The sequence below is a fragment of the Streptomyces sp. NPDC033221 genome (assembly GCF_055577005.1).
Window position 1 is genome coordinate 96,116 of sequence record NZ_JBVIQN010000003.1, and the last position, 57,671, is coordinate 153,786.

General features: G+C 69.9%; 41 protein-coding genes and 2 pseudogenes (1 of these 43 cut by a window edge). 18 read left to right on the forward strand and 25 right to left on the reverse strand.

Going from position 1 to position 57,671, the window contains the following annotated elements; all coding sequences use genetic code 11:
- Positions 1 to 144: 144 nt before the first annotated feature.
- The 5 genes and pseudogenes from ACZ53K_RS04520 to ACZ53K_RS04540 form a co-directional block, all read right to left on the reverse strand.
- Entirely contained in the window at positions 145 to 768 is a 624-nt protein-coding gene (locus ACZ53K_RS04520; RefSeq protein ID WP_468832029.1) for a GTP-binding protein, read from the reverse strand.
- A complete protein-coding gene (locus ACZ53K_RS04525; protein ID WP_468832030.1) occupies positions 749 to 1,111 on the reverse strand; it encodes a DUF742 domain-containing protein in 363 nt (120 codons plus the stop codon). Before ACZ53K_RS04525 ends, ACZ53K_RS04520 begins: the two co-directional genes overlap by 20 nt.
- Before the next feature lie 73 nt (positions 1,112 to 1,184).
- On the reverse strand, positions 1,185 to 1,592 hold the full coding sequence (locus tag ACZ53K_RS04530; RefSeq protein ID WP_360122739.1) for a roadblock/LC7 domain-containing protein: 408 nt from the start codon (positions 1,590 to 1,592) through the stop codon (positions 1,185 to 1,187).
- Positions 1,593 to 2,026: 434 nt separating this feature from the next.
- A pseudogene (locus tag ACZ53K_RS04535) lies at positions 2,027 to 3,643 on the reverse strand (sensor histidine kinase); the annotation flags it as partial.
- 568 nt (positions 3,644 to 4,211) lie between these two features.
- On the reverse strand, positions 4,212 to 5,636 hold the full coding sequence (locus ACZ53K_RS04540; protein WP_468832341.1) for a Rossmann-fold NAD(P)-binding domain-containing protein: 1,425 nt from the start codon (positions 5,634 to 5,636) through the stop codon (positions 4,212 to 4,214).
- 104 nt (positions 5,637 to 5,740) lie between these two features.
- Between ACZ53K_RS04540 and ACZ53K_RS04545 the strand changes: the two genes are divergently transcribed.
- Complete coding sequence (locus ACZ53K_RS04545) at positions 5,741 to 6,661, forward strand: TetR/AcrR family transcriptional regulator (protein WP_468832032.1); 921 nt, start codon at positions 5,741 to 5,743, stop codon at positions 6,659 to 6,661.
- 165 nt (positions 6,662 to 6,826) lie between these two features.
- Here ACZ53K_RS04545 and ACZ53K_RS04550 read toward each other — a convergent pair whose 3' ends face one another.
- The 3 genes from ACZ53K_RS04550 to ACZ53K_RS04560 form a co-directional block, all read right to left on the reverse strand.
- On the reverse strand, positions 6,827 to 7,303 hold the full coding sequence (locus ACZ53K_RS04550) for a DUF4288 domain-containing protein (protein WP_468832033.1): 477 nt from the start codon (positions 7,301 to 7,303) through the stop codon (positions 6,827 to 6,829).
- A gap of 551 nt (positions 7,304 to 7,854) precedes the next feature.
- Entirely contained in the window at positions 7,855 to 8,934 is a 1,080-nt protein-coding gene (gene mreB / locus ACZ53K_RS04555; RefSeq protein ID WP_468832034.1) for a rod shape-determining protein MreB, read from the reverse strand.
- Between the two features lie 260 nt (positions 8,935 to 9,194).
- The gene (locus ACZ53K_RS04560) at positions 9,195 to 11,564 is read right to left on the reverse strand and encodes an FUSC family protein (RefSeq protein WP_468832035.1); all 2,370 of its coding nucleotides are present in this window, start codon (positions 11,562 to 11,564) and stop codon (positions 9,195 to 9,197) included.
- 637 nt (positions 11,565 to 12,201) lie between these two features.
- Between ACZ53K_RS04560 and ACZ53K_RS04565 the strand changes: the two genes are divergently transcribed.
- The gene (locus ACZ53K_RS04565; protein ID WP_468832037.1) at positions 12,202 to 13,230 is read left to right on the forward strand and encodes an alpha/beta hydrolase; all 1,029 of its coding nucleotides are present in this window, start codon (positions 12,202 to 12,204) and stop codon (positions 13,228 to 13,230) included.
- Between the two features lie 121 nt (positions 13,231 to 13,351).
- On the opposite strand, the gene ACZ53K_RS04570 is transcribed toward ACZ53K_RS04565, so the two are convergent.
- The gene (locus tag ACZ53K_RS04570; RefSeq protein ID WP_468832038.1) at positions 13,352 to 13,918 is read right to left on the reverse strand and encodes a hypothetical protein; all 567 of its coding nucleotides are present in this window, start codon (positions 13,916 to 13,918) and stop codon (positions 13,352 to 13,354) included.
- A 227-nt stretch (positions 13,919 to 14,145) separates the two neighbouring features.
- On the opposite strand from ACZ53K_RS04570, the gene ACZ53K_RS04575 reads away from it, so the two are divergent.
- Positions 14,146 to 14,688, forward strand: coding sequence for a nuclear transport factor 2 family protein (locus tag ACZ53K_RS04575; RefSeq protein WP_468832039.1), 543 nt, complete (start codon positions 14,146 to 14,148; stop codon positions 14,686 to 14,688).
- Positions 14,689 to 14,749: 61 nt separating this feature from the next.
- Here the strand turns inward: ACZ53K_RS04575 and ACZ53K_RS04580 are convergent, their stop codons facing one another.
- Together ACZ53K_RS04580 and ACZ53K_RS04585 are read right to left on the reverse strand one after the other, a co-directional pair.
- The gene (locus ACZ53K_RS04580) at positions 14,750 to 15,535 is read right to left on the reverse strand and encodes an ABC transporter permease (RefSeq protein ID WP_468832342.1); all 786 of its coding nucleotides are present in this window, start codon (positions 15,533 to 15,535) and stop codon (positions 14,750 to 14,752) included.
- A 167-nt stretch (positions 15,536 to 15,702) separates the two neighbouring features.
- Positions 15,703 to 18,642 carry an alpha/beta fold hydrolase gene (locus ACZ53K_RS04585; protein ID WP_468832041.1) on the reverse strand — a complete coding sequence of 980 codons (2,940 nt, stop codon included), beginning with the start codon at positions 18,640 to 18,642 and terminating at the stop codon, positions 15,703 to 15,705.
- A 211-nt stretch (positions 18,643 to 18,853) separates the two neighbouring features.
- Here ACZ53K_RS04585 and ACZ53K_RS04590 point away from each other — a divergent pair, with 211 nt between their 5' ends.
- Positions 18,854 to 20,095, forward strand: a complete 1,242-nt coding sequence (locus ACZ53K_RS04590) for a styrene monooxygenase/indole monooxygenase family protein (protein WP_468832042.1) — start codon at positions 18,854 to 18,856, stop codon at positions 20,093 to 20,095.
- Between the two features lie 147 nt (positions 20,096 to 20,242).
- On the opposite strand, the gene ACZ53K_RS04595 is transcribed toward ACZ53K_RS04590, so the two are convergent.
- From ACZ53K_RS04595 to iolC, 6 genes are all read right to left on the reverse strand, one after another.
- Positions 20,243 to 20,722: a GNAT family N-acetyltransferase gene (locus tag ACZ53K_RS04595; RefSeq protein WP_468832043.1), complete on the reverse strand. Its 480-nt coding sequence runs from the start codon at positions 20,720 to 20,722 to the stop codon at positions 20,243 to 20,245.
- Positions 20,723 to 21,029: 307 nt separating this feature from the next.
- Positions 21,030 to 22,523, reverse strand: a complete 1,494-nt coding sequence (locus tag ACZ53K_RS04600) for a CoA-acylating methylmalonate-semialdehyde dehydrogenase (protein ID WP_468832045.1) — start codon at positions 22,521 to 22,523, stop codon at positions 21,030 to 21,032.
- 121 nt (positions 22,524 to 22,644) lie between these two features.
- Positions 22,645 to 24,546 (reverse strand): 3D-(3,5/4)-trihydroxycyclohexane-1,2-dione acylhydrolase (decyclizing), encoded by a 1,902-nt coding sequence (iolD, locus tag ACZ53K_RS04605; RefSeq protein WP_468832046.1) that lies wholly within the window; start codon positions 24,544 to 24,546, stop codon positions 22,645 to 22,647.
- Positions 24,543 to 25,586: a 5-deoxy-glucuronate isomerase gene (gene iolB / locus ACZ53K_RS04610; protein WP_468832047.1), complete on the reverse strand. Its 1,044-nt coding sequence runs from the start codon at positions 25,584 to 25,586 to the stop codon at positions 24,543 to 24,545. Before iolB ends, iolD begins: the two co-directional genes overlap by 4 nt.
- 48 nt (positions 25,587 to 25,634) lie before the next feature.
- Positions 25,635 to 26,537 (reverse strand): Cgl0159 family (beta/alpha)8-fold protein, encoded by a 903-nt coding sequence (locus tag ACZ53K_RS04615; RefSeq protein WP_468832049.1) that lies wholly within the window; start codon positions 26,535 to 26,537, stop codon positions 25,635 to 25,637.
- A 121-nt stretch (positions 26,538 to 26,658) separates the two neighbouring features.
- Positions 26,659 to 27,675: a 5-dehydro-2-deoxygluconokinase gene (gene iolC / locus ACZ53K_RS04620; RefSeq protein ID WP_468832050.1), complete on the reverse strand. Its 1,017-nt coding sequence runs from the start codon at positions 27,673 to 27,675 to the stop codon at positions 26,659 to 26,661.
- A gap of 262 nt (positions 27,676 to 27,937) precedes the next feature.
- Here iolC and ACZ53K_RS04625 point away from each other — a divergent pair, with 262 nt between their 5' ends.
- From ACZ53K_RS04625 to ACZ53K_RS04655, 7 genes are all read left to right on the forward strand, one after another.
- Complete coding sequence (locus tag ACZ53K_RS04625; protein ID WP_468832051.1) at positions 27,938 to 28,858, forward strand: sugar phosphate isomerase/epimerase family protein; 921 nt, start codon at positions 27,938 to 27,940, stop codon at positions 28,856 to 28,858.
- A gap of 33 nt (positions 28,859 to 28,891) precedes the next feature.
- A complete protein-coding gene (locus ACZ53K_RS04630) occupies positions 28,892 to 29,917 on the forward strand; it encodes a Gfo/Idh/MocA family protein (protein ID WP_468832053.1) in 1,026 nt (341 codons plus the stop codon).
- A 398-nt stretch (positions 29,918 to 30,315) separates the two neighbouring features.
- On the forward strand, positions 30,316 to 31,179 hold the full coding sequence (locus ACZ53K_RS04635) for a sugar phosphate isomerase/epimerase family protein (protein ID WP_468832054.1): 864 nt from the start codon (positions 30,316 to 30,318) through the stop codon (positions 31,177 to 31,179).
- Positions 31,180 to 31,181: 2 nt separating this feature from the next.
- Positions 31,182 to 32,714, forward strand: coding sequence for a sugar porter family MFS transporter (locus ACZ53K_RS04640; RefSeq protein ID WP_468832055.1), 1,533 nt, complete (start codon positions 31,182 to 31,184; stop codon positions 32,712 to 32,714).
- 311 nt (positions 32,715 to 33,025) lie between these two features.
- The gene (locus ACZ53K_RS04645) at positions 33,026 to 33,229 is read left to right on the forward strand and encodes a helix-turn-helix transcriptional regulator (protein ID WP_030018934.1); all 204 of its coding nucleotides are present in this window, start codon (positions 33,026 to 33,028) and stop codon (positions 33,227 to 33,229) included.
- A gap of 80 nt (positions 33,230 to 33,309) precedes the next feature.
- Positions 33,310 to 34,242, forward strand: a complete 933-nt coding sequence (locus tag ACZ53K_RS04650) for a 2-dehydropantoate 2-reductase (protein ID WP_468832056.1) — start codon at positions 33,310 to 33,312, stop codon at positions 34,240 to 34,242.
- Positions 34,243 to 34,432: 190 nt separating this feature from the next.
- Entirely contained in the window at positions 34,433 to 35,446 is a 1,014-nt protein-coding gene (locus tag ACZ53K_RS04655) for a Gfo/Idh/MocA family protein (protein WP_468832057.1), read from the forward strand.
- Positions 35,447 to 35,507: 61 nt separating this feature from the next.
- Here the strand turns inward: ACZ53K_RS04655 and ACZ53K_RS04660 are convergent, their stop codons facing one another.
- Positions 35,508 to 36,728, reverse strand: a complete 1,221-nt coding sequence (locus ACZ53K_RS04660) for a cation:proton antiporter (protein ID WP_468832058.1) — start codon at positions 36,726 to 36,728, stop codon at positions 35,508 to 35,510.
- Between the two features lie 563 nt (positions 36,729 to 37,291).
- Between ACZ53K_RS04660 and ACZ53K_RS04665 the strand changes: the two genes are divergently transcribed.
- Positions 37,292 to 37,588, forward strand: coding sequence for a heavy-metal-associated domain-containing protein (locus tag ACZ53K_RS04665; RefSeq protein WP_468832059.1), 297 nt, complete (start codon positions 37,292 to 37,294; stop codon positions 37,586 to 37,588).
- Positions 37,589 to 37,593: 5 nt separating this feature from the next.
- Positions 37,594 to 39,841, forward strand: a pseudogene (locus ACZ53K_RS04670) (heavy metal translocating P-type ATPase).
- 508 nt (positions 39,842 to 40,349) lie between these two features.
- On the opposite strand, the gene ACZ53K_RS04675 reads toward ACZ53K_RS04670, so the two are convergent.
- The 5 genes from ACZ53K_RS04675 to ACZ53K_RS04695 all read right to left on the reverse strand — a co-directional run bounded on the left by ACZ53K_RS04675 (position 40,350) and on the right by ACZ53K_RS04695 (position 47,516).
- Positions 40,350 to 41,639 (reverse strand): citrate synthase, encoded by a 1,290-nt coding sequence (locus ACZ53K_RS04675; protein WP_030018929.1) that lies wholly within the window; start codon positions 41,637 to 41,639, stop codon positions 40,350 to 40,352.
- 115 nt (positions 41,640 to 41,754) lie between these two features.
- Complete coding sequence (gene recD2, locus ACZ53K_RS04680) at positions 41,755 to 44,022, reverse strand: SF1B family DNA helicase RecD2 (protein ID WP_468832060.1); 2,268 nt, start codon at positions 44,020 to 44,022, stop codon at positions 41,755 to 41,757.
- 322 nt (positions 44,023 to 44,344) lie between these two features.
- Entirely contained in the window at positions 44,345 to 45,220 is an 876-nt protein-coding gene (locus ACZ53K_RS04685) for a sugar phosphate isomerase/epimerase family protein (RefSeq protein WP_468832061.1), read from the reverse strand.
- A complete protein-coding gene (locus tag ACZ53K_RS04690) occupies positions 45,217 to 46,368 on the reverse strand; it encodes a dihydrodipicolinate synthase family protein (protein ID WP_468832062.1) in 1,152 nt (383 codons plus the stop codon). Before ACZ53K_RS04690 ends, ACZ53K_RS04685 begins: the two co-directional genes overlap by 4 nt.
- On the reverse strand, positions 46,365 to 47,516 hold the full coding sequence (locus ACZ53K_RS04695) for a Gfo/Idh/MocA family protein (RefSeq protein ID WP_468832344.1): 1,152 nt from the start codon (positions 47,514 to 47,516) through the stop codon (positions 46,365 to 46,367). Before ACZ53K_RS04695 ends, ACZ53K_RS04690 begins: the two co-directional genes overlap by 4 nt.
- Before the next feature lie 222 nt (positions 47,517 to 47,738).
- Here ACZ53K_RS04695 and ACZ53K_RS04700 point away from each other — a divergent pair, with 222 nt between their 5' ends.
- The 5 genes from ACZ53K_RS04700 to ACZ53K_RS04720 all read left to right on the forward strand — a co-directional run bounded on the left by ACZ53K_RS04700 (position 47,739) and on the right by ACZ53K_RS04720 (position 54,255).
- Complete coding sequence (locus ACZ53K_RS04700; RefSeq protein WP_468832063.1) at positions 47,739 to 48,953, forward strand: LacI family DNA-binding transcriptional regulator; 1,215 nt, start codon at positions 47,739 to 47,741, stop codon at positions 48,951 to 48,953.
- A 49-nt stretch (positions 48,954 to 49,002) separates the two neighbouring features.
- Entirely contained in the window at positions 49,003 to 49,959 is a 957-nt protein-coding gene (locus tag ACZ53K_RS04705; protein ID WP_468832065.1) for a bifunctional helix-turn-helix transcriptional regulator/GNAT family N-acetyltransferase, read from the forward strand.
- Positions 49,960 to 49,988: 29 nt separating this feature from the next.
- Positions 49,989 to 50,798, forward strand: a complete 810-nt coding sequence (locus ACZ53K_RS04710) for a sugar phosphate isomerase/epimerase family protein (protein WP_468832345.1) — start codon at positions 49,989 to 49,991, stop codon at positions 50,796 to 50,798.
- Positions 50,799 to 51,451: 653 nt separating this feature from the next.
- Positions 51,452 to 53,275 carry a glycoside hydrolase family 3 protein gene (locus ACZ53K_RS04715; protein WP_468832066.1) on the forward strand — a complete coding sequence of 608 codons (1,824 nt, stop codon included), beginning with the start codon at positions 51,452 to 51,454 and terminating at the stop codon, positions 53,273 to 53,275.
- Between the two features lie 557 nt (positions 53,276 to 53,832).
- The gene (locus ACZ53K_RS04720) at positions 53,833 to 54,255 is read left to right on the forward strand and encodes a hypothetical protein (protein WP_468832067.1); all 423 of its coding nucleotides are present in this window, start codon (positions 53,833 to 53,835) and stop codon (positions 54,253 to 54,255) included.
- Between the two features lie 120 nt (positions 54,256 to 54,375).
- On the opposite strand, the gene ACZ53K_RS04725 is transcribed toward ACZ53K_RS04720, so the two are convergent.
- Together ACZ53K_RS04725 and ACZ53K_RS04730 are read right to left on the reverse strand one after the other, a co-directional pair.
- Entirely contained in the window at positions 54,376 to 55,797 is a 1,422-nt protein-coding gene (locus tag ACZ53K_RS04725) for a S28 family serine protease (protein WP_468832068.1), read from the reverse strand.
- 112 nt (positions 55,798 to 55,909) lie between these two features.
- On the reverse strand, positions 55,910 to 57,671 hold the end of the coding sequence (locus ACZ53K_RS04730) for an ABC transporter ATP-binding protein (protein WP_468832069.1). It continues 2,246 nt past the right edge of the window; only the last 1,762 of its 4,008 coding nucleotides appear in the window; its start codon lies off the right edge, out of view; the stop codon is at positions 55,910 to 55,912.

Genomic DNA, 57,671 nt, shown 5'->3' on the forward strand with positions numbered 1-57,671 from the left:
CCTGCTGCCTGCTGCCTGCTGCCTGCTGCCTGCTGCCTGCTGCCTGCTGCCTGCTGCCTGCTGCCTGCTGCCTGCTGCCTGCTGCCTGCTGCCTGCTGCCTGCCAGTGAACGCTCACAGCACGCTTACGGAGCGCTTCGAGCGATCAACGTGCGGCGAGTGAGTGCAGATAGCGCATCAGCGTCATGAGCACGTCGCGGCTGGACGTACGCAACCGTGCGTCGCAGTCGATGATCGGCACCTCGTCGGGCAGGTCCAGGGCGCCCCGGATCTCCTCGACGGGGTGGACGGGGGCGTCCGGGAAGGAGTTGACGGCGACCACGAACGGGACGCCGCGCTCCTCCAGGCGGCCGATGACGTCGAAGCTGACTTCCAGGCGCCGGGTGTCGATGAGGACCACCGCGCCCAGCGCGCCGTCGAACAGCCCGTTCCACAGGAACCAGAAACGCTGCTGGCCGGGCGTACCGAACAGGTACAGCACCAGTTCGTCGTTGAGGCTGATACGGCCGAAGTCCATCGCCACGGTCGTCGAGGTCTTGCGCTCGACACCGACGATGTCGTCCACGCCGACACCGGCCTGCGTCATCGTTTCTTCAGTGGTCAGCGGGCGGATCTCGCTCACCGCGCCCACCAGGGTCGTCTTGCCGACCCCGAATCCGCCCACGATGACGACCTTGACCGCGGCGGCGGCCGTCTCGGGCAGTTCGTCCTCGCTCCGCGGCCCCTGTGCGGGGTGCTCGACGAGCGTTTCAGAGCTTTTCAAGTCCATGGATCACCGCCTCAATAAGGGCACGGTCGGGAAGTTGGGCGGGGGGCACGGGTGCGCGTGCCACCACCCGCCCGTCGGCCAGCAGGTCACCGAGCAGGACGGTGACCACGCTGACCGGCAACTGCAGGTAGGCGGAGAGTTCCGCCACGGACAGCGGGGAATGGCACAGCCGTACGATCGACGCCTGCTCCGGCTGCATGCCCGGCTTCGGCCCGGTCTTCGACACGATCAGCGTGACCAGGTCGAGGGAGGTGGTGTGGCCGGAAGCGCCACTGCGCCCACCGGTGATCACGTAGAGCCGCTCGGGGCTCTGCTCCTCCCAGTCCTGGTCCGCTCCGCTCATGCCGTTTCCCCGCTTCGCCCCGCCGTACCCGCGCGCGGCCCACGCCGCCTGCCGATTCGCTCGCTGCGCCCGCTCATGCGTCCTGTCCGTCGTGGCGCGGTGGGCTGCTGAGATGCTCGCCGATACGCGCCACGAGGTCCCGCATCCGCTGTCCTATCAGCCCGGCGTCCACACCCTCATCGGCCAGGACGGCCAGGTAAGCGCCGGCGCCCGCCGCCATCAAGTAGAAGAAGCCGCCGTCCAGTTCGATCACGACCATGCGCATCCGGCCATCGCTGTGCGGGAACTCCGCGGACACCGCGCCCGCCAGACTCTGCAGTCCGGCACAGGCCGCCGCCAGACGGTCGGCGGTATCGGTGTCCGTACCGTACTGGGCCATGCGCAGGCCGTCCGAGGACAGCACGACCACGTGACGGGTCTGCGGAACGCTCTCCGCGAGATCCTTGAGCATCCAGTCCATGTTGGGCCGGTGCTGAATCATGGTTATTCACTCTTTCCCGACGACTCGTCACTGCTCTCACTGGCCGCACTTGCGGCACTGACTGAAGTCCCCGTTCCGGCACCGGGGGCCGGACGGCCGCCCCGGCCGGTGTTCCCACCGGACCGCTCGCCGGGCCCGCTCCATTGGTCCGGCTGACCGTATTGGCCGCGGTCCGGTTGCCCGTACTGATGGTGATCCGGTTGACCGTACTGGCCGTGGTCCGAGTGACCGTACTGGCCGTGGTCCGGCTGCTCTGGAGCCGGCTGGCCGTGCCCTGGCCGACCTTGTCCCGGCTGGCTCCGGCCGGGCTGGCTGTACCCCGGCTGGTTCTGCCTCGGCTGGTTCTGCCCCGGCTGGTTCCGGACAGGCTGACCCTGGCCAGACTGTCCCTGCCCCTGTCCCGGGGCCTGGCTCTGGCCCTGCCCCTGGCCTTGTCCCTGGCTCTGCGCCAGCGGGGCCGCCTGGGATTCGCCGGAAAGGCCGCTCTGGAACGCGGCCAGCCACATACCGGGCTGCACCGGCGGGGCGTCCTCCGTCCCGGCGGCGGGAGACGTGGCGGCCGGAGCTGCGTGGGCAGCGGGAGCCGCGGGGGGCACGGGCGCGGTGGCGCGGGACTTGCGGCGCCGCTGCGGCAATCCGTTGGGGGTCCGCTCGGTCACGAGAGGGAGGTCATCCTGGGTCTCCTCCCGGACGTCGTCCCGGAGCTGCGGGGGTACGGCCGCAGGGGCCGCGGGTGTGAACGGCGCCGCCGGGGCGGGCACCGGGGCAGTCTGCGCGGCCGGTGGCGTCGCGGCGTGCCGGGGGCCGGCGGGTCGCGCGGTGCCGTTGACCTGGCGACGCTCCGTACGGGCGGTACGCGGGCCGGAGGACGCGCCGATGCCGTGCGCACGACCGGTCGCGGCAGCGGTGGTGAGCAGGTCCTGCGGAACGATCAGTACCGCGCGGACACCGCCGTACGCCGAAGGCCGCAGCGATACCTGGAAGTTGTACACCTGCGCCAGCCGGCCGACCACGGCCAGGCCGAGCCGCGGGGTCTCCCCCAGGTCATTGACGTCGATGCCCTGCTGCGCCTGCTGGAGCATCCGCTCGGCCCGCTTGCGGGCCTCCTCGCTCATGCTGACGCCGCCGTCCTCGATCTCCACGGCGATACCGGACTGCACCTCCACGGCGGTCAGGTGCACCCGGGTCTGCGGCGGCGAGTATCGGGTGGCGTTGTCGAGCAGCTCGGCGAGTGCGTGAATCAGCGGTTCGACGGCGGTACCGACCACCGCGACCTCCGACACGGAGTGCAGCTCGACGCGCTGGTAATCGATGATCCGCGACATCGCGCCACGCAGCACACTGAACAGCGGCACCGCACGGCTCCACTGACGGCCCGGACGTGCGCCGCCGAGCACCGCGATGGAGTCGGCGAGACGGCCGATCAGGGCCGTGCCGTGGTCCAGCCGCAGCAGATCACCGAAGACCTCCGGGGAATGACCGTGCCGGTCTTCCATGTCCCGTAGTTCCTGCGCCTGTTGGTGGACGATCGCCTGCACACGACGGGCGATGTTCACGAACGCGCGCTGCGCCGACTCGCGCAGGTCCTCCTCCGCGACAACGGCATCGAGGACGGAACGCAGTACCGCCTGGTGCGCCGCGGTGAACTGCGGCGTCAGCCCCGACTCCCACGCCTGCCGCGACACCTGCTCGGTGATCGCCGCGTACACGTCCTCGGGGAACTCCCCGCGCCCGAGCCGGGCCACCACCTCGGGCAGCAGTTCCTCGGCCAGCCGAACGGTCTCGGCCTCCTGCCGGTCCAACGCGGCCTGCTGCGCCGCGGCCCGGTCGCGCAGCGCGGCGAGCGCCTTGCCACGGCGGGTGGCTTCGCCGGTGACCAGCGCCACCGCCACGGTGGCGATCGCGCCGATCCACACCACCGGCGTACTCGCTTGCGAGGGGACCATCGCCGTCGCGACAGCCGTGGTCACGGCGGTCGCCACGGCGGGAAGTATCCACGCGAGAACCGAGGCAGGACGCGGCCCCTCGGGCGACGATCCTTCTCGAACCATCTGCACCCTAAAACCCTCAAAACATCGACAGATCACAGGACGTCTAGCGGGCCCCAGCTCCCCGTTCGGCGCCGCCACAGAGATACCTGCGGTAACTGCCTTCATACACTGGGCCGGTAGTAGCATAACCGCCTTTGATCTTGGCCTGACGTCAGGTCACTACTCGCCCTGCGAAGGCAGATCGGGTCGCTCCACCGGGCTGGGCGACGATGGGGTGGCGGCTCGGCGGACGCGGGCGGAGTGCCGGTGGCCGTGGGGTGGAGGGCTGGTGGTTGCGGGGTGGATGGCTGGGGTTGAGGGGCGGGTAGCTGGGGTTGTGGGGCCGGTGGCTGGCGTTGTGGGACGGGTGGTTGGGATTGTGGGACGGGTGGGGTTGTGGGGTGGATGGTCGATGGCCGTGGGGTGGGCGGCTGGGGTTGTGGGTGGGTTGCTGGTGGCCGCCGAGGACCGGGAGCGGAGGGACAGCGGCCGGCGGCCAGCGCCCCTAGGGTCGAGGGCCGATGATCGGTTGCCGTGGGCAGAGGGCAGTGGCCATGGGCGGGGGCCGACTCCCCTTAGCCGCCCCCCCTTACCCCCGGCTGTCGGGCTCGTAATCGGTCAGTTCGATGCCCGCGGAAATCTCCTCACCCTCCTGCAGCATCGCCGCCAGGGCCTGCGGGTCGTTCAGCAGGCCGTTGCGTGCGTCGATCGCCTCCCGGGTCGGCGGTGCCAGGAATTCGCCGGCCCGGCGGCCGCCCTCCTGGCACCGTGCGGCGAAGGGCCGCAGCCGCTCCTCGTAGCGCGCGAACGCCGTGGCGTGGTCACCGTTGGCGGCCGCCAATTCGCCCGCCAGGACGTACGCGCCCACGACAGCCGCCCCGGTCCCCATGCCGCCGACAGTAGCTCCGTACGCCGCGTCGCCGAGCAGGGCCATTCGCCCCGTCGACCAGCGCGGCACGTCCACCCGGCTGATGGAGTCGAAGTAGAACCCCTCCACGCCCCACACCGTGCGTATCAGCTCCGGCGTACGCCAGCCGCATCCTTCGTACGCCTGCGTTATCAGCTTCTTCTGTCCTTCCGTGTCACGCCGGTCGTACGTCAGCTCATCCGATGCGAAGACACTGAAGACTTCGCCCGCGTACGCCGGGTCGCCTGCACGTCGGGGCGTACGGCCGACGCTCAGCAAGCGGCCGGGTTCGTTGTAACCCACGGGCCGGGCGGCGAAATCCGCGTCGCCGGGCGGCAAGTCCCAGCCCGCTATGTAGTAACCGAGGTGGCTGACGAACTCCTCCTCGGGGCCGAAGGCCAGCCGTCGGACGGTTGAATGCAGGCCGTCCGCACCGATCACGAGGTCGAAGGTGCGCGGAGCCGCCTTCCCGAAGGTGGCGTACACGCCGTCCACTGTCTCGACCAGGGACGTTATGGAGTCGCCGAAGATGTACTCGGTGGGTGAAGGGCCGGTCCCGGTCGCCGCATCCGCGTCTCCACCTGCCGTTTCTCTTGCCGTCCCCCTTGCGGCCTCCCCTGCCGTTTGCCCTGTTGTCGCTCCCGCCCTTCTCTCCGCCGCTGTCACCGTCTTCTCTTCTGTTCCGGCCTCGGATTTGCGCTCGCGAGCCGCACAGCCATCCAGGGCGGGTTCCCCTGCGTACAGGCTGTGTTCATAGAGGATGCCGGAGAGGTCCGATCGGAGGATTTCCACTTCCCCACCGGCGAACTCCGGAGGCAGAGCAGCCACTTCGTCGCCCCACTCGTCGATAAAGCTCATCGGGCTGCCGCTCGTGCGGAGCCGCCGGATTTTCTCCAGCACTCCCATCCGCTCCAGCACTGTCAAGCTCACATCGCCTCGGAAGTCGACTGCGAACCCGCCACCGCGCAGTTTCGGAGCCACCTCCACCACGGTCGGGCGGTAGCCGTAGCGCCTCAGCCAGTACGCCAGAGCCGGCCCGGCGACGCTTGCCCCCGAGATCAGGACACTCGGCCCGGCGACCGCCACGCATGTCGTTCCGTACGCCATCGCTCGCCCACGCTCCCCCGTTGATCCGCAATTCCTTCGACAGAAACAACTGTATCCGCCGGACACAGTTCTGTATACCCCGGACACAGTTTTAGGATGCGGAGGTGGTCGGAGATGCGAAGAACGAACTGGGCAGCAAGCGGAGCGCCGGGCAGGTACCCGAGGCGGCGGCCGACGTCTTCGCGGAGCAGGCGGGGAGCATCGAGTTGCTGTGGGGCGGGCGCGACCGCCCCAGCCGAGGCCCCAAGCCCGCACTGAGCCTGGACCGCATCACGCGGACGGCGATCGCTCTCGCCGACACGGGCGGGCTCGCCGCCGTCTCCATGCAGCGGATCGCGGGTGAACTGAATTTCACCAAGATGTCCCTGTACCGCTACGTACCGGGCAAGTCCGAGCTGGTCGCCCTCATGATCGACACCGCCATGGGCGAGCCACCCGCCCTGCGCACGGACGCGGGCTGGCGTACCGCACTGCGCGAATGGGCCGAGGGGCTTTCCGCGGTGCTCCACCGCCACCCCTGGCTGCTGTCGGCAACCGTGGGCCCTCGTGTCATGGGCCCCAATGAACTCGGCTGGACGGAGAGCGCCCTCGCCGCCCTCGCGGACACCGGTCTCGACGGCGCCGAACAGTTGGACGCGGTGGTCGTGGTGAACGGCCACGTTCGCACCCTTGCCCAGATCGCGGCGTCCATGGGTGTGGGCAGTGCAAGGGCGGAAGCTTCCGCTGGTGCCGCCCTGGGCCCGGAACAGGTTCTGAGTGCGGCGCTGAACCAACTCCTCGTCGGCCGCTCCGACCGCTACCCCGCACTCGCCGCCGCCCTCACCTCCACCGCGGCCGGCGACTCTCGCGACCAGGCCCTGGAATTCGGCCTGGAGCGCATTCTCGACGGCTTGGAGTCCTATGTGTATCGGCGAGCGAAGCAAGGGGCCGCGCCCGAGGCCGCGTCGTCCGATGCCTCGTCCGGTGTCTCGCCCGGCATCTCGTCCGACGACACGTCCGGGCCCTGTTCCGACGCCGCGCCCTGAGACGACGCCGCGCGACGCGAGGGAGGTGAGACGAGACGCCTGTGTCCAGCCGAACCGTCCGGCACCGGATCTCAGCCGTCGCCCCTCGGGCACCAGCCCTCAGGCGCCAGCTCTCAGGCACCGGCTCGCAAGCGCCGGCTTTCAGGCACCGGCCTCCGCCGTCGGTCAGAGTTCCTCGCCCGACAGCAGCGGCTCGAAGCGTTCGTAGGCTGCGTAGTCACGGAAGTGCCGGGCGTACAGGTCGGCGTCCTGCGTCAGGTCCTCGTCCAGCGCCGCGTTCACGTCCACCACGCGCTTGAACTGCCAGGACACGGTTTCGCCGCGGTCGTCGAGGTAGCTCGTCCCGCGGGAACGGGCCCGACGTTCGGCCCGGCTCCGGGCGTCCGCGTCGTCCGTCGCGTAGACGAGCATCACGGTCTCCTCGTACAGCGGATCACCGCCGCCCTTGCCCGGCGACTCCATGAGCACCATCGCGATGTACGGCCCGGGCCCCTTGTCCGAGCTTTCCTGCAGGCCGTCGGTCGCCACGGTGTTCTCGCTTCCCTCGGCGAGCGACCGGCCGTGGGCGACGGCCCAGCGGCGCGGCGGTACGGAGCCGGTCCGCACCCATTCAGCCGGCTGGAGAACCTTCGCGTTCAGCATCGGGGGCAGCTTCCGAAACCGGATACGGACAGGGGCGGCGACGAGCCTACCGATTCGGACACGCACTCGGTTGCGCATCCGGACACGCACTCGGGTACGCATTCGAAAATGTGAACAGACACGGATGCGAGTGCGGGGGCTCCGGTGCTCGCGGGCGCCGACGGCGTGCGCCCGGCTTCGAAGGGGAGGCCGGCCGCCGGGCGGGCTGTCGACAGCCCCGTCGCCCCTGGCACGGCCCCTGGCGTCCCCGTATCGATCATGAGCGCCATCCGATTCGGCATGACCGTTCCTCCAGGGTGACACGATGACTCACCGCGACCGGCCTCGCAGCCGGCGCAATCATCTTCACCCGTTCCGGGGGTAACCGCACGCCGGCGCATCCGGCCAGGGACGGACGGGAAGCGGCTCACCGGGCCCGGCACAGAACGAGGGGCGGCGGGCAACGGGCGACGAGCTTCGAGCTAGGGGTTACGAGCGACGCACGATCGAACCTTCGAACGCTACTGCTCCGCCCCGGCCCCGTCCCCGCGCCCCTCGCCCCCGCGCGTACGTCAGAGCCGTACGGCCTTACGCGGCTGTTCCATCGCCCCGGCCAACAGCCCCTGCAGCGTCGCGAATTCGTCGACGCACCGGCCCGTGCCGTTGACCACGCAGTCCAGCGGGTCGTCGGCGACCACCACCGGTACGCCCATCTCCTGGCGCAGCCGCTGGCTCAGGCCGCGCAGCAGCGCGCCGCCGCCGGTGAGCGCTATGCCGCGCTCGATGATGTCCCCGGAGAGCTCGGGCGGGCACTCGTCGAGGGTGCGGTGCACGGCCCGTACGATCGCGTCGACCGGTTCGGCCAGCGCCGAACGGATCTCCTCCTCGGTGATCTCCTGGATGCGCGGCAGCCCGCTGACGTGGTCCCGGCCGCGGACGGTGTAGGACGTACGGCGCTCGGGCTCGCCCTCCTCGTCGACGTCAACCGGGGTCCAGGCCGCGGAACCGATCGCGATCTTGATGTCTTCGGCGGTGCGCTCGCCGATCGCCAGCGAGTGCTTCTTCTTGACGTACGAGATGATCGCCGCGTCCAGCGCGTCGCCCGCGACCCGTACCGACTGGGCGGTGACGATGCCGCCCATCGAGACGACGGCCACCTCGGTCGTACCGCCTCCGATGTCCACCACCATGCAGCCGACCGGCTCGGCCACCGGCAGTCCGGCGCCGATCGCCGCCGCCATCGGCTCCTCGATCAGGTGCACCTCACGGGCGCCGGCACTGCGCGCCGAGTCGATGACGGCCCGCCTCTCGACGCCGGTGATGCCGGAGGGCACGCAGATGACGACCCGCGGCTTGGAGAAGCGGCGGGAGGGCAGCGCCTTCTTCATCAGTGCGCGGAGCATCTGTTCGGCCGCGTCGAAGTCGGCGATCACACCCTCCTGGAGAGGGCGCATCGCGGTGATGCCGGACGGGGTGCGGCCGATGGTGCGCTTGGCCTCCGAGCCGACGGCGATCACCTCGCCGGACGCGTTGACGGCGACGACGGACGGCTCGTTCAGGACGACGCCCTTGCCGCGTGAGTAGACCAGGGTGTTGGCGGTTCCCAGGTCGATGCCTATGTCGTACGTACCGGACGAAGTGCTGGACGCCATGGGAGGTTCGCTTGCTCTCTCTCGACTGGACGACAGGGACCCGCACGCGGGGCCCTCGAACATCGCGCCCTGGGCGGCACGTATGGCTTCGCCGAGCCGGTCGGAAGTGAGGCCCACCGGGTTCGTCAAGCTCGCCAATGGCGCCATTTGCGGGCAATTATCAAGACTACAGGCGGTGCCGAATGGTTCCGGGCCGACGCGTTCAGCTCAGCGCGGAGAGCGGGCCGGGCGGAGGGCGGCTCGGGCGGCGGGAACGGCGCTTACGAGGGCGATGGAGGTGACGGGGGCGAGGATGACGGCGTACGGGTCTCCCGCACGCTCCGTGTCCCTCCTGCATCTCCGGCTTCTCCGGTTTCCCTGGCCTCCCCAGCTCCCCGTGTCCCTCCCGCATCTCCGGCCCTTCGCGTCGCCCTGGTGTCCGTGACCTTGCGCGTTGCTCCGGTGTCCGTAGCCTTGCGCGTCGCCCCGGTATCCGTCACCTTCCGCGTCGCTCCCGTGTCGCCGACTCTGCGTGTCCCGCCCGTGTCCCCGACTCCCCTCGTCGCCCGGTTCTTGCCGCCAGGGCCCCGGGACAGGGCCTCGGCCAAGTCGTCCAGCGCGTCCAGGAGCAGTTCGGCGCCGCGCAGCGCGACGCCGCGGGTCTCGGACTGCGACGCCCACTCCTCCCATACGGCGCGCAATGCGCTCCAGTCCAGGTCGCGCCGTTCCCGTACAGCATCGACCGCGCGCGGCAGTGACTCGCGCAGCTCTTCCGTAAACGCGTAAGCACCCGGTGATGGTTCCGCGTCCTTATCCGGTAGGTGCGCTTCCAGGATCATCGTCACCCGGCCCATCGTGGACAGGGCGGACTGCGCCGCCCCCGCCGCACTCAGCGACAGGCCGCGGTGGCGCACCGGCTCCTTCTCTGCCCGCGACTCGCTCTCCTCCCAGGCGGCGCGGGCCGCGCGCGCGTCGAGGAGGGCTTCGCGCACCTGGCGGGGTCGGCGTTCGGCGGGCCGCGCGTAGCGGTCGAAGACAGCGATGGCGTACCGTCCGGTGGCCTCCAGCCACTGGGCCAGCCGTTCGCGCAGCCGCGGCGTTTCCCAGGCGGGGAACAGCGCGTAGGACAGCATGGCGAGCAGTCCGCCCACGAGGGTGAGGACGACGCGTTCCTGGACGGTCTGTTCCCAGCCGGCGCCCGCGATGCCGAGCAGGAAGACGACGTACGCGGCGACGCACGCCGAGGTCACCGAGACTCCCGTACGCATCAGCAGGTACATCGCCAGCACGCACACGATGGCCAGCGCCGCGCTGACGTACAGGTTCGGGTGGGTGAGGCCCATGATCGTGCCGCCCACCGCCACGCCGACCAGCGTGCCGATGAACCGTGCGACGCCGCGCGAATACGTCTGTCCGAAGTCGGGCCGCATCACCATCACCGAGGCAAGCGGTGCCCAGTACCCGTGGCCGAAGGGCAGTGCCTGGCCGATGAGGTAGCCCGCCGCGGCCACCGCGCTGACGCGCAGCGCGTGCCGGAAGATGCGCGAGGACCAGCGGAGCTCCCGGCGTACGGCACGCAGCGCCACCGGCACCAGCTTCGGCACACTCGGACGCAGCAGGTGCCCGCGCTCCGCCTCGGTGGTGGGCCGGGTGGCCCGAACGGGCTCGTCGGTGAACTCGACGGCGTCCGCGAGCAGCGAGATCAGCCGCAGCGCGGAGCGGCGGGCGGCGCCGGTCAGCCGCGGGCCGTCGCCGTCCTGCGGCATTTCGAGGGTGGCCATCGCCTCGGGCGGCAGGCGTACGGGCTTGCCGCGCCGGATGGCGGTCGCGACGGCGTCCAGTACGGTGGCGGCCGCGCCGAGCAGTTCGCGCGCCCGGTCCCGTTCGGGCCCTTCGATGGGCGCGCCGACGACCGGGTCGGCGAGCGAGGCCAGGACCGGCCTGACCTGTTCGGCCAGCGCCCGCGGCCCGTGCAGCTGGACCGGCCGGCGCTTGGCCTGACGCGGGGTCACCGCGGAGGCGAGGCGCGCGTCCATCAGCGGCTGCGGGTCGAAGGGGGCGACCGGGTCGTGCCGCAGCCGACGGGCGTAGTCCGCTTCGGCGGCCAGCGCGTCCGCGAGTGCGTCGCGCTGCACGCCCCACGGACGTACGGGGAACAGCACGATGAGCGCGGCTTGGACGAAGCCGCCGAACGCGATGATGGCCGCGTGCTCCAGCGCCCCGAGGACGGAGGTCGGCAGCGTGACGGTGACGAGCATGACCGACACGGTCTGCGTGCCGACCAGCCCGGAGACCGGCCCGACCGACCAGGCGAGGCCCGCCAGGAAGGTCCACAGGCAGAGCAGGACCAGGAAGCCGACGATGTGCGCGGCGGCCAGGTAACCGAGGAAGGTGGAGACCGAGAGGCCGCCCGCCACGACGAGGGCCAGGACGGGCCGCGGGCGCCAGCTGCGCTGGAAGGTGGCGATGCCGGCCGCGAACGCGCCGAACGCCGACGAGACCGCGAGGGCCGGATTGTCGAGGTAGAGGCACAGGCCGATGACGATGGCGACACCGACCGAGCCGCGGATCGCGATGAGCGGGGTGAGCTTGGCCTTCTCGATGGTCAGCCCGGAGCGGGCGGTCTTCTTCAGCGCTCGCGACCAGGTCATGCCACCGAGAATACGTACTCGGAAGCGCCGAAACGGAATGATCCACACCGGTTTGCGGATGGGTTGCGGCGGGAACTCGGGTGGGATTTCCAGGTGTCGCGCGGAGGGGGTTGTGGCGGCGGAGGGAATGGTGGCGGCTGGGTGAATGAGTGGGGTCGGTGGATGAGTGGGTGGGTTGCCGGTGGCCGTACGGGCGTGGGCTGCGCGGCAAGGGGCGGGATGCCCTCGGTGGAGCGCCTCCGTTTCTGCGGATCGCCTCCGCCGACGAAGCATCGCGTCGGCAATGCACCTCCGTAGGCGAAGCGCCTCCGCCCACAGAGCACCCCCATACAGAGCACCCCCATACAGAGCACCTCCATGCAGAGCGCCTCCATGCGGAGCGAATGCCTCCGCCCCTCCCGGGTCCCAGCACGCCCCACAAGCCCCAACCACCCCACCACCCCTCCCATTCGCCTAGAAAATCCCTGTAAAGCCTGTTTCTGTTACGGGTAAACCGCGCAGGTCACAGCCACGCCCGCCGCTCACCGCCCGTTCGCGCGGGCAAGGACACAGCCGGTGAGGGAAACCCCGGCAGCGGCCGCGCCCTCTTGCTCGGCAGCCGGACGTCCTCCGGCCCGCTCAGCAAGGAGAAGTTCCCGTGCGCAAAACCCTGCTCACCCCGGTGGTCGTACTGAGCACCCTGGCCGCCCTCGCCGCCACCGCCGGCTGCGGCTCGGGCGGATCAGGCGGTTCCGAGGACGCCCCGGTGCGCTTCGGTGACTCGAACGGGTCCGGCTCGCACGGCGCGACGCGGCCGGGCAACGGGTCGCTCGCCCAGATGCCCACCAACCCGATCAGCTTCAAGGAGCAGCGCAAGGTGGGCGGGGCCGGTGACGGCACCCCGATCGGTATGGCCACCTACCACGGCCCCAAGTCCGGATTTACGGGGAAGGTGTGGGTCTGGGCGCCGCCGGAGTACTACGAGAAGAAGAATGCCGACAAGGGGTTCCCGGTCCTGATGGCGCTGCCGGGCGCCGAGGGCTATCCCGTCAATTACTGGATCGGCGGCGACCTCAAGCTGGAGGAGAACCTGGCGCAGTGGTCGAAGGAGGGCAAGAGCCTGCCCTTCATCGTCGTGATGCCGGTGCTCAACCCCAACGCCAAGCAGTACTACGACGCCAGCGACATACCCGGCCAGCCGAAAATGGGCACCTGGCTGAACGAGGACGTCCCCGACTTCGTCCGGCAGAACTTCCGTACGCTCAAGAGCCGGGACGGCTGGGCGATCATGGGCTCCTCGTCCGGCGGCTTCGCCGCGCTGAAGAACGTCCTGCAGCACCCGGAGACCTTCAAAGCCGCGATACCCAGCGGTCCCGACATCGTGCCCGACTCACCGCTGTGGCGCGGACACGCGAAGGAGGAGCGGGAGAACAACCCGGAGGTCCTCGCGCAGCGGCTGATCAAGAAAGGCGGGCCGGAGGTCTACCTGGGCTTCCAGGACGGCTCCAAGGAGGCCACGATCGTGCCGAAGGTCAAGAAGTTCATCGCGCGCTACGGACGCGGCCCGGTCAAGACGCGGCTGCAGACGGTGGCCGGCGGTATGCACGGCGCCGACACGTACGTGAAGGGCATGGGCGAAGGCACGATGCAGTGGATCAGCGCGCACATGCAGGGGCCGGCGGAGTAGTCCCGCCTTCCCCCACGCCCCCGCGCTCCGCCCACCGCATCGCGTCCCCTCCTCCTCGCGTGCCCTGCTCCTTCACGTCCGCGCCTCCCGCTCCCGCGGCGCGCGGCCCGCGGCCCGCGCGTCACGTGGGGCAGACGACATCCAGCAGTTCGATGGGCCGCGTCGCGTCCAGGTCCACGTACCCGGTGAAGTGCTGCTTGCGGTTCCCGCCCCAGTACGTGGTGATGGCCGCCCAGCCGACCCGGGCGGACTGCGCGGTGGTGACCTTGCCGACGGAAATGCTGCGCGGTGTGTTCTGCGCGCACAGCAGCAGGTCGTAGTCGGGTGTCTCGGCGGCCTTCTTCTTGAGTTCGGCGGAGACCTGGTGTTCACGCTTCCAGGCGCTGGGGCCGTGCTTTCCGTAGAAGGAGACCAGGAAGCGGCGGATCTCCTCGGCGGTGTAGCGGCCGTTCGGGTCGGTACGGGCCATGCGAGCCGTACGGTCGCTGTGGTCGGTACGGGCCGTATGGTCACTACGGTCGGTACGGGCCGTGCGATCGCCGCGGGTGTCCGGCCGGGACTGCTGCTGTATGGAGGTGTCCCCGGCGGTGGCGGTGGCGCCGGCCGGAGCCGCGGAGGCGGCGGTCAGGGTGAGGCCGAGGGCGACGGCGGTCGCGATGGCGGTGGTGCGCGAAGCGTGACGGAGCATGAGATGTCCTCGACTTCCGACTTCTGTCCTATGTGCGCATTGCCGGTCTTCACTCACTGAGACAAGCGGGGCCGCGAGTTGGTTGCGGACCGCCGGACACGCCACCCTTCTGGAGCAACGCCCGCCCGCTGGCGTACAGAGGCATACGGAGACGGCCGGCCGCCGCACCGGAGCACGACGGCGGATTTCCGCCGGTGACTTACGGCCGCGGGCGCTTGGCTGACGCCATGACACAGCACGACGTGACACCGCACGACATGAACGCGACGCGGTACGAAAACGACCGCGACAGCGCCCGCACCCATAAGATTTTGAACCGGTTCTACGAGGCGGAACGCGTGTACGTCGCGGCGGGCGGCCCCGGCCGTGCAGACTTCTCGCCCCTCGCCGCCTGCCTGTCCCCGGACGTCGTGCTCCGCCAGTCCCCCGGCCTGCCGTACGCCGGCGAGTGGCGCGGCCCGGCCGGGCTGGAACGTTTCATGGGCGTGATGGGCAGGCTGTGGCGGTCGATGGAATTTCTGGAACAGCGGCAGCTGGTGGCCGGGGAAGAGGTCGTCGTCACCAGCCGGGTACGGTTCACGGCCCGCGCGACGGGGCGCGTGCTGACCACCACGATCGTGCAGTTGATGACCGTACGCGACGGACTCCTCCACGAGATTCGTCCGTTCTACTGGGACCCGGCAGCGGTGGCGGAGACCTGCGGGCCGGAGGCCGTCGCTGAAGTCAGCACCCGGACCGCCGCCGACTCCGCCTCCGCCTCCACGGACTGAGCCGACCCCCACCCTCACGCCCCGGCTCCTCCCCCGCCCGCCGGCCCACCACCTCACCCGTCTACGACACGATGTCCTTCTTCCCGAATCCCCGGAACGCCAGCGCGAACAGCACCAGCGCGTACGCCACCGAGACCGCAGCGCCCTGGAGCATCCCCGTGCCGTCGAGCTGCGGCTGGAGGGCGTCGGCCCAGGCGAACTGCCAGTGCGCCGGAAGGAAGTCGCGCCACTGCTCCAAAGCCGTGACCTGGTCCAGCACATTGCCGACGATGGTCAGGCCGACCGCGCCGCCGACCGCGCCCAGTGGCGCGTCCGTCACCGTGGACAGCCAGAATGCGAGGGCCGCCGTGACCAGCTGGCTGACGAAGATGTACGCGACGGCGAGCGCGATGCGCGGCAGCGCGTCGCCGGCGGCCAGCGCGCCGCCGGTGGGGAGTTGGAGCGGTCCCCAGCCATACGCGGCGGTTCCCACGCCGAGCGCGACCAGCGGCAGCAGCACCATCGCCGCCGCGCTGAAGACCAGCGCGACGGTGAGTTTGCTGAGCAGCAGCCGGGTGCGTGGGACGGGTGCCGCCAGCAGGTAGCGCAGCGAGGACCAGCTCGCTTCCGAGGCGACGGTGTCTCCACAGAACAACGCCACCGGCACGACCAGCAGGAAGCCCGCCGAGACGAACAGAACGGTCGCGGTGAAGTTGGCGCCGGACGCCGTCGCGGTGTCCATCAGGGTGACCCGGTTGTTGCGGCCGCTCGGGTCGCCGCCGATCGCGAAGGCGGCGACCAGGACGAACGGCAGCACCGCCAGGATCGTGGCGATGACGAGCGTACGGCGCCGTTTGAGCTGGCGCATCGCCTCGACGCGCAGCGGGAGGGTGCGGCGCGGGCGGTAGCCGGGTGCGTGCGGCGCGCCGAGGACGGACGAACCCGCGGGTCCCGCGGTAAGCACGGACTCCGCAGAAAGCACGGTCCCTTCGGGCTGCGTGCGCCGGCGGTCGTCGCCAGGCTCGGTGGGACGGGTCACCGGTCTCCTCCGATCATGGTGAGGAAAGCGTCCTCCAGGCGTCGGTGGGGGCCGATGCGGGCCACCGGGATTTCCAGCCGGAGCAGTTCGGGCAGCAGTTGCGCCGTGCTCGTTGTGCCGTCGAGCGTGACGAGCAGGCCGTCGTCGGCGCGGGCGGCCGCCGCCACTCCGGGCAGCGCGGCCACCTTCTCCAGGAGGACGTCGGACAGCGGCTCGACACTCTCCACGCCGACGAGCAGGGTGTCGCCGGTGCCGACGATGTCGGCGACGGGTCCCGCCTGGACGAGCCGGCCGCGGTCCATGACGACCAGATGCGTACAGGTCTGTTCGACCTCGGCCAGCAAGTGACTGGAGACGATCACGGTGCGGCCGCCGGCCGCGTACCGGATCATCACGTCCCGCATCTCGCGGATCTGCGGCGGGTCGAGCCCGTTGGTCGGCTCGTCCAGGATGAGCAGGTCCGGAAGGCCCAGCATGGCCTGCGCGATGGCCAGGCGCTGCCGCATTCCCTGGGAGTAGGTACGTACCGCGCGCTGCAACGCGTCGCCCAGCCCCGCGATCTCCAGCGCTTCGTCGATGTGCGCGTCCTCCGCCGGGCGCCCGGAGGCCTGCCAGTACAGGTCGAGGTTGGCGCGCCCGGACAGGTGCGGCAGAAAACCGGCGCCCTCGACGAACGCGCCGACCCGCGACAGCACCGGCGCGCCGGGCCGGATCGCGTGCCCGAAGACACGGATCTCGCCGGCGTCCGGCCCGATCAGGCCCATGAGCATGCGCAAGGTGGTGGTCTTGCCGGCGCCGTTCGGGCCGAGCAGGCCGAGCACCTGCCCCTTCTCGACGCGGAAAGAGAGGTCCCGTACGGCGTAGCGATCGGCGGACTTGGCGTACCGCTTGCTCAGTCCGGTGATCTGCAGCGGCACGTCCGCCAGGTCCGGGTCGGGCGCGCCGGCCGCGGACCGCCGCCGCCCGACGAGCAGGAGGAGTACGGCGATGACCCCGCCCGCGATGGGCAGCGCCCACGTCCACGCGGGCAGCGGAGCCGCGGCGCTCTTGACGGCGGGCGCGGTCGGCACGTTCAAAACGCCGACGCTGCCGCCGCCTTGGCCGGTGCCTTCGAGCGAGGCGGTGTACGTGGCGGGCTCGGCGGGCGAGGCGTACGCGAGGTCCGTCGAGGACAGCACCAGGCGCAGCCGGTGCCCGGCCGCGAACTCGTGGTCGATGGCGGGCGTTCGCAGTTCGACGCTCTTGCCGGCCTTGGCACCGGTGATGCGGGACGGCTCGGCGAGCCCGGCGGGCAGCACCGGCCGGCTGCTGCCGTTCGGCCCGATGTCGTACACCTTGGCGAAGATCACCGCGTCATCGCTGGTCGAGCCGATGCGAACGCGGGCGGTCGGCGCGCCGGTGACGCGCAGCGGATCACGGAGCGGCTGCGATTCGAAGCGGGCGTACTGGCCCGGCGAGTCGAGGGAGAGTCCGGCGCCGACGCTGGAGAGGCTGTTGAGGGCACCGACGCCGGGCACCGTGGAAATGGACGGCGGGCTCGCCCCGGCCGGATTGGCGAAGCGCTGTTCGCGGCCGGCCAGGCGGATCGGCTGCGGATCGTTGTCCAGGCCCGGGTAGCGGTCACCGCTCGCGCCGCGCAGCCGGGCCGCGCCGTTGGTGGAGTCCACGGCCCCGCCGCGGCTGACGCGGAAGGCGGGCCCGGTGTCCGCGTTCTTGTCGTCCTTCAGGTAGCGGTCGAACCATGCCGTCGTACGGCCGTTGAGGCGGCCGGTTTCGCGGTCGCCGCCGTCGTGCCCGCCGGCGAGCCAGTCGACGGATACGGGCGCGCCGTTCTTGCGGAGCGCCTGGTACATCGCGTCGGCCTGGCCGAGCGGGAAAAGCGAATCGGTTCTGCCCTGCATCAGGAGTGTCGGAACCTTGATCCGGTCCGCGACGGCGGAGGGACTGCGCGCTTCGAGAAGCTTGCGGGCGGCGTCGTCGGGTTTGCCGGAAACGGCGATCCGCTCGTACATCGCGCACAGCTGCGGCTCGAACCGGCCGCAGCCGTCGGTGACGTCCCGGGGCGCGGTCTCGGCGGCGGACTTCCCACCGCCACCGGCGCCCGAGCCCGAATCCGCAGCCCCAGACCCGGCCCCGGCAGATCCCGACTCGGCAGATCCCGCACCTCCTCCGGCGCCCCCGCCACCGCCACCGGAACCACCGTTCTCGGATCCGCCTCCACCAGACCCCCCGTTCCCCGAGCCCCCGGCCATTTCGGCCGCCCCGACCGAGCCCGTGGAGAAGAACATGCCGGCCCACAGCTTCTTGAAGACGCCGTTGGGGAAGAGCGCGTCGGCCAGGTTCCAGTACGTGATCTGTGGGGCGATCGCGTCGACCCGCTTGTCGTACCCGGCAGCCAGCAACGCGATCGCGCCGCCGTACGAGCCGCCGGCCACGCCGACCCGCGGGTCGCCCGCGCCGTCGAGCCGTACCTCGGGACGCTTCGCCAGCCAGTCGATCAGCCGGCGGACGTCGGCCACCTCCCGGTCCGGGTCGTTGAGTCCGATCTTGCCCGTGGATGTGCCGAATCCTCGCGCCGACCAGGTCAGCACGGCGTATCCGTCGCGCGCCAGCTGCTCGGCCTGCTCCCGTACGGATTCCTTGCTGCCGCCGAAGCCGTGCCCGAGGAGGACGGCGGGGCGTGGGCCGGTGCCGCCCGCGGTGAAGAAGGAGGTGTCGACACGGACCTTGCCGTCGGACCCGCTTCCACCCCCGGCCGCGGCACCGGCGCCCCCACCGGAGCCCTCGGCGCTCTCCGGCATGGTGAAGGTCCGGTCCTCCTGATGTACGGCGGGCGGGTCGTCCGCGGCCACGGCCGCCCACGTACCTGACCCGGCGAGCACGGCCAGCACGGCCGCTGTCGCGTACAGCCGTCGTCCGCGGAGTCGGAAAGTCATACGGTGAATCCTAAGGACGTTCCGCGGCACACCACCGAGCCGCCGGGGCGAACCCGCGCACCTCCCCCGGCAGTACGGCCGCCGTCCCGCATACCGCGCCCGCAGTACGCGCAACGCGCCCGCACGCCCCGTAGCCCTCTGTACACCGCACACCCCTGCCGCTACAAAAGACGATGTGGGGCGGGGCCGGGTCGGCCCAGGGGAGGCGGCAATGCGCAGGATCGCCATCGTCGGCGCTGGGCAGGCGGGGCTGCATCTCGCCCTGACCCTCCTGGCCGCGGAGTACGACGTCACGCTGGTCACCGACCGTACGGCGCAGGAGGTGCGGGCCGGCCGGGTGATGTCCACGCAGCTCATGTTCGGTCCGGCGCGGCGTCTGGAGCGGGCCGCCGGGCTCAATCTCTGGGACGCGACCGCGCCCGGCGCGGCCACGCTGCGGGTGACGATGTGGGATCCGCCCGGGAAATCCGCGCTGGTCTTCACCGGGCAGTTCGACGAGCCGCCGCACTCCGTCGACCAGCGGGTGAAGATGGCCGGCTGGCTCGGCCTGTACGAGGCCAGGGGCGGCCGGGTTCGGTACGGCTCCGTCACACCCGCCATGCTGCCCGCGCTCGCCGCCGAACACGACCTGACCATCGTCGCCTCCGGGCGCGGCGATCTCACCCGGATCTTCGCCCGCAACCCGCTGTACTGCCCCTTCGACCGCCCACAGCGCACGCTGGCCTGCGTGTACGTGCACGGCATCGCGGCACCGGCCGGCGAACCGGAACCGCAGACACGGATCAACGCGGTGGCCGGGGCCGGCGAGGTGTTCGTCCTGCCGGCGCTCACCACGGGCGGGCCGTGCGGCATCGTGCTGTTCGAGGCACTGCCCGGCGGACCGTTCGACTGCTGGCACGACCAGCCCTCGCCGGACGGCTGTGTGTCCCGTGCGCTCGGGCTCCTGCGTACATACGCGCCCGGGGAGTACGAGTTGTGCAGGGACGCCGTGCCCACGGACGCGGGCGCGACGCTGTACGGCGCGGTCACCCCCACCGTCCGGCATCCGGTGGCCGAGGTCGCGCCGGACACGTACGTGCTGGGCATGGCGGACGCGGTCGTGACCAACGATCCGATCACCGGCCAGGGCTCGAACACCGCGGCCCGCGGCGCGGCCGCCTATCTGGCCGCGATCCTGGAGCACGGTGACGCGCCCTACGACGCGGAGTGGATGCACGCGGCCTTCGCCGCGTTCTGGCGGCACGCCCGGCAGGTCACGGAGTTCACCAACCTGATGCTGGAGCCGATGCCGCAGCACGTGCAGCGGCTGCTGGCGGCCGCCGCCGAACACCCCTCCGTGGCGCACCGTTTCGCCAACGGTTACGCCGACCCGTCGGATTTCCACGAGTGGCTGATGACGGCGGCCCATGCCGACGCCTACCTGGCCACTGCCATAGCGGGCGCCAAGAGGTGAGAGCCGCTCCCGGCCCCCCTTGCTTCCTCCGACGCTTCTGCTGCCTCCGCCGCTGCCGCTTCTGCTTACTCTGCCGCCCCTACGCCCTCTGCCAGCCCGGCTTCCTCTGTCACCCTGGCCGCCGCCTTCCTGGCCACGCCCCGGTTCTCAGCCCCTGCCCCCCGGCTCCAACACCAGCGTGAAACGTTTCTTGTCCTTGCGGGTCGCGCCGAACCGGTCGTAGAAACGAATCGCTCCGGCGTTCCAGTCGGGCGTGTTCCACTGCATCTCCGCGACACCCAGCGCCTTGCCCTCGGCGATGACCGCCTCGACCAGCCGGGCGCCCAGCCCGAGACCGCGGTGCTCGGCACGCAGGTAGAGGCAGTCCAGATGCAGATAATCGCGGCCCTGCCAGGTGTCGAAGCCCGGCGAGCAGGTGGCGTACCCGGCGAGTTCGCCGCCGGACAATTCGGCGACCAGACAGCGCAGCGCCGGCACGCGCTGCCCGAAGAGCGCGTCCGCGAGCCGGCTCTCCAGGTCGACGGCGGGCGGCGCGGACCGTTCGTACGCGGCGTGCTCCGCGGCCAGTGCGACCACGTCCGCCAGGTCGGTACGTACCGCGTGGCGGATGACCGGGGCCCCCGTCATGGCGCACCCGCCGCGGCACGCTGCATCTCCACGGCATCAGTGGGGCGTTGTTCGACATTCATACGCAGCATCATGCGCCATTCAGCCGGAACGGTTCCCAGGTATTACAGCGGGTTTTCCGCGACGGCGGTGAACGGTGGGCCACCAGGGGACATTTCGACTCTCGGGGGCCCCGCCACACACGCCGATGACGCCGAAGAGGCGGTCGCTCACCAAAGGCGATCGCCGCTCGGAGACGGTCACGGCCCATGGGCGGTCGCGGCCCGGAGGCGGCCACCGCCTCACGGGCCGTGCCCGCCTGCCGTCGTCAGTGGTTGCTGGGGAAGCCCAGGTTGATACCACCGTCGGACGGGTCCGGCCAGCGGGTCGTGACGACCTTGCCGCGGGTGTAGAAGTGCACGCCGTCGTTGCCGTAGATGTGGTGGTCGCCGAAGAGGGAGTCCTTCCAGCCGCCGAAGGAGTGGTAGCCGACCGGCACCGGGATCGGGACGTTCACGCCGACCATGCCCGCCTCGACCTCCAGCTGGAACCGGCGGGCCGCGCCGCCGTCCCGGGTGAAGATGGCGGTGCCGTTGCCCCACGGCGAGGAGTTCATGAGGGAGATCGCCTCGTCGTAGGTGTCCACGCGGACGACGCAGAGCACCGGGCCGAAGATCTCGTCGCGGTACGCGTCCATCCCGGGCGTGACGTTGTCGAGCAGCGAGACACCGATCCAGTGGCCGTTCTCGTGGCCGGCGACCGTGAAGTCCGAACCGTCGATGACGACGTCCGCGCCCTGGGCGGCGGCGCCGGACACGTACGAGGCGACCTTGTCGCGGTGTGCCTTGGTGATGAGCGGGCCCATCTCGGAGGCCGGGTCGTCACCGGGGCCGATGGTCAGCGCGGCGGCCCGCTCCTTGACCTTCTCGATCAGCGGGTCGGCGGTGTCGCCGACGGCCACCACGACGGAGATCGCCATGCAGCGCTCGCCCGCCGAGCCGTACGCGGCGTTGATCGCGGCGTCCGCGGCGAGGTCGAGGTCGGCGTCCGGCAGGACCAGCATGTGGTTCTTGGCGCCGCCGAGGGCCTGGACGCGCTTGCCGTTGGCCGTGCCCGTGGCGTGGATGTAGCGGGCGATGGGGGTGGAGCCGACGAAGGAGACGGCGGCGATGTCCGGGTGCTCCAGGATGCGGTCCACCGCGACCTTGTCGCCGTTGACGACGTTCAGTACGCCGTCCGGCAGGCCCGCCTCGGCGGCCAGCTCGGCCAGCTTGAGGGCCGCGGAGGGCACCTTCTCGCTGGGCTTGAGGACGAAGGTGTTGCCGCAGGCGATGGCCAGCGGGAACATCCACATGGGCACCATCGCCGGGAAGTTGAACGGCGTGATGCCGGCGACGACACCGAGGGACTGGCGGATCGCGGCCACGTCCACGCGGGTGGAGACCTGGGTGGACAGCTCGCCCTTGAGCTGCTGCGGGATGCCGCAGGCCAGTTCGATGATCTCCATACCGCGGGCGACCTCGCCCAGCGCGTCGCTGTGCACCTTGCCGTGCTCGGCGGTGATCAGCGCGGCCAGCTCTTCACGGTGCGCGTCGATCAGCTCGCGGTAGGCGAAGAGTACGGATGTGCGCTTGGCCAGTGAGCTGGCGCCCCAGGTGCGGAACGCCTCCTTGGCGGCGGCGACGGCCGCGTCCACCTCGTCCACGGAGGCGAAGGCGACCTGCTTCTCCTGGGCGCCGGTCGCGGGGTTGTAGACCGGGCCGAAGGAGCCGGACACGCCCTCGGCGGGCTTGCCGCCGATCCAGTGGTTGATGGTCTTCATGCGGGGGGCCTTTCTGGGGGACGGCGGTGAGCGGATGCCGTGGCGGAGAGCGGGTGGTCGTCCTCTCGGACGGTCGTGCTTCCGGGCGGTCGTACAATCGGGCGGTCGGTGGTGCGGGGGCTCAGAGGTGGCGGCGGCGCGCGGCGACGTGCCGGTCGTACTCCTTGCGGGCCTCGACCGCCGCCGGACGTGTCGCGGTCTCGGCCACAGGAACATCCCACCAGGCCTGGGCGGCGGGCGCGCCCGGCACAGTGTCGGCCGTTGCGGTCTCGACATAGACACATGTGGGGCGCTCGTCGGCGCGGGCCGCGGCGAGCGCTGCGCGCAGGTCGCCGACCGTCGCGGCGCGGATGACGTGCATGCCCAAGGACGCGGCGTTGGCGGCGAGGTCGACGGGCAGCGGTTCGCCTGTGTACGTGGCGTCGGCGGCACGGTAGCGGTAGGCCGTGCCGAAGCGTTCGCCGCCGGTCTGTTCGGACAGGCCGCCGATGGAGGCGTACCCGTGGTTCTGCACGAGCACGATGTTGATGTTGATGCCTTCCTGGACCGCGGTGACGATCTCGGTGGGCATCATCAGGTACGTGCCGTCGCCGACCAGCGCCCATACGGGCCGGTCGGGCGCGGCCAGCCGGACCCCGATGGCGGCGGGGATCTCGTAGCCCATGCAGGAGTAGCCGTATTCCAGGTGGTACTGGCGGCGGGAGCGGGCGCGCCACAGTTTGTGCAGGTCGCCGGGGAGCGAGCCGGCCGCGTTGATGATGACGTCCTGGTCGCCGACGGTGGCGTCCAGCGCGCCGAGGACCTGGGTCTGGGAGGGGCGTACGGAGTCGTCGGGCGCGGCGTAGGCGGCGTCGACCAGGGCTTCCCAGCGGGCTTTGGCCGCGCCGTACTCCTGCTCGTACGCCTGCGTGACGCGGTGTCCGGACAGCGCCTCGGTGAGCGCTTCGAGGCCGGCGCGGGCGTCGGCGACCAGGGAGGTCGCGGCGAGCTTGTGGGCGTCGAAGGAGGCGATGTTGAGGTTGACGAAACGGATGCCGGGGGCGGCGAAGAGGGTGGACGAGGCGGTGGTGAAGTCCGTGTAACGGGTGCCGACGCCGATGACGAGGTCGGCGCGGGCGGCCAGCGCGTCGGCCGTGGCGGTGCCGGTGTGGCCGATGCCGCCGATGTCGGCGGGGTGGTCGTGGCGCAGGGAGCCTTTGCCGGCCTGGGTGGAGGCGACGGGGATGCCGGTGGCGTCGGCGAAGGCGCGCAAGGCGTCCTCGGCCTCGCTGTGGTGGACGCCGCCGCCCGCGATGATCAACGGCCGTTCGGCGGCGCGTACCGCCCATACGGCTTCGGCGAGCGCGGCGGTGTCGGGCGCGGGGCGCGGCACCCGCCACACCCGGTCGGCGAAGAACTCCTCGGGCCAGTCGTACGCCTCCGCCTGCACGTCCTGCGGCAGCGCGAGCGTGACGGCGCCGGTGTCGACGGGGTCGGCGAGCACCCGCATCGCCTGGAGAGCGGCCGGGATCAGCGCCTCGGGGCGGGTGATCCGGTCGAAGTAGCGGGAGACCGGGCGCAGGGCGTCGTTGACCGACACGTCGCCCGCGTACGGCACTTCGAGCTGCTGGAGCACGGGGTCGGCGGGGCGGGTGGCGAAGGTGTCGCCGGGGAGCAGCAGCACCGGCAGGCGGTTGACCGTGGCGAGGGCCGCGCCGGTGACGAGGTTGGTGGCACCGGGGCCGATGGAGGTCGTGACGGCCTGCGCGGACAGGCGGTCGCGCTGGCGGGCGTAACCGACCGCGGCGTGCACCATGGCCTGCTCGTTGCGGCCCTGGAGATACGGCATCGTGTCCGGGCCCGCCTCCAGGAGGGCCTGGCCGAGGCCGGCGACGTTGCCGTGTCCGAAGATGCCCCAGCAGGCGTTGATCAGGCGGTGCCTGGTGGGCGCGCCGCCGACGGACGCGGGTGCGTCCCGCTCCGTGTATTGGTGGGACAGGAAGGTGACCAGGGCCTGCGCCACCGTCAGGCGTCGAGTGGTCATCGTGCGTCTCCCTCGGGGGCGTCGTGGAGGGGGAGGCCGGGGTCGGCTTCCGGAGTCTCGTGCAGGGGGAGGCCGGGGCGGGCTCCCGGAGTCTCGTACAGAGGTGGGCCGAGGGTGGCTTCCGGTGCCTCGTACAGGGGCAGCCGAGGGTCGACGGGCTGGCCGGGCCATGTGCCGCGGATCCAGCCGTGGTCCGGGTGGTCGCAGATCAGCCAGGCGCGCTCCTCGCCGGGGCCCGCCATCACGTTGAGGTAGTACATGTCGTGGCCGGGGGCGGCGATGGACGGGCCGTGCCAGCCGTCGGGGATCAGTACGGCGTCGCCGCTGCGGACTTCGGCGAGGACGTCCGTACCGCGTCCGTTGCCGGAGGGGGTGACGCGCTGGTAGCCGAGGCCTTCCGAGCCGTGGGCCGGGGCGATCTCGAAGTAGTAGATCTCCTCCAGCTCGCTCTCCTCACCCGGCCGGCACTCGTCGTGTTTGTGGGGCGGATACGAGGACCAGTTGCCGCCGGGGGTGAGGACCTCGACGGCGATGAGCTTGTCGCACGCGAAGACGCCGGCCGCCCCGAAGTTGTTGACCTGACGGGAGCAGTTGCCCGTACCGCGCAGCTCCACGGGCACATCGCTCGCGGGACCGTAACGCGCGGGCAGCCGGCGGGTGCAACGGGCCCCGGTCAGCGCGAACCGTCCACCGGCGGTGCTGGTGATCTCCACCTGGGCGTCACGGGGTACGTAGGCGAAGTCCGTCACGCCGCTGAACACGTCCTTGCGTCCGGCCAGTTCGAAGGGCGCGCCGCCGTCGGCCGTGACCGTACAGCCGCCGTTCAGGGGCAGCACGATCCACTCGCTGTCGCCGGTCGCGAACGCATGGCTCCCGCCGGGCGGCAGCCGGAGGACGCGCAGGGACGAATGGCCCCAGCCCGCCCGGTCCGGGTCGATGTCCAGTTCGTACGGCCCGTCGGCCCGGTCGTGGGCTTTGACGTGGAATTCCCCGCCCGGAGCCCCGGTGTCCGACTCGGTGTTGCGCAGTTCGCTCGTCATGCCTGCAAGTCTCCTCCCGACCACTGACAGTTACCGTGGTTGCCGTGATTACCGCGGTTGCCGCTGGAGCAGCGACACGGCGGTGTCCACGGCCGCCGTCACGTCCCCGTCGGCCGGATAGAGCAGCGACCGGCCGACCACCAGCCCGTGCACGGACGGCAGGCGCAGCGCCTTGCGCCATTTCTCGTACGCCGCTTCCTGCTCCCCGGCCGTGCCCTTGATGTCGCCTCCGAGCAGCACCGTCGGCAGCGTCGACGTTTCGCAGACCTGCGCCATGTCGTCCGGGTCATCGGTGACCGGCAGCTTCAGCCAGGTGTACGCGGAGGTTCCGCCCAGCCCGGAGGCGATGGCGACGGACTTCGTGACGGCCTCAGCGCTCAGGTCGTTGCGGACCTTGCCGCCCACCCGGCGCGAGAGGAACGGCTCGACGAAGGTGGGCAGTTCCAGTGCGGCCATGGCGTCTATGGCGCGGGCCGTGGACTCCAGGGTGGCCAGCGAGCCGGGGTCGTCGTAATCGATGCGCAGCAGCAGTTTGCCGGCGTCGAAGCGCAGCCGGGCGATGTCCTGCGGGCGGTGGCCGGTGAACCGGTCGTCCATCTCGAAGGAGGCACCGGCGATGCCGCCGCGGTTCATGGAACCCATGACGACCTTGTCCTCAAGGGCGCCGAGCAGGAGCAGGTCCTCCAGGATGTCGGCGGTGGCGAGCACACCGTCCACGCCGGGGCGGGACAGGGCGAGGCACAGGCGCTCCAGCAGGTCGAGGCGGTTGGCCATGGCCAGTTCACGGTCGCCGACGGCGAGCGCGCCGCGCGCCGGGTGATCGGCCGCGATGATCATCAGCTGTCCGCTGTCGCCGATCAGGGGGCGGCGGGTGCGGCGCGCCGCGGCCTCCGCGACGGCTTTCGGGTACCGGGCCCGCAGCGTCACGATGTCGGAGATCCGAGTGGTCAAGGCGGTTCTCACCTTCTGGTGGGACGGGTTCGTACGGGTGCCACCGGGCGGGCCCCCTGCGGGGTGGGGCCCGGTGGCAGCGGGACGGGACGGCCGGGCGTACGGCGGCCGTCCGCGGCGATCAGTGGGCGGCGAGGAATTCCTCGACCTCGTCGCGCGTCGGCATCGCGGACGAACAGGCCAGCCGGGACGCGACGATCGCGCCGGCGGCGTTCGCGTAGCGCATCATCGGCTCCAGTTCCCAGCCGGTCAGCAGCCCGTGACAGAGCGCTCCCCCGAAGGAGTCACCGGCGCCCAGGCCGTTGACGACCTCGACGGGAGTCGGCGGCGCCTCGGTGGTACGACCGTCGCGGTGCACGGCCAGTACGCCCTTGGGCCCTTGCTTGATGACGGCCAGTTCGACGCCCATGTCCAGCAACGCCTGCGCACACCGCTTCGGGTCGCGTACATCGGTGGCGACCTCGGCCTCGTCGATGTTGCCGACCGCGACGGTCGCATGGGCGAGCGCGGCCTCGTAGTACGGCCGGGCCCGGTCCCGCGCGGCCGCGCCGGTGGCGCCGCCGTCGCCGGACGCGCCCCCTTCACCACCCCAGAACATCGGGCGCCAGTCCAGGTCGAAGACGGTGACGCCGGACTTGGCGCGGGCCTCCAGCGCGGTGAGGGTGGCCGTACGGCTCGGCTCCTCGCACAGGCCGGTGCCGGTCATCCAGAAGATCCGGGCGGCCCGTACGGCGTCGCGGTCCAGTTCTTCGGGGTGGATGACCAGGTCGGGCGCCTTGGGGCGGCGGTAGAAGTAGAGCGGGAAGTCGTCCGGCGGAAAGATCTCGCAGAAGGTGACGGGCGTCGGGTACTCCGCTACGGGTGTCACCCAGCGGTCGTCCACACCGAAGTCGCGCAGCGCCTGGTGGACGTATTCGCCGAACGGGTCGCGGCCGGTGCGGCTGATGACCGCCGTACGCCGGCCCAGCCGGGCGGCGGCGACCGCGACGTTGGTGGCCGAGCCGCCGAGAAACTTCCCGAACGTCTCGACGCGGGACAGCGGAACGCCCGTCTGCAACGGGTAGATGTCCACCCCGATGCGGCCCATGGTGATCAGGTCATACGGGCCGGTTTTCGCGGCCTGCCGCGGCTCGGTCATGTGCGCCCCTCCGGTTCGTCACTGACCACAGGTCTAACCGGGGGCCCGACGCCCTGTCAATACTTTGTCCTTACATTCTGACGTGGCACACACATGGGCAGGGAGCGTCACGCCCCGATGTACTGACGGGTACAAAGTCCTTACGTCCTTATGTCATGACGAAGTCTTGACACTCCTCCGACCGGGATGGAGGCTGTGCCCACCACCCAGCCCCCCCCCCGCCTTCCCGGTCACCGGCGACCGGTGAGAGGAGAGCCGCAGCATGTCCGTTCCCCCTGCCGTCCCGCGCGTTCTGGACCGCCTGCGCATCGGATCGGCCCCTGACTCCTGGGGCGTCTGGTTCCCCGACGACGAGCAGCAGGTCCCCTGGCAGCGTTTTCTGGACGAGGTCGCCGAAGCCCGGTACGAGTGGATCGAACTCGGCCCGTACGGATACCTCCCCACCGACCCCACGGTCCTCCACGCGGAGCTGGCCGAACGCGAACTGAAGGTCTCGGCCGGCACCATCTTCACCGCCCTGCACCACGGGCCGGACGTCTGGGACGCGACCTGGGCGCACGTCAGCGAGGTCGCCACCCTCACCCGGGCGATGGACGCCAAGCACCTGGTGGTCATCCCCTCCTTCTGGCGCGACGACAAGACCGCCGAGGAACTGGAGCCGCGCGAACTGACCACCGAGCAGTGGCGCCACCTCAACAGCGGCATGGAACGGCTGGGCAAGCAGGTACGGGAGGAGTTCGGCCTCGACATCGTCGTCCACCCGCACGCCGACACCCACATCGACACCGAGGAACACGTCGAACGCTTCCTCGACGGAACCGACTCCTCGCTGGTCAACCTGTGCCTGGACACCGGCCACTACGCGTACTGCGGCGGCGACAACGTCAAGCTCATCAAGACCTACGGCGAGCGGATCGGCTACCTCCACCTCAAGCAGGTCGACCCGGACATCCTCGCGGACGTCGTCGCGAAGGGCACACCCTTCGGGCCCGCGGTCCGGCAGGGCGTGATGTGCGAACCGCCGCTCGGCGTGCCCGCGCTGCCGCCCGTCCTGGAAGCCGCCCAGGAGCTGAACGTCGACCTCTTCGCCATCGTCGAGCAGGACATGTACCCCTGCCCCGTCGACCAGCCACTGCCCATCGCGCAGCGCACCCGGCGTTTCCTGCGCTCCTGCGGCGCCTGAGTCCCGACCGTACGGAGCGAGGAGTTCCACACGATGAGTCAGCAGCATGGACCGCTCGGCGTGGCCGTCATCGGCACCGGCCGCATGGGCGCCGACCACGTACGCCGCATCAGCGACGTCATCAGCGGAGCGCGGGTGGCGGCCGTCGTCGACATCGACGCGGACCGGGTCAAGCGCATCGCCGACGGCATCGAGGGGTGTACGCCCTACACCGATCCGGCGGCCGCCATGGCGGACCCGGGCGTCGACGCCGTACTGATCGCCTCACCGGGCGCGGCCCATGAGGACGCGCTGCTCAGCGCGTTCGCGCGCGATCTGCCGGTGCTCTGCGAAAAACCGCTCACCCCGGACCCGGCCTCGGCGCTGCGCGTCCTCCGAGCCGAGCAGCAGCTGGGGCACCGGCGGGTCCAGGTCGGCTTCATGCGCCGGTACGACGCCGACTACCTCAAGCTCAAGTCCCTGCTCGACCAGGGTGCGTACGGCCGCCCCCTGGTGCTGCACAACAAGCACCGCAACGCCGACACGCCGCCCGGCTTCACCAATGCCATGATGATCCACGACTCGGTCGTCCACGAGATCGACGTGACGCGCTGGCTGCTGGACGAGGAGATCACCGCCGTACGCGTGCTCCGTCCGTCCCCCACCGGCAACGCGCCCGAAGGCCTCAGCGACCCGCAGATCGTCCTCTTCGAGACCGCGGCCGGCCAGATCGTGGACACCGAACTGTTCGTCAACTGCGGCTTCGGCTACCAGGTCAGCTGCGAGGCGGTCTGCGAGGGCGGCACCGCCCGGATCGGCGACGACCACGGCGTGTACGTCAACGCGGCCGGCAAATGGGGCGGCTCGATCACGCCCGGCTTCGTGGAGCGCTTCGAGGAGGCGTACGACCGGCAGGTGCAGCGCTGGGTGAACGCCACGCAGCGCGGCGTGGTCGAAGGTCCGAGCTGCTGGGACGGTTACGCGGCGGCCGCGGTGTGCGAGGCGGGCGTACGCGCCCAGGCCGCCGCCGGCGAACGTGTCGAGGTCGAACTGGGCGAACGGCCGGCGCTCTACCGCTGAACCACGGCCGGCTCCGGCCTCAACCGTTCACACCTTTTGTTACGGGCGGCGGGCTGTCATGCGGTGCGGCGGCGCGGCCCTGCGGGGGTGGCGCGCGCCTTCGTGTGGTGGTGCGTCCCCGCGCGGGGCGGTGTGTCACCGCGAGTCGTGCAGTGCTCGCCCACGTGTGGCGGCGTGCGCTTTCACATGGCGGCGTGCGCTTTCCCGTGGTGGTGCGCGCTTTCACGCTGGGGCGCGTGCCTTCACGCGGCAGCGCGTGCCACGTGCGCGCCCCGGAGCGTCTCTCGCGCGTGCCCCGGCGCGCCGCGGCCGACGCGCCGCCTCACAGCACGGCGTGTGCTCCGGCCTGCCCTCCGCCGGGGGCGCGGCCTGCGCCATCTCCCGAAAGGTCTCCCCTTGTGAAGATCGCTCTCGACCCGTACATGTTCCGCGACATACCGCTGCTGGAACTTCCTGCCCTGGTGGCCGAACTCGGCTACGAGTGGATCGAGCTGTCGCCCCGCGACGACGTCAACCCCTTCTTCCTCCACCCGCGCATCGACGACTCCACCGTCCGCACGTTCCACAGGGAACTGTCCGCAGCCGGCGTCGGCATCTCCTCCGTACTCCCCCTGTACAAGTGGTCCTCCCCGGACGAGGACGAGCGGCAGGCCGCCGTCCGTTACTGGAAACGCGCCATCCAGATCACCGCCGACCTCGGCGTCGCCGCCATGAACTCGGAGTTCAACGGCCGCCCCGAGCGCGCCGACCGCAGCGAAGGCCAGTTCTGGCGGTCGCTGGAAGAACTGCTGCCGATCTTCGAACGTGAGGGCATCACCCTCGCGCTCGAACCGCACCCGGACGACTTCGTCGAGGACGGGCACGCCGCCGTCGACCTGATCCGCGGCGTCAACTCACCCCTGGTGTCCTTCCTCTACTGCGCGCCGCACACCTTCCACCAGGGCAACGACGCCCCGGGCGTCCTCAAGCACGCCGGCCCGCTGACCACCGCGGTGCACCTCGCCGACTCCTTCGACCACACCGCGTCCTCCGGCCTGCGCTACATCGTCAACCCTCCCGGTTCGGCCGTACGCGTCCATCAGCACCTGGACATCGGACAGGGCGAGGTGGACTTCGACGAACTCTTCCGGGAACTCGCCGCCAACGGGTTCGACGGCACGCTCGTCTCCTCCGTGTTCGCCTGGGAGGAGCGCGCCATGGAGTCGTCACGCTTCATGCGCGAACAGATCGACGCGTACGTCTCGAAGAACTGGAGCCCATGACGATGGCCGCACCCAGTAGGCCGACGGCATCCACGGACGGAACCGGCGCCACCGAACCCGCAGCGCCGGGAGACAACCACTCCCCGGCCTCGGCTCCTGCCGGTACCCCTGCTCCTGTTCCGGGCCCGGCCGATGCCCTCGCCCCGTCTGTTTCCTCTCCCGCCGCGACCCGCAAGGCGAAACGTTTCATCATCGCCATCGCCGCCATCGCCGCCCTCGGTGGCGCCCTCTTCGGCTATGACACCGGGGTCGTCTCCGGCGCGCTCCCCTTCATGGAGACGCACTTCGGCCTCACCTCACTCGGGGAAGGCGTCATCACCAGCGCACTGCTGATCGGCGCGGCCTTCGGGTCACTGGCCGGCGGACGGATGTCGGACAGGCTGGGGCGGCGCAACTCACTGCTCTGGGCGGGCGCGGTGTTCATCGGCGGCGCCCTCGCCGTGGCGCTCGCCCCGACCGTCCCCTTCATGGTCGTCGCGCGCTTCGCCCTCGGCCTAGCGGTGGGCAGCGCCTCGGTGATCACACCGTTGTACCTCTCGGAAATCGCGCCGCCGCACATCCGCGGCCGGCTGGTCTCCTTCAACTCCCTCATGATCGTCAGCGGGCAGTTGCTGGCGTACCTCATCAACGCGGTCCTCGCCCAGTGGGAAGCGTGGCGCTGGATGCTGGGCCTGGCGGCGGTGCCGGCCGTGGCTCTGTTCGTCGGATTGTTCTTCCTGCCCGACACACCGCGCTGGTACATCAGCAAGGGCCGTACGGAGCAGGCCGCGAAAGTCCTGCGACGCACACTGCCCGCCGAGGATGTCGACGGGGAACTCGGCCGCATCAACCAGGCTCGAACACTGGAGGCCGACGCACGGCGCGGCGTCTGGCAGGAACTGCGCACCCCCTGGGTACGGCGCCTCCTGCTCATCGGCATCGGACTGGCGGCAGTCCAGCAGATCACCGGCGTCAACGCCGTCATCTACTTCGCGCCCAAGATCCTGGAATCCACGGGCCTGGGAACCAACGCCGCGATCACCGCCACCATCGCCGTCGGCGCCATCTCCGTCATCGCCACCGCGATCGGGATGTCACTGATCGACAAGGTCGGACGCCGACCGATGCTGATCACGGGGCTTTCCGGGATGACCGTCTCACTCGCCCTGCTGGGCGCCTCCTTCCACCTCCCGAAATCCACCGGCGTCAGCTGCCTCGTCCTCGGTCTGATGGTCCTCTACATGGGCTTCATGCAGGCGACCCTGAACACCGGCGTCTGGCTGCTGCTCGCCGAGATGTTCCCGCTGAAGGTGCGCGGACTCGCCATGGGCGCCGCGGTGTTCGTGATGTGGCTGGTGAACTTCACGGTCGCGCTGGTGTTCCCGGTACTCCTCGACGCGGCCGGCGCGAGCGTCACGTTCTGGACCTTCGGCCTGATGTGCGTACTGTCCCTGCTCTTCTGCAAGCGGTACGCCCCGGAAACGAAGGGGATGGCTCTGGAGGACCTGGAACACGAACTGCGGAAGGCGTCAGCCGAAGCGAAGAAACCGGAATAGGAAGCGCGTTCCTCCCCCGAAGGCCCCCCGAAGCCTCACCTCGCCCTCCTCACCCTTCTCTCTCAGCCTCCTCCTCTACTCCTTCCGTACCTCCCTCCCCCGCCCCCTCTTCACTCCGTGACAGTGATGCCCCAATCGTCACAGCTGTCACCATTACGCAGGTCTTCCGTCACAGCCGATCAACAGGCCCTCGCTCCTGCTCACTCAGCGTCGTTCACCGGGCACAGGCTGAGTGATCACCAGACCGCACGCAGTTCTCCGTCGGCTCCCCCGGGCCGCCACTGCGAGCGGCGGAAGGAGGTGCGAGACACATGACCGACCGCAGGCTCTGGTCGTACAAGGAGATCGCCGCACACATCCGAGTCCAACCCGACACCGTGCGCTCCTACCGGAAACACGGGCTACTGCCGCCACCGGATCTCGTGGAGGGCGGCAGACCGTACTGGTTCGCCGACACCATCCGCACCTGGGTGGCCCAGCGCCCCGGACACGGCGGGCGCCGCGACAAGGACTGACACCCCGCCCCTCCTCCGGGCCCCGCGCAACCGGCGCGCGGGGCTCCGCAACCCGCCCACGAGGGGGCTACGCTCGGCCCATGCCACCGATACCCGTACCGGCCGCGCGCCTCCGTATCGCTGTGATCGGCGGTGGCGCGATCGGCGGACTCGTGGCAACGCTGACTCACCTGACCGGGCACGACGTCACGCTGTGCCTGCGCACACCACTGGAACGGCTCACCCTCGAAACGGACGGCGAGGTCATCGACGCCCCCGTACGCTTCGCCGTCGATCCGGAAACGGCCGAGCCCGCGGACTGGGTCTTCCTGGCCACCAAGGCCCAGGACACCGCCGGCGCCGCCGACTGGCTACGCCGTCTCTGCCGACCCGGCACGGTCGTCGCCGTACTCCAGAACGGCATCGACCACACCGAACGCGTGGCCCCGCTCACCCCCGACGGTACGGACATCCTGCCCGCCGTCATCTACGCGTCGGCCGAGTGCACCGCCCCCGGCCGGGTCAGGCTCTACGCGGGCAACGAGATCCACGTCCCCGACGGTCCGCTGGCCGTCCGCCTCACCGATCTCCTCGCCGCCGGCCGGCTCAAGGCCGTACCGGTACCGGACTTCACGACGACCGCCTGGCAGAAACTCCTCACCAACCTCGCGGCCAATCCGCTCACCGCCCTCCTCCAGCAGCGCATGGGCATCTTCGCCGATCCCGGCATGGCGGCTCTCACCCGGGACATCCTGGGCGAAGCAGCCGCCGTCGCACGGGCCGAGGGCGCGGCGCTCCACGACGCCGACATCGACCGCGTACTGGAGCTGTACGCGTTGGTCCCGCCGGACGGCGGCTCATCGATGCTCTACGACCGCCTGGCCGGCCGCCCCATGGAACACGAACACATCACGGGCGCGGTGGTACGCGCCGGAGCGCGCCACGGCATCCCCACTCCCCTCAACGGGATGCTGCTCACCCTCCTGCGCGCGATCGACCGGGAAATCCGCGCCCCTAAGAACACCGGCGCATAGCGCGTCGCCGGTCAGCAGGCCTCCCGCCCTCTCCCCTCCCCTCTCGCTCGCGCCGGTTGTCGCTACGCCCGCCATATGACTTGACATACGTACGTAAGGACATGCACGCTGCGGCACAGCTTTGGAGCGCTCCAAAACCACGCCACAGCCATCGCGTTGAAGCAGCACCTCAGACAACAGGAGCCGGCACATGAAGATCGGCCTGATCGGCACCGGACGCATCGGAGCGTTCCACGCCGAGACCTTGAAGTCCGTCCCCGGCGTGGACGGCATCGTCGTCGCCGATGCCGACGCGGCCCGCGCACGCGTGCTCGCGGACGCCCTCGGCATCAAGGCCGCCGAAACGCTTCCCCAGATGTACGCGGACGGCCTGGACGGCGTCGTGATCACCGCCGCGACGAGCGCGCACGCCGAACTGATCCACCAAGCGCTGGACGCGGAGGTACCGGTCTTCTGCGAGAAGCCGGTCGCGCTGGACGTCCCGGGCACGGTCGCCGTCGTCACACGTGGTGAAACCAGCAGCGTTCCCGTGCAGATCGGTTTCCAGCGACGCTTCGACCGGGGCTACCGGGCCGCCCGCGAGGCGCTGCGGTCCGGCGACCTCGGCTGGATCCACACGCTCCGCGCCTGCACCAGCGACCAGTCGCCGCCGCCCGCGGTCTACATCCCCACCTCCGGTGGCCTTTTCCGCGACTGCAGCATCCACGACTTCGACATTCTGCGCTGGATCACCGGCCGCGAAGTGGTCTCCGTGTACGCGCAAGGCGCCAACCGCGGCGCGTCCTTCTTCGCCGTCGGCGACGACGTGGACACCTGCGCCGCTCTCCTGCGCTTCGACGACGGAACGTTGGCCACGGTTACCGCGACCCGCTACAACGGCGCGGGCCACGATGTCCGCCTGGAAGTGTGCGGCTCCAAGGACGCGCGTATCGTCGGGCTGGACGACCGGGCTCCACTGCCGAGCGCCGAGTCACACGTCTCGTGGCAGCGCTCCGCTCCGTACACGACCTTCATGGAACGTTTTCATGACGCGTACGTCACCGAGCTGGGCACCTTCGTGGACGTTGCTGCCGGCCGTACGGCGAATCCCTGCTCGCCCGCCGAGGCGCTGGAGGCGCTGTACATCGCCGAAGCGTGCGACCGCTCCCGCCGCACGGGCGAGCCGGTCAAGGTCGCGGAGGTACGCGCGCCCGCTCGAGCGTGACCGCCCCGGGCATCGAACAGTTCGGGTGCGCCGCCTGACGGCGGTTCGGCCGCGTCTGAGCTCACCAGGACTCCGAAGCGCCCTCCCGCGGCCCTTCCGGAATCGGCGCCAGCCCTTCCGCTCCGGCCCGCAGCCGCATGGCCACCAGCGGGAAGACCAGTACGGAGATCATCGCCGCGCCCACCATGGCCGCCGCCTCGCCGGCGTCGAGGACGCCGCTGTCCTGGCCGATCGTGGTGATCGCGACGACCAGGGGCAGCGCCGTCGAGCCGTACAGCATCAGCGCGGCGCGGTCCTTGCGTCCCAGGTCGCGGGGCGCGAGCAGGACGAGCGGCAACCCGCGGACGAACAGCAGGAGCACGAGGAAAAGCGGGAGCAGCAGGAGCGAGCGGCCGTTCTCGAAGAGGGACGACAGGTCGAACTCGACGCCGGTGACGATGAAGAACAGTGGCACCAGAAACCCGAAGCCCATCGCCTCCAGCCTTCCGAGGATTTCCTGGCTGCTGTCCGGCGCGGCCTCGTGCAGCACCAGCCGCATGATGATTCCGGCGGCGAACGCGCCCAGCAGGATGTCCAGTCCGAACACCTGGGAGATACCGAGCATGACAGCCAGTAGCAGGACGAACAGCCGGATGGCGAACTGGCTGCTGCTGTGCAGGGTGCGGGCGATGATCCGGTAGAACCACATGGGGCTCGGCTTCAAAGCCCAGTAGACCGCGCCGGCGGTCAGCAGGGCGAAAGCGAAGAGCAGGATGGTCGATTCGCCGGGGTCCCGCCCGCTGAGCAGCAGCGCCATCGCGATGATCGGCCCGAATTCGCCGACCGCGCCGGTGGCCATCATCACCGAACCGAAGCGGGTTCCCAGGTCGCCGGAGTCACGCAGTACGGGCAGGACGGTGCCGAGCGCCGTACTGGTGAGCGCGGTGCCGACGACGATCGCCTTGGAGAAGTCGCCGGCGGCGAAGCCGAGAGCGACGGCCAGGGCGAGGACGAGCGTCACGATCCAGGCGGCTCCGGCGCGTTTGAGGGTGTCGCCGCGGACCTTGGCGAACTCGATCTCGTACCCGGCGATGAACATCAAGGTGGCCAGTCCGAGGTCGGAGAGGGCGTTGATGACTTCTCCGGAGTGCGCCCAGCCCAGCACGTCCGGGCCGATCAGAATGCCCAGCACGATCTCGAAGATGACCAGGGGTACCGGCAGCCACCGTCCGAGGCCGTATGCGAGGAGCGGGGCGGCCACGGCGATCGCCATGATCAATACGAGTGTTGCGGACTGCGACATAAGCCGCTTTTCTACCATAAGGCACAGCGCACTCCCGCTTCACCGGCCGACCGGCCCGGCGCTTCTTTTTGTACGCCTTCGGGCCGGGCGGGCAACCCGCGGTCGCGCGCGTCATCGTGACCGCCGTCGTGACGGCCTCGCGATGGCCGTCACGCATGACGGACACACCGTCATCCCGCTTTCCATTTCTGCGGCTTCGAGGCGCACGGCATGCGGCACGCCGGCGTGCCACCCACCGCATTACCACCCCCGCGCACCGCGGCGACAAGCGGCGCGCCCCGGCGCCCCACCCGGGAGAGGCCCGTCCCGAGGGCATTGACCGACACGCCCGGCGGAGCATCAGGGACCGTACGGGACCGCCGAAGCGCCACGCAACCAGCCATATCGGCAGGCCACTCAATGACGTCGCACGATTCCACGCCTGGCGCCCATACCCCCTAGGGGTATAAAGTCGTGGTCGTCGGGAAGAACCGGAGACTCTCGGGACCCCGGAGTTCCCACGCCACACGTGCATGTCAGTGAAAACTTCGAGCACGGCGACCACACGCACCAAGGAGAGACCCATGACTGCCGAACAGACCAACGGCTCCTGCTGCTCCCCCGAGGGCACCTGCCACTCCGGGGCCACCGAGGTCCAGGTGGGCGACGTCACCACCACCTACAAGGTGAGCGGCATGACCTGCGGTCACTGCGAAGGCGCCGTCTCCGCCGAGATCTCCGAGATCGCCGGCGTGAACTCGGTACAGGCGTCCGCCGCCACCGGCCTGGTGACCGTCGTCTCCAAGGCGCCGCTCGACGAGGCGGCCGTACGCGCGGCGGTCGACGAGGCGGGCTACGAACTCGAGGGTCCGGCGGCCTGAGCCCGATGACCGGTACGTCCACGCAGGCGCGGGTCGAGCTCGCCATCGGCGGCATGACCTGCGCCTCGTGCGCGGCACGCGTGGAGAAGAAGCTCAACCGGATGCCGGGCGTCAGCGCCACCGTCAACTTCGCCACCGAGAAAGCGCGGGTCGAGTACGGCGACGAGGTGTCCGTCGACGATCTGATCGCCACGGTCGAGAAGACGGGCTACACCGCGCATCGGCCCGCGCCCGCCGAGCCCGCTCCGGCCAACGCCTCCGAGCGCGATTCCGCCGTCACGTCCCCCGTGGAAGACCGCTCGGACTCGTACGACAGGGAACTGGCCCGGCTGCGCCGGCGGCTGATCCTCTCCGCCGGGCTGGCCGCGCCCGTCGTCCTGCTCTCGATGGTTCCCTTCCTCCAGTTCGACAACTGGCAGTGGCTGTGTCTGACCTTGGCCGCGCCCGTCGTGGTCTGGGGCGCGTACCCCTTCCACCGAGCCGCCTGAACGAACCTGCGACACGGCGCCGCCACGATGGACACCCTGGTGTCCATCGGAACGCTCGCAGCCTTCGGCTGGTCCCTGTGGGCGCTGTTCTTCGGCGACGCGGGGGTGCCTGGCATGCGGCACGGTTTCGACTTCACCGTGGCGCGGGGGGCTCCTCGGCCGCTTCCTGGAGGCGCATTCCAAGCGGAAGGCGGGCGCCACGCTGCGTGCACTGATGGAGCTGGGCGCGAAGGACGTGGCGGTTCTGCGGGACGGGCGTGAAGTGCGCGTCCCGGTGGAGCAGCTGGCCGTCGGCGACCGGTTCGTCGTACGCCCCGGAGAGAAGATCGCCACGGACGGCACGGTCGTCGAGGGCGCCTCCGCCGTGGACGCTTCCATGCTGACCGGCGAATCCGTACCCGTCGATGTGGCTCCCGGTGACAACGTGACGGGTGCGACGGTGAACACCAGCGGCCGACTGGTGGTCGAGGCCACCCGGGTCGGCGGCGATACGCGGCTGGCGCGCATGGCGGCGTTGGTCGAGGAGGCGCAGAACGGCAAGGCCCAGGTGCAGCGGCTCGCCGACCGGGTTTCCGCCGTCTTCGTCCCCGTCGTGTTGCTGGTGGCGCTCGGCACGCCGGCCGGGTGGCTGCTGGTGACCGGCGACGCGACCGCATCCTTCACGGCGGCCGTCGCCGTACTGATCATCGCCTGTCCCTGCGCCCTCGGCCTGGCGACGCCCACCGCCCTGATGGTCGGTACGGGCCGGGGCGCCCAGCTCGGCATTCTCATCAAGGGCCCCGAGGTACTGGAGTCCACCCGCCGCATCGACACGGCGGTGCTGGACAAGACCGGAACGGTGACCACGGGCCGGATGAGCCTGTACGAGGCCGTGCCGGCGCCGAGTGTCGCGGAGGACGAGCTGTTGCGGCTGGCAGGTGCCCTGGAGCACTCCGCGGAGCATCCGATCGCGCGTGCTGTCGCCGAAGGGGCGCGTGAGCGCTTGGGCTCGCTTCCGGAGCCGGAACGCTTCGAGAACGCGCCTGGCCTCGGCGTACGGGGCGTGGTGGAAGGCCGTCGCATCCTCGTCGGACGCGAGCGGCTGCTGCGCGAGGACGCGGAGGGTGGGTCGACGTCTGCCGCCGAGGGCCTTCCGGAGGCGCTGGCCGCCGCCAGGGACGCCGCCGAGGCCGCGGGACGGACTGCCGTACTCATTGCCTGGGACGGACAGCCACGCGGTCTGCTGTCGGTTGCCGACACCGTCAAGGAGGGCAGCGTCGAGGCTCTCCGCCGGCTGCGCGCTCTGGGGCTGACTCCGGTGCTGCTGACCGGGGACACCCAGGCGGTGGCCGACGCGGTGGCGGCCGAAGTGGGCATCGAAGAGGTGATCGCGGAGGTACTGCCCGAAGACAAGGTCGCGGTCGTCGAGCGGCTGCGCGGCGAGGGCAGAAGCGTGGCGATGATCGGCGACGGCGTCAACGGCGCGGCCGCCCTGGCCGCCGCCGACCTGGGCCTGGCGATGGGGACCGGTACGGACGCGGCCATCGAGGCGAGTGACCTCACCCTCGTACACGGTGATCTGCGGGGCGCGGCCGACGCCATCCGGCTCGCCCGCCGGACGCTCGCCACGATCAAGGGAAATCTGTTCTGGGCCTTCGGCTACAACGTCGCCGCGATTCCGCTCGCCGCGGCCGGTCTGCTCAATCCGATGATCGCGGGGGCGGCGATGGCCTTCTCCTCGGTCTTCGTGGTCGGCAACAGCCTCCGGTTGCGACGCTTCCGCTGACGGATGTGCGCGGCGCGGATTTTTTTCGCCTTCACAAATCCCCTACAACTGACACAACACCCATACGGAAGGGCTTCGATCTCCAGATCGAGACCCTTGACCGTATTCGCCCAGTTATGACAAGAGACCCAGATCACATCGCTTGGAACGTAACCATTGTGGGGGGTCGCGAGTCTAACCGTGCGGTGCAGGCACCTCGGCGGGGCCTGTACCGCAACGGCCAGGCTGGTCTTGGGGGACTTTGCCCGGCAACGCGTGGCCGGGGCGACGTGCCCGGGGAGCTTTGAGCGGCCCTCCCGTACGTGCGCGTCCCGGCAGATCGCGCTACCGCCGTGAAGCGCCCGGACGGATCCCGTGGGGGGAATCCGACCCGGGGAACAAGGGAAGCGCCCCGCGCTCCGGACCCGTGGGGGGATCTGGAGGCGGGGCGCTTTCTGCTGAACGGACCGGCCCGGGCCGCCGCGCGGGCGGCCGGCCGGTCAGCAGCTGTCCCGGAAGCCGGAGGTGCTCAGCGCTCCTCGACGGGGACGAAGTCGCGCTCGACGACTCCGGTGTAGATCTGGCGCGGGCGGCCGATGCGGGAACCCGGCTCCTTGATCATCTCGTGCCACTGGGCGATCCAGCCGGGCAGCCGGCCGAGCGCGAAGAGCACGGTGAACATCTCGGTCGGGAAGCCCATGGCCCGGTAGATCAGACCGGTGTAGAAGTCCACGTTCGGGTAGAGCTTGCGCGAGACGAAGTAGTCGTCGGAGAGCGCGTGCTCCTCCAGCTTGAGCGCGATGTCCAGCAGCTCGTCGGACTTGCCGAGCGCCGAGAGGACGTCGTGCGCCGCCGCCTTGATGATCTTCGCCCGGGGGTCGAAGTTCTTGTAGACGCGGTGCCCGAAGCCCATGAGCTTCACGCCGTCTTCCTTGTTCTTCACCTTGCGGATGAAGGCGTCGACGTCACCGCCGTCGCGCTGGATGCCTTCCAGCATCTCCAGCACCGACTGGTTGGCGCCGCCGTGCAGCGGGCCCCACAGCGCGTTGATGCCGGCCGAGATCGAGGCGAACAGGTTCGCCTGCGAAGAGCCGACCAGGCGCACGGTGGAGGTCGAGCAGTTCTGCTCGTGGTCCGCGTGCAGAATGAGCAGCTTGTCCAGAGCGCTGACCACGACCGGGTCGAGGTCGTACTCGGCGGCCGGCACCGAGAAGGTCATGCGCAGGAAGTTCTCGACGTAGCCGAGGTCGTTGCGCGGGTAGACCACCGGGTGGCCGACCGACTTCTTGTACGCGTACGCAGCGATCGTCGGCAGCTTGGCCAGCAGCCGGATCGTCGAGATGTGGCGCTGCCGCTCGTCGAACGGATTGTGGCTGTCCTGGTAGAACGTCGACAGCGCGCTGACCACGGAGGACAGCATCGCCATCGGGTGGGCGTCCCGCGGGAAGCCGTCGAAGAACCGCTTGACGTCCTCGTGCAGCAGGGTGTGGTACGTGATGTCCTGCTTGAAGGTCGCCAGCTGGTCCACGGTGGGCAGCTCACCGTTGATCAGCAGGTAGGCGGTCTCGACGAACGTGCTGCGCTCTGCGAGCTGCTCGATCGGGTAGCCGCGGTACCGAAGAACCCCGTTCTCACCGTCCAGATAGGTGATCGCGGATTTGTACGCGGCAGTGTTGCCATAACCGGAATCCAGGGTCACCAGACCGGTCTGGGCGCGCAGCTTCGAGATGTCGAAGCCCTTGTCGCCGACGCTGCTGTCGACGACCGGGTAGCTGTATTCGCCGTCCCCGTAACGCAGTACTACAGAGTTGTCGCTCACGTCATCCCTCACCGACGTTGTGCCTCTTCTTCGAGGTGCCCTGACTGCCTATACCTTCCCCCATTTGGACCTTGGCTGTGCACTCGGGGTCGGCCATAGGGCCTGCGGGCGGCACTCAGTGCCGCCCCAGCTGCCCATCCTGCTCCCCTTCGCCCCGATTGGGGAAGAGGTGCCCACGCACCGCACCGACGAGTCGGTGACGCAGTGCGGTCCACCTCCGACCGGCGGATACGGTGCGTACAGCCTGCCCCAAAGCCTTGCGCGAGCCGACCAGCACCACCAGCCTTTTTGCCCGCGTGACGGCCGTATAGAGCAGGTTTCGCTGCAGCATCGTCCACGCTCCGGTGGTGACCGGAATCACCACCGCCGGATACTCACTGCCCTGAGAACGGTGGATGGTCACCGCGTAGGCGTGTGCCAGCTCGTCCAGCTCGTCGAAATCGTACGAGACCTCCTCGTCCTCGTCCGTGAGCACCGTCAGCCACTGCTCGTCGCGGTTGATCTTGGCGACTACGCCGACCGTGCCATTGAAGACGCCACTGTGCCCCTTCTCGTAGTTGTTGCGGATCTGCGTCACCTTGTCACCCACCCGGAAGACCCGCCCCCCGGAGCGCCGCTCCGGCTGTTCGGGCCTCGCTGGGGTAAGGGCCTGCTGGAGCAAGCCGTTCAGCGTGCCGGCGCCGGCGGGACCGCGGTGCATGGGGGTGAGCACCTGGACGTCGCGCCGCGGGTCCAGGCCGAACTTCGCGGGGATGCGGCGCGCGACCACGTCGACAGTGATCCGCCCGGCCTCCTCGGAGTCCTCCTCGGCGAAGAGGTAGAAATCGGTCATTCCCTCGACGATCGGCAGGACACCCTCGTTGATGCGGTGGGCGTTGGTGACCACGCCGGAGTGCTGGGCCTGGCGGAAGATCCGGGTCAGCCGTACGGCCGGGACCGGGCAGTTCTCGGCGAGCAGATCGCGCAGCACCTCGCCCGCCCCCACCGAGGGAAGCTGATCCACGTCGCCCACCAGGAGGAGGTGGGCCCCCGGCGGTACCGCCTTGATCAGCTTGTTGGCGAGGAGCAGGTCGAGCATGGAGGCCTCGTCGACCACCACCAGGTCGGCGTCGAGTGGCCGCTCCCTGTCGTACGCGGCGTCCCCGCCCGGTTTGAGCTCCAGGAGGCGGTGCACCGTGGACGCCTCGACGCCGGTCAGCTCCGACAGCCGCTTGGCGGCCCGGCCCGTGGGGGCCGCGAGCACCACCTTGGCCTTCTTGGCGCGAGCCAGTTCCACGACCGAGCGGACCGTGAAGGACTTGCCGCACCCGGGCCCACCGGTGAGCACGGAGACCTTCTCGGTGAGCGCCAGCCGTACGGCAGCCTCCTGCTCGGGCGCCAGCGTGGTGCCCGTCCGGCTGGCCAGCCAGGCCAGCGCCTTGTCCCAGGCCACGGTCCGGAACGACGGCATACGGTCCTCGTTCGTCCGCAGCAGCCGCAGCAACTGGGATGCGAGGGAGGTCTCGGCCCGGTGGAACGGGATCAGGTAGACGGCGGTGATGGGGTGTCCGCCCTCCGGAGACGGCACGGCCTCGCGGATCACGCCTTCCGGATCCGCCGCCAGCTCGCCCAGACAGTCGATGACCAGGCCCGTGTCCACCTGGAGCAACTTGACCGACGCGGCGATCAGGTCTTCCTCCGGGAGATAGCAGTGCCCTTGGTCCGTGGACTGCGAGAGGGCGTACTGCAGTCCCGCTTTGACGCGGTCCGGGCTGTTGTGCGGGATGCCGACGGCCTGCGCGATGCGGTCGGCGGTCAGGAAGCCGATCCCCCAGACATCCGCGGCGAGGCGGTAGGGCTGGTTCTTGACGACGGAGATCGATGAGTCGCCGTACTTCTTGTAGATGCGCACCGCGATGGAGGTGGAGACGCCCACCCCCTGGAGGAAGATCATGACCTCCTTGATGGCCTTCTGTTCTTCCCAGGCGTCACCGATCAGCTTCGTGCGCTTCGGTCCGAGTCCGGGTACCTCGACGAGTCGCTTTGGTTCCTTTTCGATGATGTCGAGGGTGTTCAGGCCGAAGTGCTCGGTGATGCGGTCGGCCATGACCGGGCCGATGCCCTTGATGAGGCCGGAGCCGAGATAGCGTCGTATGCCCTGGATCGTGGCGGGCAGCACGGTGGTGTAGTTCTCGACGGTGAACTGCCGCCCGTACTGCGGGTGGGAGCCCCAATGGCCCTCCAGCCGCAGCGATTCCCCCGGCTGCGCGCCCAGCAGCGACCCGACGACAGTGAGGAGATCGCCGGCGCCGCCCGTGTCCACACGCGCGACCGTGTAACCGGTCTCCTCATTGGCGTAGGTGATCCGCTCCAGGACCCCTTCGACCACGGCTGAGTTGAACATGAACCGACGGTACCGCCAGGGTCCGACATCACGTTCGGGCCTGTGGATAACTCGGTTCGGAGGCTCTACGCCGCAGGTCCGCGACCAGATTTCCAACCGTGTACGGACCGTTGCAGCGGCTCTGCTCGCACAGGGCCGACAGCCTGTGGCACAGACGCTTCGAGGGGCCCGGTCTACGACCGGGCCCCTCGATTCCCCCTCCGTGCGGCCCCCTGATCCCCCCTCGGATCCCCCCGGTTCCCTCTCCCCTCGGGAGCCTGACGACAAGTACGACCCACCCGGTCCGAGAACGGTTGCACGGATCCGGTGAGTTATTCCATCGTTACCTGCTGTGCATGACATGAGTGGTGAACCGCTCGATGACCTCGGCCAGCACCTCTGCTCCTTGGCGCTCCCAAAGCGCCGGGTTGAAAATCTCGACTTCGATGGGCCCGCGATAACCGGCGGCGTCGACCTGTTCTCGGAACCACCGCAGGTCCACTGCGCCGTCGCCGAGTTGACCACGCCCGAGCAGCACGCCAGCGGGGAGCGGTGTCACCCAGTCGGCGAGCTGAAACGCCGCGATGCGGTCACCAGCGCCCGCGCGGCCGATCTGCGACTCGATCGTGTCGTCCCACCACAGGTGGTACGTGTCCACGACCACGCCCACCCGCTCGGCCGGGAACCGCTCGGCGAGCACCAAGGCCTGGGCGAGAGACGAGACGACACAGCGGTCCGCCGCGTACATGGGGTGCAGCGGTTCGATCGCGAGCCGCACGCCCGCATCAGCCGCGAACGGGGCCAGCTCTCCCAACGCATCGGCGACCCGCTCCCGGGCGCCGCGCAAATCGCGGCTACCCGGCGGCAGCCCGCCTGAGACCAGAATGAGGGTGTCGGTGCCCAGGGCGGCGGCCTCCTCGATGGCGGCCCTGTTGTCAGCCAAGGCCTCAGCGCGCTCCTTGGGGTCGGTGGCGGTGAAAAAGCCGCCGCGACAGAGACTGGTGACGGTCAAACCCGCCTTCCGTACGAGCCGGGCGGCTGCGGCCACCCCGAATTCCTGCACCGGAGCACGCCAGAGACCGACACCGCGTACTCCCGCCTTCGTGCAACCATCGACGAGTTCAGGCAAGGACCACTGCTTGACGGTCTGCTGGTTGATGCTGAAGCGGGCGAACAGGGCGCCCGCTTCTTCCGGACGAGTGGGGTAATCGCTGCTCACGCCTCACCTCCGTACACCGAAACGAGCTGACGCATACGGGAGGCTGCCAGGCTCGGGTCAGGAAACAGGCCGAGGCCGTCGGCCAGTTCGTATGCCCGCTTCAGGTGCGGCAGCGAGCGTGCCGACTGGAGGCCGCCGACCATGGTGAAGTGCGACTGGTGCCCCGCGAGCCAGGCGAGCAGCACCACGCCGGTTTTGTAGTACCGCGTCGGCGACTGGAAGAGGTGGCGGGAGAGAGTGACAGTCGGGTCCAGCAGCTTGCGAAAACCGGCCGTGTCGCCATTGTCCAGAAGGCGTACGGCGTCGGCCGCCAGTGGGGCGAGGGGGTCGAAGATGCCCAGCAGGGCGTCGCTGAAGCCGTGCGTGTCACCGGCGATCAGTTCGGGGTAGTGGAAGTCGTCGCCCGTGTAGCAACGCACTCCGGCCGGGAGACGCCGGCGCAGCTGGATCTCGCGGTCGGCGTCCAGCAACGACACCTTGACGCCATCCACTTTGCCGGAGTGCTCGGCGATGATCTGAAGAAACGTCTCGGTTGCGGCGTCCAGGTCCGTACTGCCCCAGTAGCCCTGCAGCGCGGGATCGAACATGGGCCCCAGCCAATGAAGGATCACAGGCTCGGCGGCCTGGCGCAGCAGATGCCCGTAGATCTCCGCGTACGGTTCCGGCCCTGTGGCCGTCGCCGCGAGCTGCCGGGAAGCCATGACGATGGCTTGGGCACCTGCACCCTCCACCAGCGACAACTGTTCCTCATAGGCAGCCCGGATGCCGGCCGGGCTCGCTGCAGACGGCCCTAGTTGATCCGTACCGACTCCACACGCAATGCGTCCGCCCACCACCGCTGCTTCGGCGGCGGAACGGCGGATCAGCTCCGCCACCGAGGGCCAGTCGAGACCCATGCCGCGCTGCGCGGTGTCCATGGCCTCGGCCACGCCCAGGCCGTGCGACCACAGGTGGTGGCGGAAGGCCAGGGTGGCATCCCAGTCGAGGGCGGCAGGGCCGTCGAGGGTGGTGTCGGCGAAGGGGTCGGCAACCACATGGGCGGCGGCGAAGACGGTACGAGAGGTGAGCGGAGCGGCGACGCCCGGGGGGTCGCCGAACCCTGCAGAAACCTTCGGCCCCCGTTCGCCTCCGATCCGCTGCTCGCTCATCGCCCCAGCTCCGGCACGTCCAGGCGGCGGCCCTCCGCCGACGACTTCAGTCCCAGCTCGGCGAGCTGGACACCGCGCGCGCCTGCTGCCAGATCCCAGCGCCAAGGCTCGTCCCGTACGACATGGCGCAGAAACAGCTCCCATTGCGTTTTGAACCCGTTGCCGAAATCCGCGTTGTCCGGCACCTCCTGCCACTGATCGCGGAACGGCTCGGTTGCCGGGACGTCCGGGTTCCAGACCGGTTTGGGCGTAGCGGCACGGTGCTGGATGCGGCACTCGCGCAGCCCCGCGACGGCAGATCCTTCCGTACCGTCCACCTGGAACCCGACCAGTTCATCTCGGTGAACCCGCACCGCCCACGACGAGTTGATCTGCGCGATGATGCCACCGTCCAGCTGAAAGATTCCGTACGCGGCGTCGTCCGCGGTGGCCTCGTACAGCTTGCCGTTCTCGTCCCAGCGGCGCGGTACATGGGTGGTGACCTGTGCCTGAACGGTCTCTACGCGCCCGAAGAGTTCGTGCAGGACGTACTCCCAGTGAGGAAACATGTCGGTCGCGATGCCGCCACCGTCCTCGGCGCGGTAGTTCCAGGACGGACGCTGCGAGGACTGCCAGTCGCCTTCGAAGACCCAGTACCCGAACTCACCTCGCACAGAGAGAATGCGCCCGAAGAAGCCCCCTTCGACCAGGCGACGCAACTTGATCAGGCCGGGCAGAAAGATCTTGTCCTGTACAACACCGTGTTTGACGCCGGCTTCATCGGCCAACCGAGCCAGTTCTAGTGCGCCGTCGAGTCCGGTGGCAGTGGGCTTCTCGCAGTACAGGTGCTTGCCGGCAGCAATCGCTTTCTTCACGGCTTCCTCGCGAGCGGCCGTGACCTGGGCGTCGAAGTAGATGTCGATGCTGTCGTCCGCGAGCACCGTGTCGAGGTCGGTGCCCCAGTGCTCCAGGCCGTGCCGCTCGGCGAGCGCCCGCAGCTTGTGTTCGGCACGGCCCACGAGAATCGGCTCGGGCCAGATGACCGTTCCGTCGCCGAGGTCCAGACCGCCTTGTTCCCGCAACGCGAGGATGGAGCGGATCAGGTGCTGGCGGTAGCCCATGCGTCCGGTCACGCCGTTCATGGCGATACGTACGGTTGTGCGTGTCACGGTCCGGCCCTTCCTTCTGGAGAACTCGGTTCGCGTGGCGGACGCGATGCGGGCGCAGACGCGCACGGCAAGCGGAAGCCGGTTGTTGACAGTTCATGACGACAGAGCCAAGCCGACGAAGAGCGCGGGCCAGAAACGCGTAGTAAGCGCTTTCCATCGCGGGAGAAGCTAGCCTGCGGCGCAAGGCAAGGACAAGAGGCGCGACAGGGGGCGGGGCGATCGATGGCAGTGACGCTGGCGGACGTCGCGGCGCGGGCACGGGTTTCCACAGCAACCGTCTCGCGCGTACTGAACGGCAACTATCCGGTCGCCGAAAACACCCGCGCCCGCGTGCTGCGCGCCGTGACGGACCTGGAGTACGTGGTCAACGGCCCGGCAAGCGCGTTGGCCGCCGCCACCTCGGACCTGGTGGGCATCCTCGTCAACGACATCGCCGACCCGTTCTTCGGAATCATCGCCTCGGCCGTGCAGTCCGAGGTGAGCGGTGGCGCGGGCAAGCGATCGGACGACGGAATGGCCTCCCGAACGGGTGACGGAGATGCGCTCCGCCGTGTCGGCAGCGCCTACGGGCTCGTGCCGGCCGACGAAAAATTGGCCGTCGTGTGCAACACCGGCGGCTCTCCGGAGCGCGAACTCACCTACCTCACGCTGCTCCAACGTCAGCGAGCAGCCGCAGTCGTCCTGACCGGCGGCGCGGTGGAGGACGCCGGTCACGCTTCCGCCGTTGCCGCGGCGCTGTCACGGCTCGCCGCAGCAGGAACCCGGGTGGTGCTTTGTGGCCGCCCGCCCATAAGGCCGGAGACTGGCGGGGCTGGAACCGGCCCGGTTCCTCGGACACACACCGCCATGGGACGGTCCGCTCCCCATAGCGACGCTCCGGCTGGCGCTGTCGCTCTCTCCCCCGTAACCCTCGCCTTCGACAACCGCGGCGGCGCGCGACGGCTGACCGAGCACCTGGTCTCACTAGGGCACCGAAACATCGGGTACGTCGCGGGACCGGCCGGCCGTACCACCACCCGTCACCGCCTGGAGGGTCATCGCGCCGCTCTCGCCGCTCACGACATCCCTGACCCGGTCCACCGCACCCTCCACGGCGCCTACGATCGCGCCGCCGGCTACGACGCCGCTCGGGAACTGCTACGCCGGGACGCTTCTCTGACGGCCGTCATAGCAGCCAACGACACCGCCGCACTGGGGGTGTGCGCCGCCGTTCGCGACTGCGGCCTGCGGATACCCGGCGACATCTCCGTGGCGGGCTTCGACGATCTTCCGTTCAGTGCGGATGCGGCCCCGGCGCTCACCACCGTACGGCTGCCTCTCCAGGAAGCCGGCGCACGGGCCGGACGGCTGGCAATGGGGCGCGAGGTGCCGCCCCCCGGAGAAGTCGCCACCGTGCGAGCGGAGTTGATGGTGCGGAAGTCGACCTCCGTGCCGTAGCCTTGACTCAGTCAACCTTGACTGAGTCAACGGTAGGGCAGGATGCGTCATGATGGTCCAAGAGGTCCAGGAGATCCGCAGGTTCAACCGCTTCTACACGAATCTCATCGGCGCGCTCGATTACGGCCGCCATCTCTACACCCCGTACACCCTCACCGAGGCCCGGGTCCTGTACGAGATCGCGCACACCCACCGGGTGGACGCCGCCGACCTGCGCACGTCGCTCTCCCTGGACGCGGGCTACCTCAGCAGGCTGCTCACCAGGTTCGAGGAGAGCGGACTGATCACGCGCGGCCCCTCGGAGCGGGACAGCCGGCGGCAGCGCATCACGCTCACCGAGGACGGCCGCGCGACGGCGAACCTCCTGGAGGAACGTTCGTGCGACTCCGCTGGCACGCTCCTCAAGCGTCTCTCGCCCTCGGGCCGGGCCCGGCTCGCGGACTCGATGGCAACCGTACGGGAACTGCTCGGCGACACGACGCAACGCTCGGACCCAGTACTGCGACTGCGTGCCCCCGAGCCCGGCGACCTCGGCTGGATGGTGCAGCGCAATGCCGTCCTGTACGCGCGGGAGTACGGCTTCGATCTCAGCTATGAGGCGCTGGTGGCCCGTATCGTCGCGGAGTACGCCGAGCGTTACGACCCGCGCTGGGACCGTACCTGGATTGCCGAATTGGACGGCGAACGGGTGGGCGCAGTCATGTGCGTACGGGATGGGCTCGGCACGGCTCAGGAGCCGGCGGACTCGAAGCCCCGTACCGCCCGGTTGCGGCTGCTCCTGGTCGAGCCGGAAGCGCGCGGGCACGGTGTCGGTCGAGCGCTCATCTCCGCCTGCGTCGGCTTCGCCCGCGAAACCGGCTACCGCGAACTCGTCCTGTGGACGAATTCCGTGCTGAGCGCGGCGCGCGTCCTGTACGAGCGCGCGGGCTTCGAGCTGGCCGCCGAGAAGCCGCACCACAGTTTCGGCCGCGAGCTCGTCGGACAGGACTGGCGTTTGCCGCTCTGATCTGTGTTCACATGGTTCTCATGAGCGATATGCGATATGCGTTCTCGACACTCGGAGTGCCCGGGATGCCGGTGGGCGAGGTCGTGCAGCTGGCGGCCGGCGCCGGATACGACGGGGTGGAGCTGCGGGCCCACCCGGAGGAGCAGGTGCACCCGCGGATCGGACTGCACGAACGTTCCGCAGTACGTCAGCAGTTCGCCGACGCCGGGGTGGAGATTCTGGCGGTTTCCGGCTACGCGCGGGTGGCCGCGGCCCATGACGAACGCGGGGAGGAAGAGCTGGCGGCGGAGCTGACCGAGCTGGTCGTGCTCGCTTCGGACCTGGGAGCGAAGTTCGTGAGGGTGTTCCCCGGTGGCGGCGACCGGCCCGCCGAGGAGGCCGACGCAGATGCTGCTCGGCACCTGGCCGCCGTCGCGCCGTTCGCAGCGGAACGGGGCGTTCGCGTTCTCTTGGAGACGCACGACTCACACCCCCGTGGCGCCGATGCGGCGCGGATTCTGGGCCCTGTGGGGCACAGGCACGTCGGTGCGCTCTGGGACGTACTCCACCCTTGGCTCGGTGGTGAGGCGCCGGCCGATACGTTTGCCGCGCTCGCCCCGTATCTCGGCTTCGTGCAGGTCAAGGACGTGGCTTCGGCTGAGGACACCACTCCCCTGCCGCTCGGCGCCGGCACTGTTCCCCTGGCCGAAAGCATTGGTGTGCTGGCCCGCGCGCAGTGGGACGGCTGGCTGTGCTGGGAGTACGAGAAGCGGTGGTATCCGCGCGCCACTGATCTTCCGCGGCTGCTGAGCGCGGGACGTGAGCACCTGGAGCGGTTGGTGGCGTCGGCTGCGTCCTGAGGCGCGAGGTTACGAGGCTCTGGGGTGCCTACGTCAGTGGGGCGCGTCTCGGTCGCAGGACCACCGCGCGTGCCTGGGTGACGCGTCTCGGTCGCGAGGCCACCGCTCGTCCGTATGTGGCGACACGCACGTACGGTCAGCCCTTCGCGGACGGCTTGACGGCTTGACGGCTTGACGGCTTGAGTAACGTTTCCGCACCGCCCATGGCCGCCTCAAAAGCACATCCCCCCACATCCATACCATTTCCCGTATTCGCACCGAACCGGGGAACCCACCCGGGCCGCCGACCGTCAAAACGGTGTGCTGTGTGACCCCGCAGAGCGGTGTCGGCCTCGCTGCTGGCTGCGTTGCTGACCACCCTCTCCGCCGCCTGCGGCCGGCAGCACCCGCCACCGGTGCACCCCCTCCAAACCGCGCCGGTGGCGGATCACCGGCCCCCGTCACGTGCGTACCGGGCCGTACGCTTCCCCTCCCGCAATCGGTTCTTCTGCCTCCGTACGCGTCTTCTGCGTTCGGTGTCGCACCGTCCCCCGACTGGCAGAGCCGTCGAGCATTGACCGGCAATACTTTTCCGGCTACTCGTGACTTCTTGGAAGTTTCCTTCAGGCCGCCGGGGCAGCACTCGGCGAGGAAACCCTCCGGAAGGAGCGCAGATGCACTCCAGACGTACCGTCCTGACCACCGCCGCGGCCGCCGCCTGTGCCATGGGCCCGGGCGGCGGCGCCGTTCATGCCGTCGCCTCCGGCCCACGCGCTGCCGGGGCCGCCGATGCCCGCGCCCGCGCGGCCCGGCTCGTCTCCCGGATGAGTCTGGAAGAAAAGGTCGGGCAGCTGTTCGTGATGCGGGTCTACGGACACTCCGCGACCGATCCGGACCCCGCCGACGTCGAGGCCAACCGCAAGGAAATGGGCGTCTCCAACGCAGCCGAGCTGATCGCCAAGTACCACCTCGGCGGCATCATCTACTTCGGCTGGGCACACAACACCCGCGAGCCCCACCAGATCGCCGACCTCTCCAACGGCATCCAGCAAGCCGCGGCCGCCCAGCGGGTCCCCGTACCGCTGTTGATCTCCACCGACCAGGAGCACGGCATAGTGGCACGGATCGGTGCGCCCGCCACGCTCTTCCCCGGCGCGATGGCGCTGGGCGCCGGCCGCTCGCGCGAGGACGCCCGCACGGCCGCGAGGATCGCGGGCGAAGAGCTGTATGCGATGGGCATCCGGCAGGACTACGCGCCGGTCGCCGACGTGAACGTCAACGCCGCGAATCCCGTGATCGGCGTACGGTCCTTCGGCTCGGAGCCGTCGGCGGTGGCGCGAATGGTCACCGCACAGGTGCGCGGTTACCAGGGCGCCGGGGTGGCCGCGACGGCCAAGCACTTCCCGGGGCACGGCGACACCGACACCGACAGCCACGTCGGCCTGCCCTACATCCATCACACCTCGGAGGAGTGGGCTCGGCTGGACGCCCCGCCATTCCGCGCCGCCATCGAAGCCGGCATCGATTCGATCATGACGGCGCACATCGTCGTGCCCGCCTTCGACGCCAGCGAGGACCCGGCCACGCTGTCCCGGCCGATCCTCACCGGAATCCTGCGCGAACGTCTCGGTTTCGACGGCGTGGTGGTGACCGACTCGCTCGGCATGCAGGGCGTACGGACGAAGTACGGTGACGCCCGCGTTGCGGTGCTCGCGCTCAAGGCGGGCGTCGATCAGTTGCTCAATCCGCCGGATATCGCCGTCGCCTTCGCGAGCGTGGTCAAGGCGGTACGGACGGGCGAGCTGACCGAGCGCGCCATCGACGAGAAGTTGATCCGCATTCTTCTGCTCAAGGAACGGCGCGGTCTGTTCGACGACCCGTACACGACGCACCGCGCGGTGGAACGTTTCGTCGGCACACGGCGGCATCTGGCCACGGCCGACCGGATCGCGGATCGCACCACGACGCTGCTCGTCAATGACGGTCGGCTGCTGCCGCTGTCCCGGCGGGCGCAGCGGCGTCTGCTGGTGGCCGGCGTCGATCCGGCGTCGCCGTCCGGAACCGGGGGGCCGCCCACCAAGGTGCTCGCAGAAACCTTCAATCAGCTAGGTTTCACGGCCACCGCGCTCTCCACCGGTACCGCGCCCACCCAGGAACTGATCGACCGCGCGGTTGCGGCGCTCCGCGCACAGGACGCGGCGATCGTGGCGACGTACAACGTCACGGCCGCCCCGTCGCAGCGCGCACTGGTCGACGCGCTTCAGGCCACTGGCAAACCGGTCATTCAAGTGGCTGTGCGCAATCCGTACGACGTCGCGCACTTGACGGGTGTACGGGCGGCGCTTGCCACCTACTCGTGGACGGACGTGGAACTGCGGGCCGCGGCCCGGGTGATTGCTGGGCGACGCGATCCGGAGGGGAAGCTGCCGGTACCGGTGATGCGCGCCGATGCGCCGGGAACGGTTCTGTATCCGGTTGGGCACGGCTTGTCGTACTGAGCCGTCGGCTGTTTGGCGGCTGATCGCCCACACCCGTACGGGGCTTCGGCGTCTGAGTTCGGAGTTCGGAGTCCCGTACGGTCCCCGTTTCCGCGGTGAGTGATTCTCGTACGGCGTCAGCCTCCGCGACGTCGCGTTCGCGTTGGGACCCAGCCCTGCGGACTCTCGTACGGCTCCCAACAGCACCCGCTCGGCGGATGTACCGCCGGCCCCGCAGTGGTGCGTACTGCGCACCCCGTACCTCGTGCGCAATGCGTCCGTTACGCCTGGCGTGCGTCCGAATGGGCGGGTCACGCTGGTGGGCACGCACCGGGGGACGCAGGGGGGCCGCGATGCGCGGGGTCGAAGGGCACGGTGGCGGCGCGTTGGGATGCATGGCGGTGGTTTTGCTGCTCGTGGCGTTGTCCGCCTGCCAGCGCGGGGGCAATGGAAGCGGAAGCAACAGTGACGCGTCCGTGGGCGGAAACGGTAGTACGACGGACGCATCCCCGTCGCCTGTCGCCACGTTTCTCGCGCGCGGTACGTGCAGCACCCGCGGGCGGGCCGTCTTCCACCAAGTGCCCTGCCGCAGCGAGAAGGCCGCGGCCCTGGTCCTCGCCCGGTACGACGGCCCACGGGCGCAGGGGCCGCTGTGCCCGGAGCGTACGGACTTCGTCCTGCACATCAGCGAACACCGGCCGGACTCCGACGAGAACGGCGACGGCGCGGTGCCGCAGGGCTACGCCTGCATGCGCAATCTGGAGGCCCCGCATCCCGGCGACCCGGGCGGGGGCGGCGGTCCGCGCACCATCGTCGGAGATTGCGTCCGCCCGCTGCGGCAGGGCGAGGTGAAAGAGACCGCCTGCGACGCGTCGGGCGCTCGCGCACCGCGGTACAAGGTGACGGCGTCGGTCCGCGCCCGTGCCGCCTGCCCGGCCGACACGGATCTGTACGTACAGCTCGGCGGCGGGGCACCGGTTGGGTGCGCCCGCCGCCTGTGATCCGTCCGTCCCGGGGACGAACGTGACGCTGCGGACCGGACAGGCCCTGGTCGAGCCGGCCCGTCAGTCGTTGTGCGTCGGCCGTTGCGCGTCAGCCGTCGTGCATCAGCCGTTCGCGCGTCACGGACGCAGCATCTGCATCTGCTTGTCGTCCCGCTTGTCCAGCTTCTTGTCGTACGGAGCCAGCGGCGCGAACTTGGCGTCCTCCGGCGCGTCGACACCCGCCCAGTCGAGCAGCGCCTCGGTTGCCTTCTTGCGGTCGGCCTCCCGCAGCTTGGCGATGTTCGAGCCGTGGTTGCCGCCGGGGACCTTGTAGACGTACGAGTCCTCGGAGCCGGAACCCAGCCGGAACGGCTCGGAGCTCCACGGGTCCCACTCGCCGTTCACGAACATCATGCGCTCGGCGTGGTGACGTACCCACCGGTCCACGTCGCGCATCGCGTGCTTGTCGAAGGTCATGGGGATGTTGCGCGGTACGAAGGTCCGGGAGTTGTTGATGCCCGGGTAGCGCAGCAGGTCCTTGAGGTGGTCGTACTTGTAACCGGGCTCTCCGAGCTGGGTGCCCGCCTGGTAGTAGTACGGCGTGTTGGTCTCAAGGCCCTGGTCGGTGTAGCTGTCGAAGCCGCCGATCTTGTCGATCCACTTCCACAGTTCGTCCGTGGTGGCGGTCTTCTTGGGGACCTCGGCGCAGGCGGTGGCAGCCGGCTGGTACTGCCAGAAGCCGAAGACCAGGTCGGTGACGAGAACCTCGTACGCCTTGTCGACATTGCCGACGACCTTGAAGGACTTCTTGTTGTCCTGCGCCCACTTCGTGTAGCGGTTGACCATCTCGCCGCGGCGGAGCAGCGCCTCGCGCTCCAGCGTCGCGAGGTCGGCGCGGCACTGCGCGGTGCCGACGGTGCGGAAGAACCGGTCGTACGCCGAGTCCTCCTTGTTGTTCACGTCGTTCGGCGCGACGTAGGCGACGGTGCCGTCCATGTCGTCCGGGAAGAAGCGGCGATAGTACGTGGCGGTCATGCCGCCCTTGCTACCGCCGGTGGATATCCAGTTCTGGTCGTAGATCCGGTGCAGCGCCTTGAAGATGCGGTGCTGGTCGTTGGCCGCCTGCCGGATGTTGAGCTGCTTCCAGTCGGCGGGCTGCGGCCGCGACGGGGTGAAGTAGCGGTACTCCATCGACACCTGGTTGCCGTCGATGATCTGTGTCGGCTCGCTGCGTCGTACGTCCGTACTGACGTTGTAGCCGGAGGTGAAGAAGACCGTGGGACGGTCGACGGACTTGTGCAGCAGGGTCAGCCGCTGCTGGAAGGTCCCCTTGGAGGGGTGCTGGTGATCGATCGGCTGTGTGTAGTTCAGGACGAAGAAGCGGTAGCCGTCGACCGGCTTCTCCTGGACGAGTTTCATCCCCGGGATCGCCAGGATCCGGTCCTTGATGTCGGTCGCCTTCGGCTTCGCGGCGGTGGCCGCCGTCGCCGACGCCGTGCCCGCACTCGCCGTGCCTATGAGCACCGCGAGTGACAGCAGGCATCTGATGGCCTTGCGCATTGCACCCTCCCCTTGGGATAGCAAAGGTCGGGGTGAACCTATCGGCGCGGCAACGGTCCCACCAGCCCCTTCTTTGCACAGGGGGCCGGCGGACCGTCGTCGCGGCGGTCGTTCAGGCCGCCACGGGCTCCTCCTCGCCCGTGAACGTGCGCCACAGTTCGGCGTAGCGGCCACCGGCGGCCAGGAGTTGGGCGTGGGTGCCGTCCTCGGCGACCCGGCCGTGGGCGAGGACCACGACCCGGTCGGCGCGGGCCGCGGTGGTCAGGCGGTGCGCGACGACGAGCGTCGTACGGCGCCCGGACAGCCGGTCCGTGGCCTCGTTGACGGCGGCCTCGGTGGCCAGGTCGAGCGCGGCGGTGGCCTCGTCGAGCAACAGGATGTCGGGGTCGACGAGTTCGGCGCGGGCGAGCGCGAGCAGTTGGCGCTGGCCGGCGGAAAGGTTTCGGCCGCGTTCGGCGACCTCGTGGAGGTAGCCGCCGTCGAGCCCGGCGATCATGTCGTGCGCGCCGACCGCGCGGGCCGCGGCCTCCACCTCGGCGTCGGTGGCGTCCGGCCGCCCGTACGCGATGGCGTCCCGGACCGTACCGGCGAACAGGTAGGACTCCTGCGGTACGACGCCGAGGCGGTGCCGATATCCGGTGAGGTCCAGTTCGCGCAGGTCCGTGCCGTCGACGCGGACGGTGCCCGCGGTCGGGTCGTAGAAGCGTGCCACCAGCTTGACCAAGGTGGACTTGCCGGCGCCGGTCTCGCCGACGAACGCGACGGTTTGCCCGGCGGGGATGGTCAGGTCGATACCGGAAAGCGCTGTGACGTCGGAGGTGTGGAAGGTGTGAGAGACACCAGGGGTTTTGGAGTCGGCGCTGGAACCAGAGACTGGCTCGGCACCGGAGCCCACCCCATCGCCAGCAGCCGTCCCGGCACCGGCAGCCATCCCGGCACCGGCCGTCTCAGCCCCGCTGTACCGGAAGTGCACGTCCTCGAAAGTGATCTCGCCCGCCAGCTCGCGCACCGGGCGCGGGTTTTCGGCCTCGGGCGTGGTGGTCGGTTCGCGCAACAGTTCCTGGATGCGGCCGAGCGAGACGGCTGCTTGCTGGTAACTGTCGAAGACCTGCGAGAGCTGCTGTACGGGGGCGAAGAACAGGTCGATGTAGAGCAGGTAGGCGACCAGTGCGCCTGCCGTGAGGGTGCCTTCGTTCACCCGGCCGGCGCCGACGATCAGGATGAGCGCCGCGGCGACGGAGGACAGCAGTTGGACGAACGGGAAGTAGACCGAGATCAGGAACTGACCGCGGACGCGCGCCGCGCGGTAGGCGTGGCTGCGTTCCGCGAACCGGTCGGCGCCGCTGCGCTCGCGGCGGAAGGCCTGCACGATGCGCAGTCCGGCGACGCTCTCCTGGAGGTCGCCGTTGACGACGCTGATGCGCTCTCGTGCGAGTTCGTAAGCCTTCACGCTCTGTTTGCGGAAGAAATACGTACCAATGATCAGCGGAGGCAGGGTGGCGAAGACGACCAGGGCCAACTGGACGTCGATGACCAGGAGCGCGACGAGGATGCCGAAGAAGGTCAGTACCGAGACGACGGCGGTGACCAGGCCGGTCTGCAGGAACGTGGACAGGGCGTCCACGTCCGTCGTCATCCGGGTCATAATCTTGCCGGTCAGCTCGCGCTCGTAGTAGTCGAGACCGAGGCGCTGGAGCTGCGCGAAAATTTTGACGCGCAGCGAGTAGAGGACGCGTTCGCCGGTACGCCCGGTCATCCGGTTCGAGCCGATTTGGGCCGCCCACTGGGCGAGTACGACGAACAGGGCGAGGCCGGCGGCCGTCCAGACGCCCGCGAGCTGCGCGCGCCGTACGCCGTCGTCGATGCCATGGCGG

Coding starts and splice junctions, on each gene's coding strand:
- ACZ53K_RS04705 (WP_468832065.1), top strand. CDS start 49,003: ATGATGGTCCAAGAGGTCCAGGAGATCCGCAGGTTCAACCGCTTCTAC.
- ACZ53K_RS04530 (WP_360122739.1), bottom strand. CDS start 1,592: ATGATTCAGCACCGGCCCAACATGGACTGGATGCTCAAGGATCTCGCG.
- recD2 (WP_468832060.1), bottom strand. CDS start 44,022: ATGTTCAACTCAGCCGTGGTCGAAGGGGTCCTGGAGCGGATCACCTAC.
- ACZ53K_RS04655 (WP_468832057.1), top strand. CDS start 34,433: ATGAAGATCGGCCTGATCGGCACCGGACGCATCGGAGCGTTCCACGCC.
- ACZ53K_RS04570 (WP_468832038.1), bottom strand. CDS start 13,918: ATGCTCCGTCACGCTTCGCGCACCACCGCCATCGCGACCGCCGTCGCC.
- ACZ53K_RS04560 (WP_468832035.1), bottom strand. CDS start 11,564: ATGACCTGGTCGCGAGCGCTGAAGAAGACCGCCCGCTCCGGGCTGACC.
- ACZ53K_RS04665 (WP_468832059.1), top strand. CDS start 37,292: ATGACTGCCGAACAGACCAACGGCTCCTGCTGCTCCCCCGAGGGCACC.
- ACZ53K_RS04580 (WP_468832342.1), bottom strand. CDS start 15,535: ATGCGCCAGCTCAAACGGCGCCGTACGCTCGTCATCGCCACGATCCTG.
- mreB (WP_468832034.1), bottom strand. CDS start 8,934: ATGGCGTCCAGCACTTCGTCCGGTACGTACGACATAGGCATCGACCTG.
- iolC (WP_468832050.1), bottom strand. CDS start 27,675: ATGACCGAGCCGCGGCAGGCCGCGAAAACCGGCCCGTATGACCTGATC.
- ACZ53K_RS04660 (WP_468832058.1), bottom strand. CDS start 36,728: ATGTCGCAGTCCGCAACACTCGTATTGATCATGGCGATCGCCGTGGCC.
- ACZ53K_RS04640 (WP_468832055.1), top strand. CDS start 31,182: ATGGCCGCACCCAGTAGGCCGACGGCATCCACGGACGGAACCGGCGCC.
- ACZ53K_RS04690 (WP_468832062.1), bottom strand. CDS start 46,368: ATGAGCGAGCAGCGGATCGGAGGCGAACGGGGGCCGAAGGTTTCTGCA.
- iolD (WP_468832046.1), bottom strand. CDS start 24,546: ATGACCACTCGACGCCTGACGGTGGCGCAGGCCCTGGTCACCTTCCTG.
- ACZ53K_RS04645 (WP_030018934.1), top strand. CDS start 33,026: ATGACCGACCGCAGGCTCTGGTCGTACAAGGAGATCGCCGCACACATC.
- ACZ53K_RS04595 (WP_468832043.1), bottom strand. CDS start 20,722: ATGACGGGGGCCCCGGTCATCCGCCACGCGGTACGTACCGACCTGGCG.
- ACZ53K_RS04590 (WP_468832042.1), top strand. CDS start 18,854: ATGCGCAGGATCGCCATCGTCGGCGCTGGGCAGGCGGGGCTGCATCTC.
- ACZ53K_RS04520 (WP_468832029.1), bottom strand. CDS start 768: ATGGACTTGAAAAGCTCTGAAACGCTCGTCGAGCACCCCGCACAGGGG.
- ACZ53K_RS04540 (WP_468832341.1), bottom strand. CDS start 5,636: ATGGCGTACGGAACGACATGCGTGGCGGTCGCCGGGCCGAGTGTCCTG.
- iolB (WP_468832047.1), bottom strand. CDS start 25,586: ATGACGAGCGAACTGCGCAACACCGAGTCGGACACCGGGGCTCCGGGC.
- ACZ53K_RS04630 (WP_468832053.1), top strand. CDS start 28,892: ATGAGTCAGCAGCATGGACCGCTCGGCGTGGCCGTCATCGGCACCGGC.
- ACZ53K_RS04575 (WP_468832039.1), top strand. CDS start 14,146: ATGACACAGCACGACGTGACACCGCACGACATGAACGCGACGCGGTAC.
- ACZ53K_RS04625 (WP_468832051.1), top strand. CDS start 27,938: ATGTCCGTTCCCCCTGCCGTCCCGCGCGTTCTGGACCGCCTGCGCATC.
- ACZ53K_RS04710 (WP_468832345.1), top strand. CDS start 49,989: ATGCGATATGCGTTCTCGACACTCGGAGTGCCCGGGATGCCGGTGGGC.
- ACZ53K_RS04715 (WP_468832066.1), top strand. CDS start 51,452: ATGCACTCCAGACGTACCGTCCTGACCACCGCCGCGGCCGCCGCCTGT.
- ACZ53K_RS04585 (WP_468832041.1), bottom strand. CDS start 18,642: ATGACTTTCCGACTCCGCGGACGACGGCTGTACGCGACAGCGGCCGTG.
- ACZ53K_RS04550 (WP_468832033.1), bottom strand. CDS start 7,303: ATGCTGAACGCGAAGGTTCTCCAGCCGGCTGAATGGGTGCGGACCGGC.
- ACZ53K_RS04700 (WP_468832063.1), top strand. CDS start 47,739: ATGGCAGTGACGCTGGCGGACGTCGCGGCGCGGGCACGGGTTTCCACA.
- ACZ53K_RS04600 (WP_468832045.1), bottom strand. CDS start 22,523: ATGAAGACCATCAACCACTGGATCGGCGGCAAGCCCGCCGAGGGCGTG.
- ACZ53K_RS04725 (WP_468832068.1), bottom strand. CDS start 55,797: ATGCGCAAGGCCATCAGATGCCTGCTGTCACTCGCGGTGCTCATAGGC.
- ACZ53K_RS04525 (WP_468832030.1), bottom strand. CDS start 1,111: ATGAGCGGAGCGGACCAGGACTGGGAGGAGCAGAGCCCCGAGCGGCTC.
- ACZ53K_RS04650 (WP_468832056.1), top strand. CDS start 33,310: ATGCCACCGATACCCGTACCGGCCGCGCGCCTCCGTATCGCTGTGATC.